The 57,671-nt window shown below is 70.9% G+C and carries 46 protein-coding genes and 1 riboswitch (1 of these 47 running past the window's edge); of the genes, 10 read left to right on the top strand and 36 right to left on the bottom strand.

Annotated elements, in window-relative coordinates:
* The 3 genes in view from Ari01nite_RS03445 to Ari01nite_RS03435 are tightly spaced (each overlapping or abutting the next) and all read left to right on the top strand, a layout consistent with a single transcriptional unit that may run on beyond the window.
* Positions 1-154 carry the 3' end of a lipopolysaccharide biosynthesis protein gene (locus tag Ari01nite_RS03445; protein ID WP_239162446.1) on the top strand. The gene continues 1,226 nt to the left of window position 1, outside the view, so 154 of the gene's 1,380 nt are visible here — the last part of the coding sequence; its start codon lies beyond the left edge, outside the window; the stop codon is at positions 152-154.
* On the top strand, positions 151-1,389 hold the full coding sequence (locus Ari01nite_RS03440) for a glycosyltransferase family 4 protein (RefSeq protein WP_203779167.1): 1,239 nt from the start codon (positions 151-153) through the stop codon (positions 1,387-1,389). Before Ari01nite_RS03445 ends, Ari01nite_RS03440 begins: the two co-directional genes overlap by 4 nt.
* Entirely contained in the window at positions 1,367-2,629 is a 1,263-nt protein-coding gene (locus Ari01nite_RS03435; protein WP_239162445.1) for a glycosyltransferase, read from the top strand. Before Ari01nite_RS03440 ends, Ari01nite_RS03435 begins: the two co-directional genes overlap by 23 nt.
* Here the strand turns inward: Ari01nite_RS03435 and Ari01nite_RS03430 are convergent.
* From Ari01nite_RS03430 to Ari01nite_RS03415, 4 genes are all read right to left on the bottom strand, one after another.
* Complete coding sequence (locus Ari01nite_RS03430; RefSeq protein ID WP_239162444.1) at positions 2,563-4,059, bottom strand: glycoside hydrolase family 5 protein; 1,497 nt, start codon at positions 4,057-4,059, stop codon at positions 2,563-2,565. The two genes, Ari01nite_RS03435 and Ari01nite_RS03430, sit on opposite strands and share 67 nt — an antisense overlap.
* A gap of 131 nt (positions 4,060-4,190) precedes the next feature.
* Positions 4,191-5,690: a precorrin-2 C(20)-methyltransferase gene (locus Ari01nite_RS03425; RefSeq protein ID WP_203779166.1), complete on the bottom strand. Its 1,500-nt coding sequence runs from the start codon at positions 5,688-5,690 to the stop codon at positions 4,191-4,193.
* Between the two features lie 2 nt (positions 5,691-5,692).
* Entirely contained in the window at positions 5,693-6,310 is a 618-nt protein-coding gene (locus tag Ari01nite_RS03420; protein WP_438872120.1) for a precorrin-8X methylmutase, read from the bottom strand.
* An 8-nt stretch (positions 6,311-6,318) separates the two neighbouring features.
* Positions 6,319-7,602, bottom strand: a complete 1,284-nt coding sequence (locus Ari01nite_RS03415; protein WP_239162442.1) for a ferredoxin-like domain-containing protein — start codon at positions 7,600-7,602, stop codon at positions 6,319-6,321.
* Between the two features lie 119 nt (positions 7,603-7,721).
* Positions 7,722-7,804, top strand: a riboswitch (cobalamin riboswitch).
* A gap of 50 nt (positions 7,805-7,854) precedes the next feature.
* Between Ari01nite_RS03415 and cobN the strand changes: the two genes are divergently transcribed.
* Entirely contained in the window at positions 7,855-11,520 is a 3,666-nt protein-coding gene (gene cobN / locus Ari01nite_RS03410) for a cobaltochelatase subunit CobN (RefSeq protein ID WP_203779162.1), read from the top strand.
* Between the two features lie 362 nt (positions 11,521-11,882).
* Here the strand turns inward: cobN and cobF are convergent, their stop codons facing one another.
* From cobF to Ari01nite_RS03300, 22 genes are all read right to left on the bottom strand, one after another.
* On the bottom strand, positions 11,883-12,632 hold the full coding sequence (gene cobF / locus Ari01nite_RS03405) for a precorrin-6A synthase (deacetylating) (RefSeq protein ID WP_203779160.1): 750 nt from the start codon (positions 12,630-12,632) through the stop codon (positions 11,883-11,885).
* Between the two features lie 10 nt (positions 12,633-12,642).
* A complete protein-coding gene (gene dinB / locus Ari01nite_RS03400; RefSeq protein ID WP_203779153.1) occupies positions 12,643-13,818 on the bottom strand; it encodes a DNA polymerase IV in 1,176 nt (391 codons plus the stop codon).
* A 32-nt stretch (positions 13,819-13,850) separates the two neighbouring features.
* The gene (locus Ari01nite_RS03395) at positions 13,851-14,480 is read right to left on the bottom strand and encodes a carbohydrate-binding protein (RefSeq protein ID WP_239162441.1); all 630 of its coding nucleotides are present in this window, start codon (positions 14,478-14,480) and stop codon (positions 13,851-13,853) included.
* 2 nt (positions 14,481-14,482) lie between these two features.
* Positions 14,483-15,541 carry an ABC transporter ATP-binding protein gene (locus tag Ari01nite_RS03390; RefSeq protein WP_203779146.1) on the bottom strand — a complete coding sequence of 353 codons (1,059 nt, stop codon included), beginning with the start codon at positions 15,539-15,541 and terminating at the stop codon, positions 14,483-14,485.
* Positions 15,542-15,551: 10 nt separating this feature from the next.
* Positions 15,552-16,640 carry an ABC transporter ATP-binding protein gene (locus tag Ari01nite_RS03385; RefSeq protein WP_203779144.1) on the bottom strand — a complete coding sequence of 363 codons (1,089 nt, stop codon included), beginning with the start codon at positions 16,638-16,640 and terminating at the stop codon, positions 15,552-15,554.
* 38 nt (positions 16,641-16,678) lie between these two features.
* Entirely contained in the window at positions 16,679-17,656 is a 978-nt protein-coding gene (locus tag Ari01nite_RS03380; RefSeq protein ID WP_239162440.1) for an ABC transporter permease, read from the bottom strand.
* Positions 17,657-17,765: 109 nt separating this feature from the next.
* Positions 17,766-19,508, bottom strand: a complete 1,743-nt coding sequence (locus Ari01nite_RS03375; RefSeq protein ID WP_203779140.1) for an ABC transporter substrate-binding protein — start codon at positions 19,506-19,508, stop codon at positions 17,766-17,768.
* 32 nt (positions 19,509-19,540) lie between these two features.
* Complete coding sequence (locus Ari01nite_RS03370) at positions 19,541-20,563, bottom strand: ABC transporter permease (RefSeq protein WP_203779138.1); 1,023 nt, start codon at positions 20,561-20,563, stop codon at positions 19,541-19,543.
* Positions 20,564-21,158: 595 nt separating this feature from the next.
* On the bottom strand, positions 21,159-22,073 hold the full coding sequence (locus tag Ari01nite_RS03365; protein ID WP_203779136.1) for a TIGR03619 family F420-dependent LLM class oxidoreductase: 915 nt from the start codon (positions 22,071-22,073) through the stop codon (positions 21,159-21,161).
* Between the two features lie 33 nt (positions 22,074-22,106).
* Complete coding sequence (locus Ari01nite_RS03360; RefSeq protein ID WP_203779135.1) at positions 22,107-23,531, bottom strand: Hsp70 family protein; 1,425 nt, start codon at positions 23,529-23,531, stop codon at positions 22,107-22,109.
* A 123-nt stretch (positions 23,532-23,654) separates the two neighbouring features.
* Positions 23,655-24,368 (bottom strand): tetratricopeptide repeat protein, encoded by a 714-nt coding sequence (locus Ari01nite_RS03355; RefSeq protein ID WP_203779133.1) that lies wholly within the window; start codon positions 24,366-24,368, stop codon positions 23,655-23,657.
* A 35-nt stretch (positions 24,369-24,403) separates the two neighbouring features.
* Positions 24,404-25,447 (bottom strand): LacI family DNA-binding transcriptional regulator, encoded by a 1,044-nt coding sequence (locus Ari01nite_RS03350; RefSeq protein ID WP_239162439.1) that lies wholly within the window; start codon positions 25,445-25,447, stop codon positions 24,404-24,406.
* A gap of 106 nt (positions 25,448-25,553) precedes the next feature.
* A complete protein-coding gene (locus tag Ari01nite_RS03345; RefSeq protein ID WP_239162438.1) occupies positions 25,554-26,828 on the bottom strand; it encodes a DUF1996 domain-containing protein in 1,275 nt (424 codons plus the stop codon).
* Positions 26,829-26,836: 8 nt separating this feature from the next.
* Complete coding sequence (locus Ari01nite_RS03340) at positions 26,837-28,570, bottom strand: discoidin domain-containing protein (RefSeq protein WP_203779131.1); 1,734 nt, start codon at positions 28,568-28,570, stop codon at positions 26,837-26,839.
* A 94-nt stretch (positions 28,571-28,664) separates the two neighbouring features.
* On the bottom strand, positions 28,665-30,038 hold the full coding sequence (locus tag Ari01nite_RS51645; RefSeq protein ID WP_203779129.1) for an MFS transporter: 1,374 nt from the start codon (positions 30,036-30,038) through the stop codon (positions 28,665-28,667).
* Positions 30,039-30,178: 140 nt separating this feature from the next.
* Entirely contained in the window at positions 30,179-31,504 is a 1,326-nt protein-coding gene (locus Ari01nite_RS03330) for a hypothetical protein (protein ID WP_239162437.1), read from the bottom strand.
* Positions 31,491-32,687, bottom strand: a complete 1,197-nt coding sequence (locus Ari01nite_RS03325) for a type III PLP-dependent enzyme (protein WP_203779128.1) — start codon at positions 32,685-32,687, stop codon at positions 31,491-31,493. Before Ari01nite_RS03325 ends, Ari01nite_RS03330 begins: the two co-directional genes overlap by 14 nt.
* Before the next feature lie 38 nt (positions 32,688-32,725).
* Positions 32,726-35,506 (bottom strand): putative bifunctional diguanylate cyclase/phosphodiesterase, encoded by a 2,781-nt coding sequence (locus tag Ari01nite_RS03320; RefSeq protein ID WP_203779127.1) that lies wholly within the window; start codon positions 35,504-35,506, stop codon positions 32,726-32,728.
* Positions 35,507-35,621: 115 nt separating this feature from the next.
* Positions 35,622-36,041, bottom strand: a complete 420-nt coding sequence (locus Ari01nite_RS03315; protein ID WP_203779126.1) for a PPOX class F420-dependent oxidoreductase — start codon at positions 36,039-36,041, stop codon at positions 35,622-35,624.
* 105 nt (positions 36,042-36,146) lie between these two features.
* Positions 36,147-39,860, bottom strand: a complete 3,714-nt coding sequence (locus tag Ari01nite_RS03310) for a GH92 family glycosyl hydrolase (protein WP_438872118.1) — start codon at positions 39,858-39,860, stop codon at positions 36,147-36,149.
* 718 nt (positions 39,861-40,578) lie between these two features.
* On the bottom strand, positions 40,579-41,247 hold the full coding sequence (locus Ari01nite_RS03305) for a response regulator (RefSeq protein WP_203779125.1): 669 nt from the start codon (positions 41,245-41,247) through the stop codon (positions 40,579-40,581).
* On the bottom strand, positions 41,244-42,317 hold the full coding sequence (locus Ari01nite_RS03300) for a sensor histidine kinase (RefSeq protein ID WP_203779124.1): 1,074 nt from the start codon (positions 42,315-42,317) through the stop codon (positions 41,244-41,246). The genes Ari01nite_RS03305 and Ari01nite_RS03300 overlap by 4 nt, the downstream gene beginning before the upstream one ends.
* Positions 42,318-42,432: 115 nt before the next feature.
* Between Ari01nite_RS03300 and Ari01nite_RS03295 the strand changes: the two genes are divergently transcribed.
* Positions 42,433-42,960, top strand: a complete 528-nt coding sequence (locus Ari01nite_RS03295) for a hypothetical protein (RefSeq protein ID WP_203779123.1) — start codon at positions 42,433-42,435, stop codon at positions 42,958-42,960.
* 9 nt (positions 42,961-42,969) lie between these two features.
* Here the strand turns inward: Ari01nite_RS03295 and Ari01nite_RS03290 are convergent, their stop codons facing one another.
* From Ari01nite_RS03290 to Ari01nite_RS03260, 7 genes are all read right to left on the bottom strand, one after another.
* The gene (locus Ari01nite_RS03290; RefSeq protein ID WP_203779121.1) at positions 42,970-43,929 is read right to left on the bottom strand and encodes a DNA polymerase domain-containing protein; all 960 of its coding nucleotides are present in this window, start codon (positions 43,927-43,929) and stop codon (positions 42,970-42,972) included.
* 40 nt (positions 43,930-43,969) lie between these two features.
* Positions 43,970-44,347 (bottom strand): hypothetical protein, encoded by a 378-nt coding sequence (locus tag Ari01nite_RS03285; protein WP_203779119.1) that lies wholly within the window; start codon positions 44,345-44,347, stop codon positions 43,970-43,972.
* A 72-nt stretch (positions 44,348-44,419) separates the two neighbouring features.
* Positions 44,420-45,175 (bottom strand): carbohydrate ABC transporter permease, encoded by a 756-nt coding sequence (locus Ari01nite_RS03280; protein ID WP_203779363.1) that lies wholly within the window; start codon positions 45,173-45,175, stop codon positions 44,420-44,422.
* A gap of 50 nt (positions 45,176-45,225) precedes the next feature.
* Positions 45,226-46,011: a carbohydrate ABC transporter permease gene (locus Ari01nite_RS03275; RefSeq protein ID WP_203779364.1), complete on the bottom strand. Its 786-nt coding sequence runs from the start codon at positions 46,009-46,011 to the stop codon at positions 45,226-45,228.
* 98 nt (positions 46,012-46,109) lie between these two features.
* Positions 46,110-47,375: an ABC transporter substrate-binding protein gene (locus tag Ari01nite_RS03270; RefSeq protein WP_203779117.1), complete on the bottom strand. Its 1,266-nt coding sequence runs from the start codon at positions 47,373-47,375 to the stop codon at positions 46,110-46,112.
* Between the two features lie 118 nt (positions 47,376-47,493).
* A complete protein-coding gene (locus Ari01nite_RS03265; RefSeq protein WP_203779116.1) occupies positions 47,494-48,513 on the bottom strand; it encodes a LacI family DNA-binding transcriptional regulator in 1,020 nt (339 codons plus the stop codon).
* Between the two features lie 292 nt (positions 48,514-48,805).
* The gene (locus Ari01nite_RS03260; protein WP_203779114.1) at positions 48,806-49,054 is read right to left on the bottom strand and encodes an SCO4226 family nickel-binding protein; all 249 of its coding nucleotides are present in this window, start codon (positions 49,052-49,054) and stop codon (positions 48,806-48,808) included.
* Between the two features lie 109 nt (positions 49,055-49,163).
* On the opposite strand from Ari01nite_RS03260, the gene Ari01nite_RS03255 reads away from it, so the two are divergent.
* The 4 genes from Ari01nite_RS03255 (at position 49,164) to Ari01nite_RS03240 (ending at position 54,585) form a co-directional block, all read left to right on the top strand.
* A complete protein-coding gene (locus Ari01nite_RS03255) occupies positions 49,164-51,878 on the top strand; it encodes an ATP-binding protein (protein WP_203779113.1) in 2,715 nt (904 codons plus the stop codon).
* Between the two features lie 77 nt (positions 51,879-51,955).
* On the top strand, positions 51,956-53,140 hold the full coding sequence (locus tag Ari01nite_RS03250) for a hypothetical protein (RefSeq protein WP_203779111.1): 1,185 nt from the start codon (positions 51,956-51,958) through the stop codon (positions 53,138-53,140).
* 32 nt (positions 53,141-53,172) lie between these two features.
* The gene (locus tag Ari01nite_RS03245) at positions 53,173-53,520 is read left to right on the top strand and encodes an MmcQ/YjbR family DNA-binding protein (RefSeq protein WP_203779109.1); all 348 of its coding nucleotides are present in this window, start codon (positions 53,173-53,175) and stop codon (positions 53,518-53,520) included.
* A gap of 114 nt (positions 53,521-53,634) precedes the next feature.
* The gene (locus Ari01nite_RS03240; RefSeq protein ID WP_203779107.1) at positions 53,635-54,585 is read left to right on the top strand and encodes a DUF3558 family protein; all 951 of its coding nucleotides are present in this window, start codon (positions 53,635-53,637) and stop codon (positions 54,583-54,585) included.
* A gap of 33 nt (positions 54,586-54,618) precedes the next feature.
* Here the strand turns inward: Ari01nite_RS03240 and Ari01nite_RS03235 are convergent, their stop codons facing one another.
* Together Ari01nite_RS03235 and Ari01nite_RS03230 are read right to left on the bottom strand one after the other, a co-directional pair.
* Complete coding sequence (locus tag Ari01nite_RS03235; protein ID WP_203779105.1) at positions 54,619-55,755, bottom strand: epoxide hydrolase family protein; 1,137 nt, start codon at positions 55,753-55,755, stop codon at positions 54,619-54,621.
* Between the two features lie 302 nt (positions 55,756-56,057).
* Positions 56,058-56,657 carry a TIGR03086 family metal-binding protein gene (locus Ari01nite_RS03230; protein ID WP_203779103.1) on the bottom strand — a complete coding sequence of 200 codons (600 nt, stop codon included), beginning with the start codon at positions 56,655-56,657 and terminating at the stop codon, positions 56,058-56,060.
* 62 nt (positions 56,658-56,719) lie between these two features.
* On the opposite strand from Ari01nite_RS03230, the gene Ari01nite_RS03225 reads away from it, so the two are divergent.
* Positions 56,720-57,142: a MarR family winged helix-turn-helix transcriptional regulator gene (locus Ari01nite_RS03225; RefSeq protein WP_239162436.1), complete on the top strand. Its 423-nt coding sequence runs from the start codon at positions 56,720-56,722 to the stop codon at positions 57,140-57,142.
* On the opposite strand, the gene rnhA is transcribed toward Ari01nite_RS03225, so the two are convergent.
* On the bottom strand, positions 57,125-57,577 hold the full coding sequence (gene rnhA / locus Ari01nite_RS03220) for a ribonuclease HI (protein ID WP_203779101.1): 453 nt from the start codon (positions 57,575-57,577) through the stop codon (positions 57,125-57,127). The two genes, Ari01nite_RS03225 and rnhA, sit on opposite strands and share 18 nt — an antisense overlap.
* Between the last annotated feature and the right edge of the window lie 94 nt (positions 57,578-57,671).

Below are 57,671 nucleotides of genomic sequence, written 5' to 3'. Positions count from 1 at the left end.
CCCGTCCGGCCGTACTCCGCGGGTGCCCCGGCCGCACCGGCCCTCGTCGCATCCGGCCGCGTTCCCGGGCCGGACCGCGCTCCCCTTCCGGCGGCAGACCCGCCGGTCCGCGCGCCACACCCGCCCCCGTTCACGATCTTGGAGAGTTCCGTGAGGATTCTGCACCTGGCCAACCTCTACGCGCCCGTGATCGGCGGGCTCGAGCGCAGCATCGCCACCAGCAGCGAGGAACTGGTGCGCCGGGGGCACGACGTCACCGTGCTCACCCTGGCCACGCCGCGGACCGCCGCCGAGGAGAACCGCAACGGCGTCCGGGTGGTGCGGGTCCGCAGCCTGGCCACCGCGCTGCTGCCCGGGATGAACCAGGACCCGGGCAAGCCGTTCCACCCGACCGCACCCGACCCGCTGACCACCGCGGCGATCCGCCGGGAACTGCGCGCCGGCCGGTACGACGTGGTGCACAGCCACGACTGGCTGATGTACAGCTACCTGCCGCTGCGGTTCGGCCGGGACGGGCTCCCGCACGTGCACACCGCGCACGACTTCGGCCTCACCTGCGTCAAGAAGACGTTTGCCCGGGACGGCCGCACCTGCGCCGGACCCCGGTTGGCCAAGTGCCTGCCGTGCGCCGGCGGGCAGTACGGCCGGCCCAAGGCGGCGGCGCTGGCCGCGGCGCTGCGCAGCCACCGGCACCGCGGCATCGACGCGCTCACCGCGATCTCGCCGTCGGTGGCCGCCGCGCTCGGCCAGGCCCGGCTGCCCGCGGGTCTGCCGGTGCGGGTGGTGTCCAGCCTGGTCCCGGACGGTCTCGACGAACTGGCCCGGAACACGGCCCGGCCGGCCTGGCTGCCGGACCGGCCGTACCTGCTGTTCGTCGGCGCGCTCGGCCCGCACAAGGGCGTGGACGTGCTGTTCGAGGCGTACCGCCGGCTGGTGGCCGGATGGCAGGCCGCCGAGCCCGCGCCCCGCCTGGTCTGCATCGGGACCCCGCGCCCGGACACCCCGCCGATCCCGCCCGGTGTGCTGGTGCGGCACAACGTCCCGCACGCCGAGGTGATGGCCGCCTGGCACGGCGCCGCGGCCGGGATCGTGCCGTCGATCGCCGAGGCCATGGGCCAGGTGGCGGTCGAGGCGCTGCTGGCCCGCACCCCGCTGATCGCGTCCCGCACCGGCGGGCTGGCCGACATGATCCGCGACGGCGAGAGCGGCCTGCACGTGCCGGCCGGGCACGTGGACTCGCTGGTCGCGGCGCTGCACCGGGTGCTCACCGAACCGGGGCTGGCCGACCGGCTGCGCTCGGCCGGCTATCGGCGCGGGCTCGACTACACCGCGGCCCGCGTGGTGCCGCAGATCGAGGAGGTCTACCGTGCCTGCATCGCCCCCGCCTGACCGCGACACCGCCCGGATCATGGTGGTCGGCTCCGGCTGGCGGTTCCTGTCCGGGATCAGCTACTACACCTGCCGGCTGGCCAACGCGCTCGGTGCCCGGCACGACGTCGGGGCGATCCTGATGCGACGGTTGCTGCCGGCCCGGCTCTATCCGGGGCGCAAGCGGGTCGGGCAGCGCCTCAGCGAGCTGCGGTACGCCGAGGGCATGCCGGTCTTCGACGGTATCGACTGGTGGGGTCTGCCGAGCCTGGTCCGGGCGGTGCGCTTCCTGCGCCGGTTCCGGCCGGACGTGCTGGTGCTGCAGTGGTGGACGGGCGCGGTGCTGCACTCGTACCTGGTGCTCTGTCTCGCGGCCCGGCTGGCCGGCACCCGCGTGGTGCTCGAGTTCCACGAGGTCCAGGACACCGGCGAGGCGCGCATGCGGTGGGCGGCGCGCTACGTGCGGGCACTGATCAAGCCGCTGCTGCGGCGGACCGACGGCGTGGTGGTCCACTCACGCTTCGACCGGGAGGCATTGCAGGAGGCGTACGCCCTCGGCAGTGTGCCCGTGGAAGTCGCGTTGCACGGACCCTTCGACCACCACGCGATGCAGAGTTCGCCCGCGGCGGAAAACCCCAGAAAGAATTTGCCGGCCGCACGCCGGCCCGCAACTCCCGGGGAGTGCCGGCTGCTTTTCTTCGGCACCATCCGGCCGTACAAGGGACTCGAGGATTTGATCTCGGCTTTTGCCCTGCTTCCGGCCGGCTATCGGCTGACCGTGGTGGGCGAGACCTGGGAGGGCTGGACGCTGCCGGCCGAACTGATCGCGGCCTCTCCGGCGGCGGACCGGATCGCGTTCGTGAACCGGTACGTGACCGACGCCGAAGTGGACGGGTTCTTCGCGGCGGCGGACCTGGTGGTGCTGCCGTACCGGCGCAGTTCGGCCAGCGGGCCGCTGCACATCGCGATGAGCCACGGCCTGCCGGTGGTGGTCACCGCGGTGGGCGGGCTGGTCGAGGCGGCCGAACGCTACACCGGCACCCGGTTCACCGAGCCCGGACAGCCGGAAGCGCTGGCCTCCGCGATTCTCCAGGCCAGCGCTCTGACCGGCCGGCGGCACACCGATCCGTCCTCCTGGGAGCAGACCGTGGCCGCCTACGACCGGCTGCTCGCCAGGCTCGGTGTGCTGCCCGCTCAGGACACGCTCATCGCCACGTCGTCGAACCAGACGGTGCCCTTGTTGTCGCCCGACTTGAGGTGAATCTGGATGCTGGCCGAGTTGGCCGGGGCCACCCCCGTCACCACCAGGCGGGTCCAGTTCGTGGTGCCGGCCGGCAGCGCCGCCGAGGACACCCCGCCCAGCCACTTGTCGTTGGCGTCGAACCAGCTCAGCGCGATCTGGCTGGCACCGGTGGCGGCGTTGCCCCGGGCCCACACCTCACCGCGCCAGGTCTGGCCCGGCTGCACCGGTGCGATCGGGGCGACCCGGTACGACGGTGAGCCGGCCGAGGTCTTGCCGGTGTTGGTGAGGCTGACCGACCATTTGCCGGTGCGGACCGCCGACTGCGTCTTGACCGCCAGGCCCAACTCGGGCATGAAGGCGCGCCACGGGGTCTGCCCGGCGGCCGCCTCGAAGCTGTTGTCGAGCAGGTTGGCGGGCATCGCGGTGCCGGTGAACCCGGCCTTGACCACGGCCGCGGCCGGCTTGGCGGACCCGTTGGTCCGGTAGAGGCCGTAGTAGTACTGGGCGGGCAGCTTGGCGACGTTCGACTCGGGGATCGAGCCGCTGGCGAAGTCGGTCAGCGTCCACGGCGAGACCGAGCGCACGCCGGCCACCTCGGCCGCCCGGAAGACCCGGGCCAGGAACGCGGCCTGCTCGCCCTCGGTGTACTGGAGGGTGCTCAGGCCCACCTCGCCGATCACCATTGGGCTGGGCGCCACGGTGGCCTTCGCCTTTCCGATCACCGAGAGGGCGCGTTCCGAGTTCCCGTAGAAGTGGAAGTCGTAGTAGTTCAGCGGGGTCGCGGCGAGCGCGGTCTTGATCTGGGCCATGCCGGCGGCGCCGGACTGGCCGTCCACCGAGAAGGTCAGCGGCATGGTCGGCGCCACCGCGCGAACGGCCGGGACGATCTTCTGGGCCCAGGCCACGGCGGCGGTGTTCGTGGGGTTGAACTCGTTCTGGAGCTCGACCGAGATGACCCGCGGGTCGTTCCGGTACGGCTTCAGGATGGCGGTGGCCCAGGCGGTGCTGCCGGTCACGTCGGTGTACCCGCCCCACCAGTCGAACAGGGTGAACTTGACGCTCAGCCCGCGGGCGGCGGCCATGGTGACGAAGTTCGCCAGCCTGGCGGTGTACTCCGCCTTGGGCGTCGGGTAGCCGAACGTGTGCGGGAAGATGATGGCCCGCACGCTGGTGGCACCGAGCGCGTCGGCCTTGGCCAGGTCAGCGTCGATCTTGGCGGTGTCGAAGTTGCTCCACATCCGCGACCAGCCGGCCGTGGACGGGTAGTAGTTGATCTGCTTAGCGGTCTGCACGGCCGCCAGGCGGCTCGCCAGGGTGGGTGCGGTCGTCACGCTCGTGGTCGCGGTCTTGACGGGGGCCTTCGCTGCCCCCGCGGCGACGGCCGGGGAGGTGAGCCCGAGCAAGACTGTCGAGGCGACGACGGCGATGCGGCGGGAGAGGAGCTTCACGGGGCGGGCCTTGTCCTTCGGTCTGATGTTTCTTCAGTGGCGGCCCCTCCATTCGGCTGCGGATTTCTGGTGACGAGACTTGCTGATTGCATCGACGGTGTGCTTCGGTTGCGGCCCGGTTGCCGCGGCGGCTAAGCCCCGGCCGGGTAGTGCCGCGGGGTGTAAACCTGGGTGGTTCCGTCGGAGCGGGCGACCGTGCGCGTCTGCGACGAACCGATCAGCAGCAGGCAGCGCATGTCGACGGTCGACGGCTCCAGGCCGGCCAGCGTGGTGACCCGGACGGATTCGGTGGGCCCGCCGACGTCCCGCCCGATCACCACCGGGGTGTCGGGCGCCCGGAGACCGAGCAGCACCTCCCGGGCGCGGACGAGTTGCCCGGTGCGCGTCCGGGAGGCCGGGTTGTAGATCGCGATGACCAGGTCGGCGGCCGCCGCGGCCGCCAGCCGCTGCTCGATCACCGCCCACGGCTTGAGCCGGTCCGAGAGCGAGAGAACGCAGAAGTCGTGCCCGAGCGGCGCGCCGGCCCGCGAGGCGACGGCCTGGGCGGCGGTGAGTCCCGGCACGACGCGGACCGGGACGTCCTTCCACTCCGGGTCCTCGCTGACCTCGAGGACGGCGGCCGCCATCGCGAACACGCCCGGATCGCCGGACGAGATGACGGCGACCCGGCGGCCGCGCTTGGCGAGGTCGAGGGCGAAGGCGGCCCGCTCGGCCTCGACACGGTTGTCGGAGGGGTGGCGGCGCTGCCCGGGCCGGGCCGCGACCCGGTCGAGGTACGGGCCGTACCCGATCAGGTCGTCGGCGGCGGCGATGGCGGCCCGGGCATCCGGAGTGAGCCATCGGGGGTCGCCCGGACCCAGCCCGATCACGGTCACCTCGCCCGCACCGCCGTCGCCGGGCTCACCGAAGGCGGCGGCGGCCGGACTCGGCAACAGCGCCAGGGAGAAGTAGGGGACCGACTCCGGGTCCACCTCGGTGACCGGGGCCGTGCGTTCCTCCGCGGTGGTGGCCCGCTCCACATACCAGGCGTCCGGGAGGCGGCCGGCGCGTTCCAGGGCGTCGCGGACGTTCGGGAAGGTGCGGCCCAGCTTCATCACGGCAGCCGAGTCGGTGCCGGCCAGATGCGCGGCGAGTTCGGCGGCGGGCAGGGTGCCGGGCAGGATGGTGAGCACCTCGTCGCGTTCCATCAGCGGCCGGCCCAGCGCGGCCGAGGCCGCGCTCACCGAGGTGACGCCCGGGACCACGGTGGCGTCGTAGCGCGGGGCGAGCCGTTTGTGCATGTGCATGTAGGAGCCGTAGAAGAACGGATCGCCCTCGGCCAGCACCACCACGTCGCGCCCGGCGTCCAGGTGGGCGGCGAGCTTGGCGGCCGACTCGGCGTAGAAGTCGTCGATCGCCCCCTGATAGCCGCCGGGGTGATCGGTGGTCTCGGTGGTGATCGGATAGATGAGGGCTTCCTCGATCTGACCATCATGGAGGTACGCCGCGGCGATCGCGCGCGCGTTGCTGCGACCGTGCCGCGCCGCGTGGTAGGCCACCACGCCGGCCGCCGAGATCAGCCGGGCGGCCTTCACCGTGATCAGCTCCGGGTCGCCGGGTCCCACCCCCACGCCGTACAGCCGTCCGGGCACGCTCACTCCTCCTCCGACGCGAGGGCGTTGACCGCCGCCGCGGTCATGGCGCTGCCGCCCCGGCGCCCCCGCACGATCAGGTGGTCCAGCCCCGAGGCGGCCAGTGCCTCCTTGGACTCGGCCGCCCCGATGAACCCGACCGGAATCCCCAGCACGGCAGCCGGCCGGGGCGCGCCGGCCGCAACGAGTTCGAGCAGCCGGAACAACGCGGTGGGCGCATTACCCACGGCCACCACGGCCCCGTCGAGCCGATCGCCCCAGAGTTCCAGCGCCGCCGCACTGCGGGTGGTCCCGAGTTGCGCGGCCAGCTCCGGCACCGAAGGGTCCCGCAGCGTGCAGATCACCTCGTTGCCGGCCGGCAGCCGCTTCCGCGTGATCCCCGAAGCCACCATCTCGGCGTCACACAGAATCGGCGCACCACCTCGCAGTGCCTTGCCGGCCACCGCGGCGACCTGCGGGCTGTACCCGACGTCCCGCACCAGATCGACCATCCCGCACGCGTGAATCATCCGGACCACGACCCGAGCCACATCCGGGGGCAGCCCCGAGAGGTCGGCCTCGGCCCGGATGGTGGCGAAGGACCGCCGGTAGATCTCCGCACCGTCCCGCTCGTATTCCAGTTCCACCGTCATCTCCTCCGCGCCGCCGCCACCAGGTCCGCAAGCCGATCCGTCCCGCTCCCGCCCGGGTCACCCGCCGGGGTTGCGGGGGCGCCGCCACCGTCGAGAACGGTCACCGACCAGCCGGTGGGGGTGGCCTCGACCCGCACGTGCGGGGTGGCGGGGGAGCCGCAGCCCCGGGCGCAGCCGGTCCAGTGGACGGGGCGGCCGTCGACGAAACGGGTGGCGGCCGTGGCGGTGGCCCGGACGTCGGCCAGGGACCTGGCGCAGCCCGGGCGGCCGGCGCAGGCGGTCACGCCGGACCAGCGCGAACCCGGTTCGACCGGCAGGCCGATCTCGGCGAGTGCGGGGAGCCAGCCGGCCGCTTCCTTGGGCGACAAATCGGGCAGCAGGATGCCGCGCCACGGAGTGACCACCAGTTCGCCGGCTCGGGCCAGGACGGTTGTCTGCGCGGTGGTCAGGCGGCCCAGCGGGACCATCGCCCCGGCGGCCTGGCGGCCGTCGGGCTGGGCCAGGAGGCCGATCGAGGGCTCGGGTGCGGCGGGTTCGGGCGGTGGGCCGGCGGCAAGGGGGGTGCCCAGCCTTTCGGCGGTGTGGGCGGCGACCCTCGCCGGGCCGTCCGGCAACTCGGACAGACGCCAGGCCGGTGCGTCGGCGCGGAGGTCGAGGAAAGCGCGGGCGGCGATCAGCAGGGCCGGCACCACCTGGGCCGCGGTGACCCGCAGGCCGGGGTCGGCGCCCGCGAAGAGAATGGCGAAGGACGGACTCGGACCAACGCGAGTATCCGGAAGGCCGGGCGGATCGGCGGGCGTCCCAGCGGAGTGCGGTTCGGCGGCGCGGACCGGGATGGCGGCCAGGTCGGCGGCCACCGGCACGGCGCCTATCGCGAACAGGAAACGGCCGGGCAGGGCGGCCAGCGCCGGGTCGGCGCACAACGCCCGGTCGAGGACCCGGACCAAGGTCCGCAGGTAGGGCTCGGCCACGGGCGGGGCGGCTATGTTGCGTACCACCTCATGGGTCGGGGACGGCAGCAGGCCGGACTCGGCCAGACGACTCGCCAAGGCTGCCGGATCTGCCCGGTCAAGTGCGCGTATTTGGATGTTTGCCCGGGAGGTGAGTTCCAGGTGGGTGTCGCCCCACTCGGCCGCGATCGTCGCCAGGGCCGACAGCTGGGAGCCGGACAGGCGGCCGCCGGGCAGGCGGATGCGGGCCAGCGGGCCGTCGGCCGCGGTGTGCAGCCGCAGGGCGCCGGGGCAGGCATCGATGTCGGACTGGCGGATCGGGGGAGGCACGGCCCGGATACTACGGAGCCCCACCGACCGGAACGCACCCTCGGGTCGGCATAGTCACACGGCTTGACGGGGAGTGGCGCGGGCCGGAAGGGTGGGAAGCCACGAGCGGCGACGCCGCGGAGGAAGCCGGTGCGAGTCCGGCGCGGTCCCGCCACTGTCACCGGTCCCCACTGCGTAGCGAGGGGCCGGGAGCCAGGAACTCCGGTCGCCGTGATCCTTCGACCCGGGGCGCGGACCCCGAGGGGAGCGCGCGTGTTCCTGTTGCTGTCGACCTCCGACACCGACCTGCTCAGCGGCCGGGCCAGCGGCGCCGGGTGGCGGCTGGCCAACCCCGCCCGGGTCACCGTGGGCGATCTGCCCGCGCTTCTCGAGGGCATGGACCTGGTGGTCGTACGCATCCTCGGTGGTCGCCGGGCCTGGGAGGAGGGGCTCGACCTGCTGCTCGCCGGGCCGATTCCGGTCGTGGTGCTGGGCGGCGAGCAGGCGCCGGACGCCGACCTCATGAAGCTGTCCACGGTGGCGGCGGGGGTGGCGGCCGAGGCGCACCGATATCTGGCGTACGGGGGAGCGGGCAACCTGGCGGCGCTGCACGCGTTCCTGTCCGACACCGTGCTGTTGACCGGGTACGGGTTTGCGGCACCAGCCGAGGCGCCGGAGTGGGGGGTGCTGGAGCGTCCGGCGGCGGCGGGGGACGGGCCGGTGGTCGCGGTGCTCTACTACCGGGCCCACCACATGGCCGGGAACACGGCGTTTGTCGAGGCGCTGTGCCGGCAGATCGAGGCGAAGGGTGCGCGGCCGCTGCCGATCTTCACGGCCTCGCTGCGTACGGCATCCGAGAATTTGCTCGCCGAACTGCGCAAGGCGGATGCCCTGGTCGTCACGGTGCTCGCCGCCGGTGGGACAAAACCCGCGACGGCTTCGGCGGGCGGCGACGACGAAGCCTGGGACGTGGGCGTGCTGGCCGGCCTGGACGTGCCGATCCTCCAGGGGCTTTGCCTGACCAGCGGGCGGGCGGCCTGGGAGGCGAGCGACGACGGGCTGTCCCCACTGGACGCGGCGACCCAGGTGGCGATCCCGGAGTTCGACGGACGGATCATCACGGTGCCGTTCTCGTTCAAGGAGTTCGACGAGGACGGGCTTTCGGTGTACGTGGCGGACGACGAGCGGGCGGCCCGGGTGGCCGGGATCGCGGTGGCGCACGCGCGGCTGCGGCACATCCCGCCGGCCGAGCGTCGCGTCGCGCTGATGCTCTCGGCCTACCCGACCAAGCATTCCCGGATCGGCAACGCGGTGGGCCTGGACACGCCCGCGTCGACGGTGGCGCTGCTGGCCGCGATGCGCGAGCACGGCTACCGGACCGGTTCGTTCGGCGACTACGACGGCGACGGCCTGATCCACGCGCTGATCGCGGCCGGCGGGCAGGATCCGGACTGGCTCACCGAGGAGCAACTGAGCGGCAATCCGGTGCGGATTCCGGCGTCGCGCTATGCCGCCTTTTTCGCGACGCTGCCGGCCGACCTGCAGAAGAGCGTTCAAGACCATTGGGGTACGCCGCCAGGCGAGCTCTACGTGGACGGCGGCGACATCGTGCTGGCCGCGCTACGTGACGAAAACCTGGTGGTCATGGTGCAGCCGCCGCGCGGTTTCGGCGCCAACCCGGTGGCCGTCTACCACGACCCGGACCTGCCGCCGAGCCACCACTACCTGGCGGCCTACCGCTGGCTGGCCGACGAGTTCGGCGCGCACGCGGTGGTGCACGTGGGCAAGCACGGCAACCTGGAATGGCTGCCCGGCAAGAACGTGGGCATGTCGGCCTCGGACGGCACCGACGCGGCGCTGGGCGACCTGCCGCTGATCTACCCGTTCCTGGTGAACGACCCGGGCGAGGGCACCCAGGCCAAGCGCCGAGCGCACGCCACCCTGGTCGATCACCTGATCCCGCCGATGGCCCGGGCCGAGTCCTACGGCGACATCGCCCGCCTGGAGCAACTGCTGGACGAACACGCCACGATTGCGACGCTCGACCCGGCGAAGCTGCCGGCGATCCGCGCCCAGATCTGGACCCTGATCCAGGCCGCCCGGATGGACCACGACCTGGGCCAGGAGTCGCGGCCCGGCGACGAGGAGTTCGACGAGTTCATCCTGCACATCGACGGCTGGCTGTGCGAGGTGAAGGACGCCCAGATCCGCGACGGCCTGCACGTGCTGGGCCAGGCGCCGGTCGGCGAGGCCCGGGTAAATCTGGTGCTGGCGATGCTGCGGGCCCGGCAGATGTGGGCGGGCAAGGTGGCGGCACTGCCGGGGTTGCGGGAAGCGCTCGGCTTGGCGGAGGATGCCTCGGCCGCCGAGACGGATCGGGTCGAGGAGCGGGCGCGGGCCCTGGTCAGCGCGATGGAGGCGCAGTGCTGGCCCACCGACATTTCCGAAATTTCGGAAATCGTCGCGACGGCTGATGCTGCGACGGCTGATGCTGCGACGGCTGATGCTGCGGGGGCGGGTGCTGCGGGGGCGGGTGCTGCGACGTCGGGTGCTGCGACGTCGGGTGCTGCGACGTCGGGTGCTGCGGGGGCGCCGGGTGCGGACGTTGCGCGGGTGCTGGCGTTTGCTGCCGCGGAGATCGTGCCCCGGCTGGCGCGGACCACTGACGAGATCGGCAACGTGCTGCATGCGCTCGGGGGTGGGTATGTGCCGGCGGGGCCTAGTGGGTCGCCGCTGCGTGGGCTGATCAATGTGTTGCCTACCGGGCGCAACTTCTACTCGGTGGATCCCAAGGCCATTCCCAGCGCACTCGCCTGGGAGACCGGGCAGGCGATGGCCGAGTCGCTGCTGGCGCGCTATCGGGCCGATCATGGAGACTGGCCCCGGTCGGTGGGGCTGTCGGCGTGGGGCACCAGTGCGATGCGGACGGCCGGGGACGACATTGCGGAGATCCTGGCGCTCATCGGGGTGCGGCCGGTGTGGGACGCGGCGTCGCGGCGGGTCACCGGGCTGGAAGCCATCTCCCGGGACGAGCTGGGGCGGCCGCGGATCGACGTCACGGTGCGGATCTCGGGGTTCTTCCGGGACGCGTTTCCGCATGTGGTGGCGCTGCTCGACGATGCGTTCCGGATGGTGGCCGAGATCGACGAGCCGGACAACTTCGTGCGGGTGCACGCGCTGCGCGACCGGGCCGAGCACGGGGACTGGCGGCGGGCGACGATGCGGATTTTCGGGTCGCGGCCGGGGGCGTACGGTGCCGGAATTTTGCCTTTGATCGACAGCCGGAACTGGCGGGATGACCGCGACCTGGCGGAGGTGTATGCGGTCTGGGGTGGATTCGGGTACGGGCGAGGGCTGGACGGGGTGCCGGCGCGCGCGGACATGGAGAACGCGTATCGGCGAATCGACGTGGCCGCCAAGAACATCGACACGCGCGAGCACGACATCGCCGACTCGGACGACTACTTCCAGTACCACGGCGGCATGATCGCCACGGTGCGCGCGTTGACCGGGCGCGCGCCCGCCGCGTACATCGGCGACTCCACCAACCCGGACCAGGCACGGACCCGCAGCCTGACCGAGGAGACCGCGCGGATCTTCCGCGCCCGGGTGGTGAACCCGCGCTGGATCGCCGCGATGCGCCGGCACGGCTACAAGGGCGCGTTCGAACTGGCCGCCACGGTCGACTACCTGTTCGGCTTCGACGCCACCGCCGGCGTGGTCACCGACTACATGTACGAGCAACTGGCCGCGACCTATGTGCTCGACCCGGAGAACCAGAAGTTCCTGACCCAGTCGAACCCGTGGGCCCTGCACGGCATCACCGAACGGTTGCTGGAGGCGGCCGAGCGCAAGCTGTGGGAGTCGCCGGAGCCGGAGACGCTGACCGCGCTGCAGGAGGTCTTCCTGGCGACGGAGGGTGACTTGGAGGACAGCTGAGGCGTCCGGCGCGCCTTGGTCGGCAAGCACGTCGGCGTCCACCCGAACGCTTCCGCATGCTGGGAGCCTGCCGCCGGATCGTCCCGGGTAGCCGGCACGATCGCCACGCGTGGGGCGCGGCTCGGGACATGAGCGATTCGTCAGACTTCCGGCATCGCCGCGACCCGAACGTCGCCGACGGCGGACCACCCTCCCGTCCCCGTCCCACCACGTGGCCTACCGTCCCGCAATGCGGCAACCCGCGTAGAACATATCCGACAGATGCTGCCTTAACCGGGCACCCATGGGTCGTCCGCGCTCGATCTCGTCGATCTGCTGTCATTGCGGTGGGTGGCGGGGCGGTTGGGGCACGGGATCGGGCGTTAGTCGGGGCGGCGTAGCAGGTAGGTGTCCATTATCCAGCCGTGTTGAGCTCGGGCGGCGGCTCGGGTTTTGAGGATTTCGTCGGCGACCTCGGACACCTGGCCGGAGCGCAGGATTTCGTCGGGGGTGCCCACGTAGGCGCCCCAGTGGATCTCGGCTTCGGGGTGGGCGGTGAAAGCCTGCTGGGCGTCCAGCATGACGACCACGTCGGGGACGCCCTCGGGCCAGCCCTCGGCGAGGCGGCGGCCCGTCGTCACCTGGAACGGCTGGCCGACCCGGTTGAGGCCGATTTTGTGTTTCGCCGCCAGGGCCGACACGCTGCTGATGCCGGGGATCACCTCGTACTCGAAAAGGGTTTGGCCCCTGGTCAGGATCTCGTCGAGGATCGCGATCGTGGAGTCGTAGAGGGACGGGTCGCCCCAGACCAGGAAGCTGCCCGTCTCGCCGTCCATCAGGTGTTCGCTGATCAGCGCCTCGGTGACCGCGGAGCGGCGGTGGCGCCAGTCGGCGACGGTGCCCTCGTAGTCCTGCGGGGCGCGGTCGCGGCTGGGGTCGGCGGCCTCGGCTATGCGGCGGCTGGGTTTCGCGTACGCCTTCATGAGGCGGCGCCGCAGCTCGATCATGCTGTCCTTGGCCTCGCCCTTGTCGAGCAGGAAGAAGACGTCGGTCCGGCCGATCGCCTTGGCGGCCTGCAGAGTGAGGTGGTCGGGGTCGCCGGCGCCGATGCCGATCACATAGATCTTTCGCACCTGTTGGACCCTAGTCGGGCAGGATCGGCACCGACGGGCCGAGGGGGCGGCCCAGCGTGGCGGCCCGGGTCAGCGCCGTCGAGCCGAAGCGGTCGCGGACCGCGTCCATGGCGACGTCGAGGCGGTCGTCGGCCAGGTCGTCGAAGAGTGAGGGCTGCACGACGCCGTCGCTGTCGAGGTTGCTCACCGCGAGGCCGACCAGGGTGAGGCCGCGTTCCTCGATCATCGGGCGGGCCTCGGTCAGCAGGGCCCGGGCCGTGTCGAGCACCGTGCGGGTCTGCATGGTGGCCTTGAGCAGGCTGCGCGAGCGGGTGGCCCGGCCGAAGTCGTCGAAGCGCAGGCGCAGCGTGACCGTGCGGCCGGCCCGGTGTGCCCGGCGCATCCGGCGGGTGACCCGGTCGGCGAGGGCGGCCAGGGTGGCGTCGATTTCGTGGAACGGTCGCGGGCGGCGGCCCAGCGCGCACTGCGAGCCGATCGAGCCGCGCCGGTGGCCGACCCGCACCCGGCGCGGGTCGCGGTTGTGCGCGAGCGCGTGCAGGTGCCGGCCGGCCCCCGCGCCCAGCATGGTGACCAGCGCGGCCTCGCCGATCCGGGCCACGTGGCCGACCGTGTTGATCTGGCGCTCGCGCAGTTTGGCCGAGGTGACCGGGCCGACGCCCCAGAGCCGCTCGACCGGCAGCGGATGCAGGAACCGGATCTCCTCGCCGGCCGGCACCTCGAGCAGACCGTCCGGTTTGCCGACCGCGCTGGCGACCTTGGCCAGGAATTTGGTGTCGGCGATCCCGACCGTGATCGGCAGCCCGGCCCGTTCGCGGACGTCGGCGCGCAACTTGGTGGCGATGACCCGCGGCGTACCCCTGATCTTGTGAAGCCCGGTGACGTCGAGGAACGCCTCGTCGATGGAGATGCCCTCGACGATGGGAGTGGTGTCCCGGAAGATCTCGAACACCGCCTTGCTGGCCGCCGTGTAGGCCGACATGCGCGGCGGCACCACCACGGCACCGGGGCAGAGCGCGCGGGCCTGGCTGACCCCCATCGGGGTGCGCACGCCGCGGGCCTTGGCCTCGTAGCTGGCGGCGAGCACCACCCCCATCCCGACCAGCACCGGCCGGCCGCGCAGCGCCGGGTCGTCGCGCTGCTCGACGGACGCGTAGAAGGCGTCCAGGTCGGCATGCAGGATGGCCACGCCGGAATATTAGTACAGATGTTCGAAGTGGGCTATCGCCCGAACAGCAGCCAGTTGACGTTGAGGAACTCGTCGTCGTCGTTGCGGAGGAAGACCAGGTGGACGGTGTGCACGCCGGTCACCGGCTCGGTGAAGGTGACCTCGTCGGTGCGCCATTGCTGCCAGCCGCCGGTGCGGGTCACCCGCAGCGTGCCGATCGCGGCCGCGTCCGGGTTGTCCAGCCGGATCTCCATCCGGCCGTTGTCGTCATCGTCGTCGTCGGCGTCCGACGCCACCCGGATGTCGACCTTGGTGGCCGCGACCGGGCCGAAGTCGAAGTCGTCGAAGCTCAGCGAGTCGCCGTTCTTGATGAAGCCGACGTTCTGCCCACCGCCCTCGTCCTCGGTGTCCTGCGCGTCGACCCCGTTGCGGGCCGAGGCGGACTCGGCCTGCACGGTGGGATAGATCCGGGGCTTCGGCGCCTCGCTGGTCGGCGCGGGCTCGGGCGCGGGTGCCACGCTGCCGGCGGCCGGCAGCGTGGCCACCTCGGCCGGCGTGTCCTGCCACCGCCCGATCAGGTAACCGAGCAGCAGCAGGCCGACGGCGCCCAGGCCGATCAGAACCCGCTGGCGGGTCCGGTAGGCGCGGGTGCGATAGACGGATGGGGTGACGGGGTTGGCCAAGGTCAGGCCGTTTCGGCGACGATCGACTCGCGCGGCGGCTCGGCGAAGTGGCAGGCGGCCCGTTGGTGCGGCGACTTCTCCTCCAGCGGCGGGTCCTGGGTGGCGCAGATGTCCTGCGCCTTCCAGCACCGGGTGCGGAACCGGCAGCCGGACGGCGGGTCGACCGGGCTGGGCACGTCGCCGACCAGGCGGATGCGATTCTTCGGCGGGACGCCGCGGACCACCGCGATGTCCGGCACCGCGGACAGCAGGGCCTGGGTGTACGGGTGCTGCGGCGACTCGTACAGCTGGTCGCGCGGGCCCTCCTCGACCATGCGGCCCAGGTACATCACCGCGACCCGGTCGCAGAAGTGCCGCACCACGCCGAGGTCGTGCGCGATGAAGACGAACGCGATGCCCAGCTCTTTGCGCAGGTTTTCCAGCAGGTTCATGACCTGGGCCTGGATCGACACGTCGAGCGCCGAGACCGGCTCGTCGGCCACGATGATCTTGGGCCGGGCGGCGAGCGCGCGGGCGATGCCGATGCGCTGGCGCTGGCCGCCGGAGAACTCGTGCGGGTAGCGGTTGTAGTGCTCCGGGTTGAGGCCCACGACCTCGAGGAGTTCCTGCACCCGGGCCAGCTCGCCGCTCTTGGGCACCATCTCGTGGGTCCGCAGCGCGGTGCCGACGATCGTGCCGACCGTGTGCCGCGGGTTCAGCGACGAGTATGGGTCCTGGAAGATCAGCTGGATCTCCCGGCGGTACGGCCGCAGCTGGCGCTCGGACATGTGCGCGATGTCGACGCCCTGGTAGCGGATCTCGCCGGCGGTCGGCTCGAGCAGCCGGGTGATCAGCCGCGCCGTGGTCGACTTGCCGCAGCCGGACTCGCCGACCAGGCCCAGCGTCTCGCCGGGCTGCACGGTCAGGCTCACCCCGTCGACGGCCTGCACCCACTTGGTGCCGCGCACGAACAGGCCGTCGCCCTTGGTGCGGAAGTGCATCTTGACGTCGTCGAGCTGGAGCAGCGGCGCGCCCTCCACCGAGCGGACGCCGGACTTGGCCGGGGTGGTGGCAGTGGTCATCTCGCGTCCCTCACGGCAGCCGGGGCAGGATCTCGGACTCGAACACCTTGTCGGGTTCCTTCAGGTGGCACCGTGAGGCGCGGCTCGGGTCGGGGGTCCTCGGGACCAGTTCGGGCTTGAGCGTCCGGCACAGATCGCCGCCGACCCGCTCGCGGAACTCGCACCGCGGGTGGAACGCGCAGCCGCTGGGCAGCGCGAGCAGGCTCGGCGGGGTGCCCGGGATCGGGTGCAGCGGTCCGGGGGTGCCGGACACCGCCGGGATGCTCTCCAGCAGGCCCCAGGTGTACGGCATCAGCGGCTTGCCGAGGATCTTGTCGACCGGGCCGTGCTCGACCGCGTTGCCGGCGTACATCACCAGGATGTCGTCCGCGATCTCGGCCACCACGCCGAGGTCGTGGGTGATGAAGACGACCGCCGAGCCGAAGTCGCGCTGGAGGTCGGCGATCAGGTCGAGGATCTGCGCCTGCACGGTCACGTCGAGCGCCGTGGTGGGCTCGTCCGCGATCAGCAGTTTGGGGTCGTTGACCAGGGCCATCGCGATCATCGCGCGCTGCCGCATGCCGCCGGAGAACTCGTGCGGGAACTGGTCGACGCGGCGTTTCGGGTTGGGGATGCCGACCCGGTCGAGCATCTCCACGGCGCGCGCCTTGGCGGCCCGCTTCGACACGTTGTTGTGCTGCCGGTACGACTCCGTGATCTGGTCACCGATCTTGAAGTACGGGTGCAGCGAGGACTGCGGGTCCTGGAAGATCATCGCGGCGTCGGCACCGCGGAAGCCCATCAGGTCCTTGTCCGACATGCCGACGACCTCCTTGCCGCCGACCTTGATCGACCCGGAGATCCAGGTCGTCTTGCGGTCGTGCAGGCCCAGGATCGCCATGCTGGAGACGCTCTTGCCGGAGCCGGACTCGCCGACGATGGCGAGCGTCCGCCGCAGCGGCAACGAGTAGCTCAGGCCCTGCACCGCCTGCACCTTGCCGTCCGCCGTGGGGAACTGGACGTGCAGGTTGGAGACTTCCAGGAAGGCCTCCTCGTCGGACCGGGGTGGCCGGGGCATACGAGCGGAGGTCTGTGGGGCCCGGAGCGTCTGATCGGTCATGTTGCCGCCTTGCGGGACTGATGGGGTGCCGGCGGAGGTCATCCGAGCCGAACCCGGGGGTCGAGGACCGTGTACAGAATGTCTACCACCAGGTTCATGGTTACCAGGACCGTGGCGCCGACCACCACGCCGCCCATGAGCACCGGCAGGTCGTACTGGCTGAACGCGTTGAGCAGGCGCAGGCCGAGGCCCGGCAGCTGGAAGATGCGTTCGGTGAAGATCGTGTTGACCAGCTGGTACGCCACGTCGATACCGAAGATCGTGACGACCGGGGTCATGGCCGCCCGCAGCCCGTGCCGGTAGACCACACGGCGTTCGGAGATGCCCTTCGAGCGGGCGGTACGGGTGAAGTCCTGCCCCATCGCCTCGATCATGGAGGCGCGCGAGTACCGGGTGTACGACGCCGAGTTGGTGAGCCCTAGACACAGCCAGGCCGCGAGCAGGCCGCTGGCCCAGGCCAACGGATCGTCGAAGAACGGCACGAACTGCGACCGCGGCAGGAACGTCGCGTACAGCGAGACGATCAGGGCCACCACGAAGTAGGGGATCGAGCCGACGACCAGCGAGCTGCCGACCGCCATGCGGTCCAGCGTGGTGCCTCGGACCCGGGCGGCGAACGTGCCGATCAGCACGCCGACGATCAGATAGATGGTCGCGCCGCCGATCACGATCGACAGGGTCACCGGTACGGCGTTGGCGAGCAGCTCGGTGACCGGGACGCCCAGGATGTACGAGTAGCCGAGGCAGGGGGCTTCGCAGTGCCGTTCGACCCCACCGGTGGTGAAGGTGCGGCCGACCACGATGCCCTTGAAGTAGAGGGCGATCTGTTCGACGGCCGGCTGGTCGAGGTTGAGGCTGCGGGTGATGTCCTCGATGCGTTCGGGGGTGCACCGGGTGCCGCAGACGACGCCGGCCGGGTCGGTGGGTGCGACGAAGAACAGCATGAAGCTGGCCACCACCGTGACTATCACGACCGAGATCGCGCTGATCAGTCGTCGCAGGATGTACAGCAGCACGGCGGGCACCTCGTCGTTGAGAAAAGGGTGTGCGGGGGAACGAAAAGCTGCTTGGTGCTACCGGTGGCCCGGCCGAAGACCGGCCGGGCCACCGGAGTTACTGACGAGGTCAGCTCTTGAGGTACATGTCCAGCAGGTACGGCATGCCGACGGTGGCGTCACCCACGGTGCCACCGACGTTGGTGCCGACGAGGACCGCCATCTTGGTGTAGTACCAGGGCAGCGCCACGTACTGGCCCATGATCTTCTGGTCCAGCGCGGCCCACTTGCTGGTGGCGTCGTTGGTCGGCAGCTTCGCTACGTCCTCGATCTCCTTGTCCAGCGCGGTGTCCTGGAGGAAGCCCCAGGCCGTGCCCTCCGCGATGGCCTTCGACTGGAACATGACCGGGATCCAGCTGGAGCCGGTCGGCCAGTCGGAGCACCAGCCGCGCGGACCCTGGTTGAGGTTGACCGGAGCGTCGTAGTCCGAGACCTTGGCGCGCAGGTCGGCCGTGGCCACACCGATCGCCTTGACCTTGAAGCCGGCCTTGGTCATCGCGTCGGCCCGGATGTTCGAGATCTGCTGCGAGATCGGCTTGGAGTTGTCGTAGTACCAGCTGACCTCGAAGCCGAGCTTGCCGGCGTCGGTCAGGATCTTCTTGGCGCCCTCGGGGTCACCGGCACCGGTGCCGGTCAGGTCCGGGAACGGGGTGTACTTGGTGTGACCCGGCACGCCCGGCGGGAGGAAGGTGCTGGCCGGCTCCGACGTGTAGTCGTTGTTGCCGTTCGCCTTGGACAGCGCGTCCCACGGCTGCGCCTTCGCGATCGCCTTACGGACGTTGATGTCGGTGACCTTGCGGGTGTCGATGTTCAGGATGTACACGCAGGGGCTCTCACCCTTGATCAGCTGGTTGGCCTTGTCGCCGGTCAGCTGCGGGATGAGCGAGGCGTCGATCTCCTCGTACTGAACGGCGTTGGCGTCCTCGCCGGCGCTGTTCAGAACCTTCTGCTGGGTCGAGACGAGCTCGCCGCCCCACTTGAAGCTGAAGGCGTCCGGGTACTGGTGCCGGACCGGGTCGGTGTTGGCGTCCCAGTTCGGGTTCTTCTTCAGCGTGAGCGAGGTGCCGGCGGTGTACTGGTCGAACGCGTACGGGCCGGTGGCCAGCGGGCGGTTCTTGTAGTCCTGCTTGGTGTCCTTCGCCTTCGGGATCGGCGTGAACAGCGGGAAGGTCAGGTAGAACGGCAGGTCGGAGAACGGCTTCGCCAGGTTGATGATCAGGGTGTCGGTGCCCTGGGTCGCCACGCCGGCAAAGGTGTCACCGTCGGTGTACGGGCCCTTGTACTTGTCGCCGTCCTTGAAGTACGACAGCTGGTACGCCGGGCCGTTCGCGTAGATGTCGTGCGCGAAGGAGCGCTTGATGGCGTACGCGAGGTCTTCGACCTTGACCTCGGTGCCGTCCTCGTACTTGATGCCCTGCTGCATCTTGAAGGTCCAGCTGAGCTGGTCGGACGACACGGTGCCGAGGTCGGTCAGGTCGGGCACCAGAACCGGCTGCCCGTTCCGGATCGCGTACTGCGTCGGGGTACGGAACAGCAGCTTCCCGATCTCGTTCGAGTCGGTGTAGTAGATGTCGGTCGGGTCGAACGTCGACGGCGTCGTCTGGGCGTAGACGATCAGCGTGCCGCCCTTGCGCGAGCCGGGAACCTCCGGCGCCGGGCCTTTCGCGTTCGGGTCGGTCGCGCTCTGCTGCGCCGAGATCTTGCCGGTGTCGGCCTTGCCGGAATCGTTGTTGGACGACGGGCTGCCACAGCCCGACAGCACCAGGGCAACGGCAGCTGTCGCCGCCACGGCCACCTTGAAGCGCCTTGCCATTTCTCCTCTTTCTTTACAGGGCGTCGACGGGGTCACCGTCGGGTGCGGGGATCGAAAGCGTCTCGGATCGAGTCACCGAGCAAGCTCAGCGACAGCACCAGGATGCTGATCGCCAGGACAGGCAGCCACAGGTAGAGCGGGTCCGCCCGGTAGTAGGTCGTCGCGTTGGCGATCGTGAGCCCCCACGACGGGGTCGGCTCGACCAGACCCACACCGAGGAAGGTCAGACCCGCCTCGGCGACGATGTAGGTCGGCAGGGCCAGCGAGGTGGAGATGATGATCGGCGCCACCAGGTTAGGCAGCAACTCCTTGAACAGGACCTTGCGGGTCGGCACGCCCAGCACCTTGGCGGCGGCGATGAACTCGCGCTCGCGCAGCGAGAGCACCTCGCCGCGGATGAGCCGGGCCAGACTGGCCCAGCCGAAGAAGGAGAGGACGATGATCAGTGACGCGAACCGCGCCCGGGTCACCTCGGTGACGCCCGCCGTGCTCGCGTCTTCGACGAACATCGTCAGGAGCACGGCCGGTACGGCGATGGCGAACAGGAGGTAGGGCAGGCTCAGCACGAAGTCGATCACCCAGGAGATGACCCGGTCGACCCAGCCGCCCAGGAAGCCGGCCACGAGACCCATGACCACGCCGACGATGCCGGTGATCACGGTGACCGTGCAGGCCACGATCAGCGAGGGCCGGGCGCCGTAGACGAACCGGGCGAAGAGGTCGCGGCCCAGCCGGGGCTCGATGCCGAACCAGTGCTCGCTGCTGACCACGAAGGTCGGGTAACCGTACTCGTCGAGCAGGTCCTGGTGCAGCGTGGACGGGTCCTGGCCCTCGAGCTTGGCGAGCAACGGGGCGAAGATTGCGATCAGGACGAAGAAGATGAAGATGCCCAGACAGGTCATCGCGACCTTGTCCTTGCGCAGGCGCGCGAGGGCGATCTGGGTTGGCGACCGGTGTCTGGTCTCGACCTTCCTCTTCTCGCCGGTGGGTGAGTTCATCGCATCGAGCGGGGCGCCGGTCCGGGCCAGTCCGGCCTCCTCGATCAGCGGTTCCACACTCAATCACCTCCATCGAACGACACACCCTCACATGCGTCGTGCGTGAGAGGTATTCGGATGCTGCGGTTGGGAAGGTAGTCCGGAACTGGGCCGTAGGAAATGAGTTGACGCATCGAATGAATAACGGCCCGCTGAAAGCCTGGCGCCCGAAGCGTCACATCGGGTAGGCCCGTCGGAGGGCACGAAACTGCTAGTTTGAGGATTAAACCGCCCATAGTGTCAGTCAAGATCGCGCCGTATGTCCGTTATCACAACCCAAAGGGCAATCGTACTGTTGCGCAAAGTCATCGAAGTCCAGTTCAGGAGATCGTAGACGGCTGTTTCGCCGGGGTTTCGCCCTCATGTCGATCTTGCGTACTCCGTTCCTTCAGTTCCTTCGGTGTTGAGCGCTCCCACCCGGAAGATCTTCGGCGGAAGGGCGTTCCGGGGGTGGGATCGACGGTGGGATGGTCGTCGTACAATCGCTTCTGTGTTGATCACCGTCACTCTCCGATCATGTCGGGGACGCCGTCCCGCGCTAACCCGAAGGCCATTCCGATAACGATTGGCCCGCCATTCCGGCCAATTCCCGGGACTTCGACCACCGTCTTACCTACCCGTCAAGTCGGGTCGGCGCCAAGGCGGTGATGATCTCCTCGGCACGCGCGGTTGCCAGCACCGGGTCGGCGTCCGGCGACCCGATCAACGGGTCCCAGTTGAGGTCGTAGAAGAGTTCGGTCACGCCGGCCTCCTGGTACCCCCGGGCAGCGTCGCGAATCGCGGCGAAGTCCCCGGACAGTGCCACCCCCTCGACCGGCTCGCCGGCCCGCACCACGCCGCGCACCACGATCCGGACCAGGTCCGGGTCGCGGCCGGCGGCCGCGGCCGCCGCGCGCACCACCTCGGTGCCCCGCCGGATGTCGGCGAGGCTGGCCCGGCTGCTGCTCACCCATCCCGCCGCGATCCGGCCGGCCCGGCGCAGCGCCGCCTCCGCGGTGCCGCCCAGCAGCACCGGTGGGCCACCCGGCTGCACCGGCGGCGGGTCCATGACGCTCGGTGGCACCCGGTACAGCGTGCCGTCGAAGCTGGCCGGCCGGTCCTGCCACAGGGTGCGCAGGGCGGCCAGATATTCCTCGATGCGCCGGCCGCGCGGGTGCGGGTCCGAGCCGGTCGCCACGAACTCGGGCTCCGACCAGCCGGTGCCCAGGCCCAGGTCGAACCGGCCGCCGGAGAGCACATCCAGGGTGCCGGCCTGTTTGGCCAGGTAGGCCGGCGAGACGAAGGGCAGGTTGATCACGGCGACGCCGAGCCGGATCACCGAGGTGCGGGCCGCCGCGTAGGTGAGTGCGAGGAGCGGGTCGAGCACGCCGCGGTACACCGGCGCCAGATCCTGCTCGACGCCCACCAGGAGCCGCTGGAACGTCCACAGCCCGTGGTAGCCGAGGTCCTCGGCGCGGACGGCGAACCCGGCCAGGGACGCCGGCGTGGCCCACGCGCCGGAGACCGGCAGCCCAAAACTGATCAGCATGCACCAACCGTAACGGGCAGATAAGGGACGGAATCAATGGCCGCGGGCGTATTCGCGGGCCAGCACCTCGCCCAGTTCGCGGAGCCGGGCGTCCGGCGCGGCCGCCTGGATGGCGGCGATGAAAGAGGTGTACGCGGCGCGCAGCCCGGCCCGGTCGCCGTCCTCCGTGCCGGCCAGCATCCAGTAGCTGGCGTCGGCCACCGGGCGGAAATCGGCCGGGGTCTCGGCCGGCGGCATCGGTAGCGTGTCCGGCGGGCCGGCCGCCTCGGCGGGTGACGCGAACCCCGGCTCGTCCGGCTCGGCCATCTCGGCGCGCAGCCGCAGATTGGCACTGAGCAGGCCGGGGCGGAAATCTTCGAAGGTGAGCGCCGGCTCGTACTCGCGGGCCAGCAGGCCGGCGCCGCGCGCGTTCAGCTCGTCGGGTTCGAGGCCGGCCGGGATGTCGCCGACGTTCAGCCCGAAGTAGCCGGCCAGCCGGGTGCGGATCGACGGGATCCGGCTCGAGCCGCCGGCCAGCAGCACCCGGTCGACGCCGTGCCGGCCGATGCCGTGCTCGGACCGGGCCGCGGCCAGTGCGGCGGCCAGGTAGCCCAGCGACTTCGTGACGTCCGGCTCGATCATCGCCTCGAAGGCCCGTCGGGACAGCGGCACGCTGGTGCTGATCGTGGCGGTCAGCAGCGGCAGTTCGAGCACCGTGGTCTCGGCCGTCGACAGCTCGCGTTTCCGGCGTTCGGCCTCGCGCCGGATCTGGGTGCGTACGTGCTCGTCCTGGCTCAGGTCGACGTGGTGCCGCTCGCGGATCTGGCGCAGCGCGTAGCCCACGATGTGCTCGTCGAAGTCGTCGCCGCCGAGCCGGGGGTCGCCGGCCGCGCCCAGGACGCTCACCCCGTCCGGGCCGACCCGCACGATCGCCGTGTCGAAGGTGCCGCCGCCCAGGTCGTAGATCGCGTAGGTGCGTTCCCGGTCGCCGGCCCCGATCGCCACCGCGGCCGCCACCGGGTCGTCCACCAGGCGCCGCACGTTGAGCTGGGCCAGCCCGGCCGCCTCCCGGACGGCCCGGCGCTGCGTCTCACCGGCCGACCCGGAAACGGTGATCACCGCGTCGTGCACCGGGCCGCCGAGGAACGCCTCGGCCCGCCGCTTCAGCTCGATCAGCAGGAACGCGCAGATCTCCGGCGGCTGGTACTGCCGGCCGCGCAGCCGCAGCCGCTCGCCACTGCCCAGCTCACGTTTGATCCCGGTGATCACCGGTGGGGTGCCGCCGGCCGGTGGCCGGCCCACCACGATCTGCCCGGCCGGGTTTTGCCCGACGACGGCCGGCAGCGCGTGCGCTCCGGTCGGGCCGGGGATGACCGTGATGGCCTCGCCGTCCCACACGGACATGGCGCAGGACGTGGTGCCGAGGTCGATGCCGAGCACCGGATGGTAGGAGCCAGACGAGTCGCGCCGACCGGTCAAGGCCGCCCCCTATGACCAGCAGTAACTGTCCATAAGTTACCTGGGTCGGGGACCCGACAGAACTGATCGTGATCGATCCGTCGGACATCCGACGAAGGCTGGACAGCCGGCCGTGCGGGCGCCTCAGCCGGCCAGGCGCTCGGCGTCGCGCAGCGCCTGCTCGGCCCAGCCGATCCGCTGGGCGGTCAGGCCGGCGGCCCGGGCCTGGTGCACCGCCTCGTGCAGCAGCCGCAGCGCCTCGGGCCGGTTGCCGGCGGCCAGTTCGGCCTCGCCCAGGGCCAGCGTGCCGGTCGCCACCCGGCGCGGGTCGCCGTACCGCTCCCGCAGCACCTGGGACATCCGCAGGTGGCGCAGGCCCTGCTCGCCGTCGCCGGTGACATAGACGTGGTAGAAGCCGATGTGCCGGTGCACCTCGGAGCGCACGATCTCGTCCGCGTACCGCTCGGCCAGCGACAGCGCCTCCTGATAGAACGGCATGGCGGTGGGCCAGTCACCGCGCAGCACCTGGTGCACGAGGCCGAGCCCGAACAGCGACTCGGCGGCGCCGGCCGGGTCGTCCGCGGCCCGCTGGATGGCCAGCGCCTCGGCGAACATCCGCTCCTCGGCGGCCCAGTCGGCCTCGGCCAGGTCACCGGCGATCGCCGAGAAGTGGGCCAGCATGCCGAGCCGGGTCAGCGCCGTTGCCTCGTCCACCCGGTTCCGGGTCTGCCGCGCCCGGTCCCGGGCCGCCAGCAGCAGTTGGTGGGCAGCGACGAAGTCACCGGTCCGGAACGCGGCCTCGATCAAGGCCTCACTCCCGGCCGCGAGCAACGCCCCCGCCGTCGGCTCGCTCCCCATAGGGCCAGACGGTAACCCGATGGGCCAACCGGCCGTCAGGCGGAGTCGCGCACCACCAGGGTGGGCTGGAAGGTGACCGACCGGGGCAGCCGGCCGGGCGCCGCGATGTGCGCCAGCAGCACCTCGGCCATCTCGGCGGCCATCTCCTCGACCGGCTGCCGGACCGTGGTGAGCAGCGGCCGGCAGTCCAGCGCCGCGCTGCTGTCGTCGAATCCGACCACCGCGAGGTCGTCCGGCACCCGGCGGCCCAGGTCCTGCACGGCGCGCAGCGCGCCCTCGGCCATCAGGTCGCTGGCCACGAACAGGCCGTCCACCTCGGGGTGCTCGGTGAGCAGCCGGCGGGCCGCCGCCTCGCCGCCGGCCCGGGTGAAGTCGCCCTCGACCGACGGCACCGCATCGAAGCCGTGCTCGGCCAGGTAGGCGCGGTAGCCGTCGAGGCGGTCGAGGCCGGACGGGATGTCCAGCGGGCCGCTGATGGTGGCCAGCCGCCGGCAGCCGCGGGAGAGCAGCCGCTCGGCCGCGAGCCGGGCGCCGAGCCGCTGGTCGACGTCGACGAAGCTGACCGCGATCGGCGAGGTGGGCCGGGCCGACACCACCGCGGGGATGCCCAGCTCGTGCACCTGGCGGGGGAGGGTGTCCTGCTCGTGGCTGCTGATCAGCAGGACACCGTCGACGTGGCCCTGACGCAGGTACCGGATCACCTGGTGGTGGTCGGTGGAGTCGGTCGGGATGACCACCAGGTGGATGTCGTGCGGGCGCAGCGCCGTGGTGGCGCCGGCGGTGATCCGGCCGAAGTACGGGTCGGTGAAGATCCGGTTGAGGAACGAGTTGTTGTCCGGCCGGTCCGGCTCGCTGATCACCAGGGCCACCGAGTTGGAGCGCCGGGTGACCAGGCTGCGGGCCGCGACGTTCGGGACGTACCCGGTTTCGGCGATGGCCCGCTGGACCATCTCGCGGATCTTGGCATCCACGCTGGGTGCGCCGTTGATCACCCGGGACACGGTGGCGCGGGACACGCCGGCCGCCTCGGCGACCTGGTCCATCGTCGGATGCCGCCCGCTCGCGGGCCGGGAACTCATGCGGTCTGTTATAGCACCGGGACCCGAGGCTCGGAGAGCGCTCTCACGGCCACGGGTGCCGCCACTGCCGAAGCTGGCGGCACCCGTGCTCATATCCGGGCCTCCATCAGGCGGTACCGTCCGTGCCGCACTTCACGATGATGCGGATGCAGTTGTTCACCCGGCGGGCCAGTTCGTCGACCGGCCAGGCGTTGAAGAAGTCGCCGTGCATGGTGTAACCCGCGCCGGAGGCCAGCCGGAAGTTCGCCGGATTGCCGTTGACCGGGTACCGCATCACCTGCCGCAGCTTGGGCACCACCACCGGGTGGCTGGCCGGGCAGGCGTTGCCGACCGGATACGCCATGTGGCTCTTGTGATCCGCCGAGTCCAGGTTCCGGCCGTCCCAGCAGTGCGGGAAGTCCAGGTAGGACTCCAGCATCGTGCCGGTCGGGCAGTTCACGAAGTCGGACGACGAGCCCACGTGCCCGGCGTGCAGACACGACCAGCGGGCGATCGTGTTGTCGGCCGGGCCGGTCGCCCGCGCGTTGCCGGCCACCACCCGCAGGCCCAGCGGGAACGGCTGGGTCTGCGCGATCAGGTCGTCGCGGACGCCCTCGCCCAGGTAGTAGAAGATGCCGGTGACCGGCTCCACCGGGACGTTGTTCTGATAGAGCGTCGGGATCCAGTACGACGACTTGTCGATCGACGGGTTGCAGTTGCTGTTCGCGTTGAGCAGGTCCTGCGTCGTCGAGAACGCGTTCGTCACGGTGCTGCCGAAGAAGCTGTGCATGTGCGACGCACCCGGCAGGCCGGGGAAGATGATCGGGTCGTCCGGCAGCCGGTGGCTGAACGGGCAGTCGGCAAGGAACTCCGCGACCCGGACCGCGCCCGGCGGAATCGTCGGTGCGGTCGGCGTGGTGCCGCCGCCGCTGCCGAAGACCTGGAACTCAGTGAGCGAGACACCCCACTGGGTGGCCCGCGCGGTGGTCTCCAGCCGCACGTACCGGCCGGTGCCACTCACCGCGAGCGTCTGCCGGCCGCCGGTGCCCGACGTGGTGCTGTAGGCGGTGGTCCAGCTGCTGCCGTTGGTCGAGGTCCGGATCGAAAAACTGCGGGCGTACGCGGCCTCCCAGTCGATCAGGACCGAGGTGACCGTGGCACTGGCGCCCAGGTCGACCTGCAACCACTGCGGGTCGCTGAACGCGCTGGACCAGCGGGTGCCGAAGTTGCCGTCCACCGCGTTGGCGGCCGGGAAGGCGGCCGACTCGGTGGACGACGCGCTGGCCGTGCGGCCCTGCGAGAGCAGGGTGTCCGCGGCGCTTGCCGTGGACGGCACGAGCAGCAGGGACCCGGCGAGGACGGCGGCGGCGCCGCCGATCAGGAAGGAGGAACGTTTTCGCATGGCGGCCCTCACTGATAGACGCGGACGTAGTCGACGAGCATCTGCGACGGGAACGGGGTGCTGGCGTCGATCGGACCGGGGAAGTCGCCGCCGACGGCCAGGTTGAGGATCAGGTAGAACTTGTGGTCGAAGATCCACGGGCCGCGGGTGTTCTCCACGGTCTCCTTGCTCGCGTCGAACACCTGCCGGCCGTCCAGGAAGAACCGGATGCCCCGGCTGTCCCACTCGGCCGCCCAGACGTGGTAGTCCTGGGACAGGTCGACGGTCGCGTACTTCTGGCCGTAGCCGCCGCCCGCGTTGTAGGCCGGTGCGTGCAGCGTCGAGTACGCCTCGCTGGTGTTGCGGCCGAGGACCTCCATGATGTCGATCTCGCCGTTGTAGGGCCACGGGCGTCCGCTGAGGAAGTCCTCGCCCATCATCCAGAACGCCGGCCAGAGCCCGTTGCCCTTCGGCACCCTGACCCGGGCCTCGATCCGGCCGTACTGCACGTGGAACTTGTTGCTGGTGTTCATCCGGTGCGAGGTGTACTGCCGGCCCTGGTAGTCCTGCCGGCGGGCCTCGATGACGAGCTGGCCCTGTCCGTTCATCGACGCGTTCTCGCTGTTCGGCGTGTAGTACTGGACCTCACCGTTCTGCGGGACGCCGGGGTCCATGGTCCACTTCGAACCGTCCGGCTTGCTGCCCGAGGCGCCGTTGAACTCGTCGGAGAAGACCAGCCGGGTGGCCGGGAAGACCGGGTCGGCGGGCTTCGCGGGCGGGGCGGTGGGGTTGCCGCCGGTGCCGTAGACGCTGAACTCCCAGAGCGAATAGCCGTACGCGCTGCTGCGCGCGGTGCCGTACATCCGGACGTACCGGCCGGTGCCGCTGGCGTTGATCACGTCCTTGAGTCCGTCACCGGTGCTGGTCGAGTAGATGGTCGACCAGTTCGCGTTGTCGCCGGACACCTGGATCTGGTACGCGCGGGCGAACGCCGGATCCCACTGCAGGACCACCTGGCTGACCTGCGCGGTGGCACCGAGGTCGACCGAGATCCAGCCGGGGTCCACCCAGCCGTTGGTGGAACTGGTCGCCCAGCGGCTGGCCGGGTCGTTGTCGAACGCCTTGTCCGGGCTGCACGGGTTGCAGTTGACGTCGTTCTGCCAGGTCGAGGCCTGCGCCGGCTTGTTGTAGGACAGCAGCCGCGCGCCACCGGGGGAGGTGGTCGGTGGAGTGGTCGGAGTGCTGCCGCCGGAGAAGACCTGGAACTCCCAGAACGAGTAGCCGTAGAGTTCCAGCGCCCGCTGGGTCAGATTGATCCGGATATATCTGGCGTCACCCGCGGCCGGGATGTTCTGCTGACCGCCGCCGCCCGTGGTGGTGGCGTAGGCCTGCGTCCAGTTGGTGCCGTTCAGGGAGAACTGGATGGTGAAGGCACGCGCGTACGCCGCCTCCCAGTTGATCGCGATCCGGCTGACCGCGGTGCTGGCGCCCAGGTCCACCTGGAACCACTGGCTCGCGGCGAACGCGCTGGACCACCGGGTGCCGTTGTCGCCGTCGACCGCGGCCGAGGCGGGCGTGCCGGCCCACTCCGACGAGGATGCGGTGGCCGGCCTGTTCTGCGAGACCACGACCTCGGCGGCGTCCGCCGGCCCGCCGGCCGCGACGAGGTACGCGGTGGCGAGCCCGGCGAGGCCGGAGGCGAGGGCGAGGAATCGGGTGGGTGACAGCCGTCGGCGGCTGCCACCCGGGACGGGGGATGTCATGGGCGACTCCTGTGGGGATGTTTCGCGAGCGTTGCCCGTCGGGGAACGGGATGTGAAAGCGCTCTTTGTGTCGCCACTCTGAACCGGGGTTTTGTTACCTGTCAATGCCTGGTAGGGGCTCGGGAAGCGCTTTCTCAGGAGTGCCCAGGTCGGCGCCGGTTCCGGAACTTGACGCCTGCCTCGCGGCCCAGCCGAACAGGGCAACCGCGGGCAACAGGAAGAGTCCGGCGACCGAGATGCCGGCCCCGATCGAGCGGCGCTGGGCGACCAGGCCGGCGGGCGGCCCGCCGGCGATCTGGCCGAGCGCGTCGGCCTGCGCCTGGATCGAGAAGACGGTGGCCCGCGAGCCGGGCGCGGTGGCCGACACCAGCCAGATACTGAGGATCGGTCCGGAGGCGCCGCGCAGCAACAGCACGACGAGATAGAGCGCAACGGCGACCCACCACTCGCCGGCCATCCCGAAGCAGATCATCCCGGCCGCGGTGCCCGCCTCCACGCCCGCAACCAGCCATCCGGCGCGCCGCGCCGACAGCCCCGCCGGGCCAGCCGCGCCTGCCGCGCCTGCCGCGCCCGCCGTGGCTGCCGCGCCCGCCGTGGCTGCCGCGCCCGCCGTGGCTGCCGCGCCCGCCGGGACTGGCGCGGCCTCTGCGGTTTTCGGGTCGAGCCAGCGGCCGAGCAGCCCGGTCATCGCTATCGAGCCGAGAGCGGCCAGCACCGCCAGCCCGCCGAAGACCAGTTCCACCGGGCGACCGCCGGTGAACGGCAGCAGGAACGGCTGGCTCAGCCGGTCGAAGCCCTCGCTGCTCAGGCCCGCGAAGAAGGTGCCCGCCACGACGCCGGCCAGCAGCGCGCTGTGCCGCACCTGCCGGGCGCCGGCGGCCACCTGCCGGCCCATGGAGCGCCACGAACCGGTTTCGGTGGGGCGCCAGCGTTCGGTCATGAAGATCATCAGCAGGGCGGCCAGGCCGAGGGTGAGTATCCCGCCGGCCACGATCGGGACGGCCAGGCCGGCGGTGGCCAGGGCGACCGCGGCCAGGATGCCGAGCAGCCCGCCGGCCTGGGCGAACTGGCCGCCGCGGAGGAACGCGGCGGTGACCCGGTCCGGGTCGATCTCGTCGGCGGCCCAGGCCTCCTCGGCGCCGTCGACGCAGACCGCGCCGATCGACCAGATGACGTTGGCCACCAGGATCGCGGCGAAACTGGGCAGCAGGCCCCAGACCAGCAGGCCGGCGCCCATCAGGGCGTAACCCACGATCACCGAGAGCCGGCGGCTGACCAGGTCGGCGAGCACCCCGGTGGGCACCTGCGCCAGGAAGCAGACGGTCTCCATGACGGTGCCGACCAGCACGAGTTGCAGCGGCGACAGGCCCACCACGGTGGCCTGGTAGATCAGGTTGAGGGTGAACGCGGTCCGGCTCGCGAACGAGCCGAGGCCGCAGATGAGCAGGTAGAGACGATACGGCGACATGCGGAAGCTCTCCGAGGTGGAAGACTCCCGGTGCCGAGCGGGGGACTCCTAAAGGGTCATCAGCCCGCCGCGCCGCGCACAGCACCGGATGGACGCACGATGCCGCGTGGGGTTGTCATGCCGGCCACTCTACGGAACGGTCAGTGCGCCAGTCGACGGAATATGTGCGGGGCCGTGGTGATGCCGGCCCAGAGGACCAGCGAGGAGAAGCCGAGGATCAGGGCGGCCACGCTCGACACCGTGCCGATCGCCGCGCTGGCCGCCAGCACCGGTAGGGCCCGCACCGCGACCGCGCCGCCCAGCGCGCGGACCGAGGCGCTGTACGCGAGGTGCCGGGTCACCGACTCCGGTGCGGCCTCGGACGCCACCCGGGCGTCCATGTCGCCCTCGAACGCGGTCTGGGCCAGGCCGGCCACGAACTGCGCCACCAGCACCATCGGCGCGAACAGCGGGGCCAGGATCCAGCCGGCCAGCATTCCGAGGCCCCACAGCGACCAGCGCAGCACGGCCGGGATCTGGAGCCGGCCGATGAACGCCACCGCGGAGGTGGACAGCAGGCAGCCGAAGCTGAACGCGACCGCGGCGCCGGCCACCCAGCCGCCGCCGTGCAGTTCGGCGGTGATCGGCACGGCCAGCAGGGTGGGACCGGCCGCGATCAGCATGACGCCGCCACCGGCCAGCAGCAGGCGCGTCGACGGCAGCCGCCAGCCCTCCGGCTCGGCGCGGTGCGCGTGCCGGAAGCGCCGGCCGGCGTTGCGCGGCCGGGGCCTGGGCCGGGGCTCCGGCGGGGCGCCCAATCCGGCGGCCAGGCCGGCGGCCAGCCCGGCGGCCAGCACCGGGCGTCCGGCCGAGATCCGGGCCCGCCTTGCGGTCAGCACGGTGGGCAGCAGCGAACCGAGGTAGACCACGAAGACCGCGCCGAGCAGCCAGCCGGTCGGGTAGCCGTCCGGGCCGGTGGGCAGCAGCGCGGCCAGGGCCGTGCCGCCGGCCTCGACGCCGGCGATCGCCACCGCGTACCGGGTCATCGAACGCGGCGAGGCGTCCACCGCGGTCACCTCGGCGCGCATGCCGGCGAAGCCCGCCCAGGCGGCCACGTGCATCAGCACCACGGCCACCGCCACCACGCCGGACGGCAGCCCGGCCACCAGGCCGGCGAGCACCGCGAAGCGCAGCACCACCTCGAAGCTGGCGGCGCTGCGCAGCAGGGTGCGCCCGTTCATCCGGTGCGAGAGCCACCCGGTGATCGGGGCGGAGAGGACGACGCCGACCAGCATGGCGGCGTTGTAGAGGGCGGCCTCGGCGAGGCCGCCCCGGGAGGTGGCGAGCAGGACCACCACGGTCCAGCCCAGCGCCATGCCGAACGAGTCGACGACGCCGGAGACCAGCAGCTCCCGCAGCCGGCCGGCACGCCGCATCCCACCCGGTTGGGCGCGGCGGCGCCCGGCCCTGCGCTCAGCGTCGAGCACGGGGCTGACCCGTGCCCACGAAGACCGGCGTGGGTGGCTGGAAGCCGTTGAAGGCGGTTGCGTAGCTCAGCGAGTACGCGCCGGCCGAGCCGAAGTAGACGACGTCGCCCACGGTCACCGTGGCCGGCAGCGGAATCCCGTAGCCGATGGTGTCCGAGCTGTCGCAGGTCGGGCCGGTGATGGTGAACGGCAGCGTCTCGGTGCCGGGCAGTTCGGGCACCGAACTCCACACCGGGAAGTCCCAACCACCCGCGGTCTGCAGTGCCTCCATCAGGCCGTGGTACGTGCTGACCTCGACGAACAGCCAGTTCTCGTCGCCGCGCATCTCCCGGCCGATCACGGTCGCGGCCATCACCGCGGCCTCGGCGACCAGGTGCCGGCCGGGCTCGGCCGCGATCAGGGCGGGCCGGTACGGCAGTTCGGCCAGCGCGTCCTGGACGACCGCGCCGATCTCCTCGATCGACGGCACGCCGGCGCGGTACCGGGCCGGGAAACCGCCGCCCAGGTCGAGCATCTCGAGTTCGATGCCGTCGCCGCGGAGCCGCTCCATCAGCTCGCCCGCCAACCGGATCGCCGACTGCCAGGCCGAGGTGCTGCCGCACTGCGAACCGACGTGGAAGGTGACGCCGTACGGGCGCAGGCCGAGCCGGCGGGCCAGCAGCATGAGGTCGTACGCGTCCTCGACGTCGGTGCCGAACTTGCGGGACAGCGGGAACATGCTGTTGCTGTCGTCCACCCGCAGCCGCACGTAGACGGCCGAACCGGGCGCCTTCTCGGCGATCTTGGCAAGTTCGTTGGGGGAGTCGAAGCTGAACCGCCACAGGCCCATGCCGGCCGCGGCCGCGATCTGGCCCGGCGGCTTCACCGGGTTGCTGTAGAGCACGGTCGCCGGGTCGACGCCGAGGGCCTGCAGCATGCGCAGCTCGCCGATCGAGGCGACCTCGAAGCCGGCGCCCTGGTCGGCCAGGGTGCGCAGGATCTCCGGGGCCGGGTTGCACTTCATGGCGTAGAAGGTCGCGACACCGGGCAGCGCCGCGGTGAACCCTGCGTACCGCTCCGCGACCGTGTCGAGGTCGGTGACCAGGTACGGCGTCGGCAGGTCGACGACCCGCAGCGCATCCGGTGTCAGCGGCGCCGGCGCCGCCGGCGGGGCGAACTCGGACGCGATGGTACCCGTGGTCATGGGACTCCTTCTCGGAAAGGGGGGTGCGGCGGCAGCGGTCAGCGCTTGGCGGAGCTGAGCTCGGCGGCGAGGAAGAGCGGGCCGGCCTCCTCGGCCGGTACCGGCCGGGAGAAGTAGTAGCCCTGCGCGAAATGGCAGCCCATCTCGCGCAGCGCGGCCAGCTGGCCGAACTCCTCGATGCCCTCGGCCACGGTGGCCATGCCGAGGCTCTTGCCGAGCTGCACGATCGTGTCGGCCAGCGCGGTGTCGTCGGTGAGCGCGCCCAGCCGCTCGACGAACGAGCGGTCGATCTTGAGCGTGTCCACCGGGAACCGGCGCAGGTACGCCAGCGACGAGTAGCCGGTGCCGAAGTCGTCGATCGCCAGGGTCACGCCGAGCGCCTTGAGCCGGAGCAGCTGCTCGAGGTTGTCGTCGGTGTCGGTCATCAGCACGCTCTCGGTCATCTCGAGGCAGAGCTGCTCGGCCGGCATGCCGGTGTCGGCGAGGATGCCGCCCACCACGTCGACCAGGTCGGCCCGGTCGAACTGGCGCACCGAGACGTTGACCGCCATCTTGACCGGGCGGGTGCCGCCGGACTGCTCCGTCCACTCGACGGCCTGCCGGCACGCCTCGCGCAGCACCCAGCGGCCCAGCGGCACGATCAGCCCGGTCGCCTCGGCGATCGGGATGAACTCGGCCGGCGGGATCATCCCGCGCTCCGGGTGCTGCCAGCGGACCAGCGCCTCGAAGCCGATGATCTCGCTGGTGGCCAGGTCGATGGTGGGCTGGTAGTGCAGGTGCAGCTGCTTGCGCTCGAGCGCGACCCGCAGGTCGGCCTCCAGCTCCAGCCGCTCCACCAGGCCGGCCAGCATGTCCGGGTGGTAGGCCGCGAAGCAGCCGCCGCCGGCCGACTTGGCCTTGTACATGGCCAGGTCGGCGTTGCGCATGAGCTGCTCGGCGCCGTCGGTGTCGCCCTCGGCGAGCGACTCGGCGGTGGCCAGGCCGATGCTGGCCTGCACGTGGATGTCCCGGGTCTCGCTGCGGAACGGCTGCTCCAGCACCTCGACGATGCGGCCGGCCACCTGCTCGGCGTCGTCGGTGCCGGGCGCCGACTCGACCAGCACGGCGAACTCGTCGCCGCCGAACCGGGCCACCACGTCGCCGTCGCGCACCGAGGAGCGCAGCCGGTCGGCGACCTGCACCAGCAGCTGGTCGCCGGCCAGGTGCCCGAGGCTGTCGTTGACCTCCTTGAACCCGTCCAGGTCGAGGAAGAGTACGGTGACGTCGTTCGCCGGGCCGCGGGTGCGCAGCGCTTCGGCGACCCGCTCGCGGAACAGCGCGCGGTTGGCCAGCTGGGTGAGCGCGTCGTGGTACGCCTCGTGCACCAGCTGGTCCTGCAGCTCCTTGCGCTCGCTGATGTCGCGGGTGTTGAGCACCAGGCCGCCCACGCTCTCGTCGGAGAGCAGGTTGGTGATGGTCATCTCGGCCTGGCGCACACGCCGGTCGCGGTGCCGGACGGACAGCTCCAGCACGGTGGTGGCGTACGGGCGGCCGGACACCTGGCGCAGCGCCTGGGCCAGCCGCAGGGCCGACTCCGGGTCGAGCAGCTTGGTGAGGCGGCGGCCGGTCAGCCACTGCGCCGGGTAGCCGAAAACCCGCTGCACCGACTCGCTCTGGTAGAGCACGTCGGCCTCCGGGCTGACCACGGTGACCACGTCGGAGCTGTGCTGGACCAGCGCGTGGAAGCGCTGCTCGCTGGCGTACAGCTCGGCGGTGCGGTCGGCGACCCGGGCCTCCAGGGTGCGGGTCAGGTTGCGGTTCTCCCGCAGGGTGAGCAGCTGCCGGCCGACGATCAGCAGGATCAGGGCCGAGCGGGTGTACGCCACGAACGTGTTGTTGTGCCCGGTCTTGGCGTACCAGATGACGGTGGTGAGCAGGGCCGCGAGCACAGCGACGTAGGGCAGCAGGATGCCGACCGGCGGCTGGGCCATGTCGTCCTCGTGCGGCTCCGGCTCCTCGTGCTCGGCCGGGATCGGCTTGAACGCGGCCAGCAGGATCAGCGAGAAGCCGGTGAACCAGCCGATGTCGGTGAGCCCGCCGGAGCTGTACGCGCCGGTCAGGTTGAGGTACGCGTAGCAGATGTCGGAGACCGCGAAGCCGGAGATGCCGGCGCCGACCAGGGCCAGCTGCTTGTAGGTGCGGCCGTGCCGGCGCTGCTGGGCCAGCATGTAGATCACGATGGTCACGATCACCACGTCGCCCAGCGGGTACGCCAGGCTGACGTAGAGCGCCAGCGCGGTGTCCTGCCCGGTCTCCAGCAGCGGCGAGACCACGAAGATCCACGCGATCAGCACCAGCGAGGCGGCGACCATGAGGCCGTCCAGCACGCTGCGCACCCGGTTGGCCAGCACCTGCGCCACGCTCGGCAGGGTCAGCAGGCCGATCGGGGTGAGCAGCACCATGCCGAGGTAGCCGATGTCGGCAATCGACGGGAACGGCGCTTCCTCACCCTGGAACGTCTCGAGCCACACCCACGCGCTCTGACCGGAACCCCAGCTGAGCACGCCGAGCCCGATGAAGACCCAGCCCCATCGCATCCGTCCGCGGAAGGTGCGGGCCCGGGTGAGACAGGCGACCGCCGCCGCCACCGCGGCGAGGCAGAGCCCGAAGTTGGAAACGGTCTGGCTGACGCTGTCGCCGCCCACGCTGGTGCTGAGCACCAGCGCGAAGAGGGCACAGATCACCCCGACGACGAGGCACAGCCGGGCCCAGCCGCTGGCCAGACGCCCAGCGGGGCGGTCGGCCGGGGCATCCGCCCGCGGTTTGGTCGTGGCAGCCATCAGATTTGTCTCCGGGTACGTGAGGGTTGTACCCGGAGATCGGGACGGGGGACCGGCCCTTTAGGGGTTTGCGCCCGCCGGCAACGAAAACCGCGGGTGCAAATCGGTTGCGACGTTAGGGCGCGGTCCAGCCGTAGAGGTGCTCGACCCGGATCCGGACCACCAGCCGGCCGTCGGCGACCATGGCCCGGCGGTAGTCGTCCCAGTCGGGGTGTTCCTTGCCGGCGATCAACCGGTAGATCTCGATCAGCTCCTCGACGGTGGCGTCGTCCAGCGCCCAGGACACCGCGCTCAGTTCGGCGGTGCCCTCCGCGACCGCGTAGCCGCCGCCGGCTGCGCTGACCTTGACGCTGACCCGCGGGTCGCGGCGCAGGTTGTGCACCTTGGCCAGGGCGGTGCGGGTGGAGAAGCGGATCAGGCCATCCGCGGCGGTGTAGCTGACGTCGGACAGCTGCGGCCGCCCGTCCTTCTTGATCGTCGCCACGGTGCCGAGGTCACCGGCGGCGATCACACCCCACAGTTGGTCTTCAGACATGGCCCGAATCTAGTGGGGATTCCCCGTACGTTCGCCGGTTTCCCCCTCGGCTTTCGCCATTGACCCCTTGCATGGGTCTCCCCCGGCCTCGATCCCGGAAGCTGCCTAGCGCTCCGGGCGTCCCAGCAGTTCCACCTCGGCGAGCGAGCCGGTCAGGTCCAGGGCGTAGTGGCGGTAGCGGCCCGGTTCGGCGATCCGGAAGGGCCGGGTCTGCAGCCGCCAGTCGAAAACCTGGCCGGAGCGCTCGTCGAGGGTGGTCCAGGTGATGCCGTCGGCCGAGCCGCGCAGCCGCCACGAGGCCGGGTCGGTGCCGGTGGTGGCGGCCGAGGTCAGGGTGTACAACTCGGCCCGCTCGCCGGCGCCGGTGAACGTGCAGGTGAAGGTGCCGTCGACCGCGGCCCGGGTGGCGGTGGTGTCGTCGACCAGGGCCGGGATCGAGGCGGTGCCGGCGCCGGGGCCGGTCAGGTCGCGCAGCGGGGTGGCCACCGCGTCGCCGGTGGTCAGCGACGGCGGCGGGGAGTCCGCGCCCCACGGCGACGGCGCCGGGCCCATGGCGAAGTCGAGCACGGCCCCGTCGGCCAGGACGGCATGCGGGACGGACGTGGACGCGTACGGCTGACCATTGATCTTGAGGTTTTGCACGTAGACGTTGCCGGGGCTGTTGTCCGGGGCGTTGACGACGAGCGTGCGGCCGTTCTCCAGATGCACGGTGGCCCGGGTGAACAGCGGGGAGCCGATGACGTAGTCCGCACTGCCCATCCGCAGCGGGTAGAAGCCGAGCGCCGAGAAGATCTGCCAGGCGGACATCTCGCCGTTGTCCTCGTCGCCCGGATAGCCCTGGCCGATCTCGCTGCCCAGGTAGAGGCGGGACAGCGCCTCGCGTACCAGTGCCTGGGTTTTATGCGGTTTCCCGGCGTAGTTGTACATGTAGATGATGTGGTGCGACGGCTGGTTGCTGTGGCCGTACTGCCCCATCCGGACGTCGCGGGCCTCGAGCATCTCGTGGATGGTGCCGCCGTACGAGCCGGGGAAGCGCGCGGTCTCCGGCGTCGCGAAGAAGGCGTCCAGCTTGGCGGCCAGCCCCTCCCGGCCGCCGTAGAGGTTGGCCAGGCCCTGACCGTCGTGCGGCACGTGGAAGGCCATGTTCCAGCCGTTGGTCTCGGTGTAGTCGTAGCCCCAGACGCGCGGGTCGTACTGTTCGGGGGTCAGACGCGGCTTTCCGGCCGAATCCCGCCCTTGGAAGAAGCCGACCGCACTGTCGAACATGTTGACGTAGTTAAGGGCCCTATTCCTGAAATACGCTGCTTCGTCTGCATATCGTGAGTTGCCTGTTTTGTCCGCCAAGGTGGCTGCCATCCCCGCGATCCCGAAGTCGTTGATGTACCCGTCCAGCGCCCACGACATCGCCTCGCCGGTCACCTCGCTCGGCGTGTAACCCTTGAAGATCGACGTCGCCAGCCCCTTGCGCCCGACGTTCTGATTCGGCGGCGTCACCGTGGCATTCCGCAGCGCGGCCCGATAGGCGTCGTCCACGTCAAAACCCGGCACCCCTTTCCGGTACGCGTCGGCGAACGCGACATCGGAGCTCGTGCCGACCATGAGGTTCGCGTATCCCGGCGACGACCAGCGCGAGATCCACCCGCCGTCCCGGTACTGCTGGACGAACCCGTCGACCATCTCGCCGGCGGCCCCCGGGGTCAGCAGCGCATAGGCCGGCCACGTGGTCCGGTATGTGTCCCAGAACCCGTTGTTGACGTAGACCTTGCCGTCCCGGACCGGCGCACCGGTGGCGGGCGAACTGACCGCCGACTGCACGGTGTGCCGATGGACCGGAGCCTCGTTGGTGCCGGTGTTCTCGTGGCCGGAGTTCGGATAGAGGAACAACCGGTACAGGTTCGAATAGAGGGTGACCAGCTGATCCTCGGTGGCGCCCTCGACCTCGACGGTGCGCATCTTGGCTTCCCACAGCGACTGGGCCCGGTCGCGCACCGACTCCAGGGTGGCGTCCGCCGCGATCTCCAGTCCGAGGTTGTGCCGGGCCTGTGCGACGCTGATCAGCGAGGTGGCGATCCGCACGGTCACCTCGGAGGCGCCGAACGACAGGTAGCCGGTCGACGGCCGGTTGCCGGCGGGCAGCATCCCGCTCGCGGTGATCGGCACGTCCACGGTGGCGTACACGTACATCCGGGTCCAGCCGGCCGAGAGCCCGCCGCTGTTCACGTCCGACCAGCCCTCGAACGACCGGCCGGCCGGGTCGATGGTCAGCCCCGAGTTGCCGTTGACGTTGTCCAGGATCAGGTGCGCGTCGTCGCCCGGGAACGTGAACCGGAAGATCGCCGCGTGATCGGCCGGCGCGAGCTCGGCCCGGATGCCGTTGTCGAACGTGACACCGTAGTAATAAGGTCGCGCCTCCTCGCCGGCGTGCCCGAAGGCGAGCGCGCGGGCGGTCCGGCCGGCGTCCGTCGCGGTGGACGGCATCAGCTGGAAGGTCTGCCGGTCACCCATCCACGGGCTGGGTTCGTGGCTGGCCGAGAACGCCTGGATCGTGGGGCGGTTGGCGGCGTTGTTCTGCCGGGACCATTGATAGAGCCAGCTGGTCGACCCGGCGTCGGTGACCGGCGTCCAGAAGTTGAACCCGTGCGGCACCGCGGTGGCCGGGAAGTTGTTGCCGCGCGAGTATTCGCCACTCGACTGCGTCCCGCGCCGCGTGTCCGCGTACGCGCTCAGCTTGGTCTTGGGTTTTGGCGCCGGCACCTCCGCGATCACGACGTCGTCGAACCAGGTCCGGAAGTTGCCCGGCCCGCCGGTCCGCTCGTAGCCCACCAGGATCCGAGCGACGGTCTTGCCGGCCGCCACCGCGCCGATCCGCGCCCGCTTGAGGTTCCACTGCGACGTGTAGAGCGTCTGCGACGCCCCCTGCGCGCCCGGGCTGAGGGCGATGCCGTGCTGGTCCCGCGCGCCGAGCTGCGACAGGTAGCTGCCGTCGGTGAACGCCAGGTCAACCGCCGCGTAGGTCCCCGCGTCGTCCTCCGGAAACATCAGGTAGGACAGCTCGGTGTCGCCCTTCACTTCAAGATCAACATCAAAAATGCGATGGTACGCGAAGGCGGCTCCCTCGGTCGTGTGGTGCCCTGCGATCTCGAACGCCGCGAGTCCGGTGTACCCCACGTTCGCCTTCGCTGTCGGTGAGCTGGCCGGCCCGGCCCCCACCCGGCTCCGCATCGGCCCCGGCGCTTTCGCGTCGGTGAGTTCCCACTCGGCCAGTTGAGTGAGGTTGCCGGCCGGGTGCCCCGTGATGTGCAGCCGGTAGATGGGGAAGCTGCCCGGGTCGGCCACCTCGAAGGTCCTGCTCTGGAACCGCTCGCCGAACGACTCACCCGCCCGCGTGTCCACTGTGGTCCACGTTTCACCGTCGCCGGACCCCTCCAGCGTCCAGTCCCGCGGATCCCGCTCCGGCGCGTCGTCGGCGCTGGTCAGCGAATACCTGATGACGGTCGCCGGAGCGTCCAGCGTGTACCGCGCCCAGCTAGCCGGCGTGTCCACGAGCCACTTGGTCCGCGGGTTGCCGTCGTTGAGGTTCCGCCCGTTCTCGTGCGCGACGGGTTCCCCGCTGACCGCGACCCCGACCACCCGGTCGCGCCGGCTCCCCACCACCGCGCCGTTCCCGCGTTCGACGCCGTCGACCCAGTCCGGTTGCCGTTCCCCCGCCTCGAACGAGGACGCAAACCCTGCTCCGATCGCCCGCGCCGGATTCCCGTTCATCAGCCCTCCCGCCAGCCCCAAGACCACCACCACGACTATCCACCGAGGCCGGCGCATGCGAGCTCCTCACGAGTCCCCAACACCTACCCCGACATCGTTACCTCTACATACCTAAATGGACAAGACTCCTTCCAACAAAACCGCGCACCCACTGACATCGATGTCAAACTGCCCTTGAATCCCTCCTACGCTTGCCATATGGTTGCCCCGAGGGGTCGGCCAGACCGGCGCCGATGTTGAACTTTGTGCGGTTCGATACTTCGCGCCCAACGCCGACCCTTCCCGCGCACACGGGCGCCGGGCTCCCCACCGGCGCCCCTCCACCACTTCTGGGCGGTTTCGGCGGCTCGTTTCCCTCCCGCCGGCCGTCAGCCCCGCGCGGTGTTCGGCCGATTTGTTCTCTCCCGCTGCTGCTGGGTCGCGCGCGGTGTCAGGTCGCTCGTTCCTTCCCGTTGGCCGCTCGGCCCCGCGGCGCTCGGCTTGTATGCCGGCCATCAGGTCCGTGTCGCCCGCCCGCCGTGCGCCGATGTCCGATCGAGTCCCACCGGGTGTCGGGCGTCGCCGCGATCGATCGCCGCACGACGCCCTGCTTCACCGGACCGATCGCGACCTTGTGGATTTGCGGTCCTGGGAGTCCTGGGAGGACAGCGAGTCGACAAGACCGGCGTGGGAGGGGTGGGCGGTGCCGCGACTGTGTGGATTTGCTGTTCCGGGATGGCGGTGGGTCGACAAGATCGGCGCCGGGTGTGCGGGGCTGGGCGGGCTGGTGTAGGGGTCAGGGGGTGGGGTCTACCAGGCCGTCTTCGAAGGCGATAATCACCAGCTGGACTCGGTCTCGGACGGCCAGTTTGGTGATGGCTCTGGTTATGTGGGTTTTGGCGGTCAGCGGGCTGATCACCAAGGCGCGGGCGATCTCGTCGTTGGACAGGCCGGTTGCCACCAAGCGGACCACCTCGCGTTCTCGGTCGGTCAAGGCTGCCAGGCGGTTGCGGGTGGGGGTGGCGGCGGCCGATACCGGGCGGTTGGCGAACTGGGCCACCACCCGGCGGGTCACGCTGGGGGAGAGGAGCGCGTCGCCGGCGGCTACCACGCGCACCGCCTGGCGTAGGCCCTCGGGGTCGATCTCCTTGGTCAGGAAGCCGCTCGCGCCGGCGGCCAGGGCGGCGAACACGTATTCGTCGGTTTCGAAGGTGGTCAGGATTATTACCTTCGTCTCCAGGTCAGCCAGGATTTGGCGGGTGGCGGCTATGCCGTCCTGGCCGGGCATTCGGATGTCCATCAGGATCACGTCGGGGTGCAACTGGCGGGCGGTGCGGACGGCCTCGTCGCCGGTGGCCGCCTCGCCGACGATCGAGATGTTCTTGTCGCGTTTCAGCAGGCTGCGGAAGCCGGCCCGGACCAGATGCTGATCGTCGGCCAGGAGCACGGTGATGGGCTTGGTCATGCCGTGAACGGGATTGTCGCTCGTACGGTGAAACCGCTCCTGCCCGGACCGGCCGTGAGTGCACCACCCAGCGCAGCCACCCGCTCGCGCATGCCGGCGATGCCGTGACCGTCGGTGGCGGGATCCGCGCCACCGTTGCCGTTGTCCTGGACGTCCACCAGCACATTGTCGGGGGCATAGCGCAACGTCACCGTCACCCGGCTCGCCCCCGCGTGGCGGACCGTGTTGGTCAGTGCCTCCTGGACCACCCGGTAGACCGTGCTCGCCACGGCCGCCGGCACCCCGGTCCGGTCGCCGAACTCGGTCAGCGAGACCTCCAGGCCGGCGGTTCGGACCTGGTCGGTCAGGCGGACCACGCCGTCCAGGTCGCGGACCGGGTCGGAGCCGGCGCGCAGCACGCCGACCATCGATTTCAGGTCGGTCATCGCGCGGCCCCGGACGTCCTGCGCCAGCTTGAGCGACTCGCGCGCCTCCTCAGGGTCGGCGTCGAACGCGTCCAGCGCCACGTTCAGGTGCACGCCCACCACCGCCAGCGTGTGGGAGACCACGTCGTGCAGGTCCCGGGCGATCTCCACTCTGGCCTGCAACGCGCGTTCGTGCTCATCTTGTGCGAGGCGGTGGGCCACCTCGTCGCGCCACCGCCGATAATTCCGGTACGCGGTGGCGGCGGCCAGCACCGCGGCCAGCCACAGCGTCTCGCCGCCGACGTGGGCCAGCGTCCAGTCGCCGCCGTGCGACTTGTCGACGAAGCCGTCCCAGCCGAAGCCGTACAGCAGAGCCACGGCGCAGACGGCGATGGCCGCGCGCAGCCGGCCGGCCAGGGCCAGCACCGCCAGTGCCGCGGTGGCCGGCCAGATCCAGCCCGAGTCGACCAGGCCGGAGGTGCGCCACCCCACCATGGTGGCGAACGTCAGGAGCGCGACGCCGAGCGGCCAGCGGCGGGCGAACAGCGCAAGGATCGCGAACCAGCCGGCCAGGGTCAGCGTCATCAGGGTTTCGACGTTGCCGCCGGTCAGCGCGAGACCGGCCGGTACGCCCACGAGGGTGAGAAGCGGAGGCAGAAAAGTCATGCCGGGGACGCTATTTTTCACCCGGGCAGGTGCGCGTCGTACCGCTGCGGACAATCGCATCGACGCCTCCCGAGTATCCCGTACGCCAAACGAAGTACGTCGCTAAGGTAGCCCGGTGACCGCCGCGGAACTGCTTGCCGCCTCCGGCCGATTCCCGCTCTCGCCGGGCCTCACCGACGCCGAGTTCGACGCCGTCGAGCGCGAGTTCGGCTTCACCTTCGCCGCCGATCATCGCGCGTTCCTGGCCGCCGGTGTGCCGACCGGCCGGGGCTGGCCGGACTGGCGCGGCACCGACCGCGACCGGCTGCGTGAGCAGGCCGCCTTCCCGGTCGAGGGCGTGCTCTTCGACGTCGGGGAGAACGAGTTCTGGTACGACGGCTGGGGTCCCCGCCCGGCAACCGCCGACCAGGCCGTGGCCGCCGCCCGCTTCCACCTGGCGACCGCCCCGCGGATGGTCCCGCTGTTCACCCACCGCTACCTGCCGGCCGGCCTCAACCCGCACCCGGTGCTGTCCATCTACCAGACCGACGTCGTGCACTACGGCAACGACCTCGCCGACTGGCTCAACCGCGAGTTCGGCCTCGGCGAACCGGCCACCGACCGGCGCCGCCCCACCGTCCCGTTCTGGCGGGAGTTGCTCTAGCCCTGGCGACTAGGACTGGGCCTCCCGCTTGGCCCGGGCCCGCCGCTTGCCCTCGTGCATGGCCTGCACCCGGGCCACCGGAATGGTGTGCCCCTCCTCGACCAGGCCGGGGTCGAGCGGCTGCGGCGCGGGCATCGCCTCGGCCCACGGGTCGCGGTCGCCGAGCAGACCGGGCGCGGTGCGGATGGTGAAGTCGGCCGGGGTCACGTCGTCGAGGTCGGCCCAGTCGACCGGGAAAGAGACCCGCACCTCGGGCCGGACCCGCGGACTGTACGCGGCCACCACGGTCGCGCCGCCGGACCGGGTCGCGTCCAGGAACACCTTGCCGTGCCGGTCCTCGCGGATGAACGCCGTGGTGGCCAGGCCGGGGTCGAGGCGTTCGGCGCGGGCCGCCACCGCCCGGGTCGCGGCCGCCACCTCGTCGGCCGGCGCCTTGCCGTCCAGCGGCACGAACACGTGCACGCCCTTGGAGCCGCTGGTCTTGACCGCGCCGGCCATGCCGATGTCGGCCAGCACCTGCCGGACCAGCTTGGCGGCGGCCACCGCCGAGGCGAACCCGCCGCCCTCGGGCGGATCGAGATCCATGATCAGATGGGTGGGGTGGTGGTCGCCGGCCAGCATGAGGCCGGGGTGGTATTCGATGGCGCGCTGGTTGCCGAACCACAGCAGCGTCTTGCGGTCGTTGCAGAGCGCGTAGGTGACCTTGCGGTGCGACGAGTCGGCCCACATCTCGGCGCGCGGCACCCAGTCCGGCGTGTATTTCGGCAGGTTTTTCTGCATGAACTGGTCCTGCCCGCGGAGCAGGCGCACCACCGAGAGCGGCCGGTCGCGCAGCACCGGCACGAACCGCTCGCTCACCGCGTCGAGGTAGTCGACGAGGTCGCGCTTGGTCGCGCCGGAACCCTCGAACAGTTCCTGGTCGAGGTTGGTCAGGGGGACGCCGTCCCGCTCTTCGCCCGTGCCGGCCATGACCCCATCCTTCCCGAAAAGGGCGCGGGCCGCAGCCTGGTCAGAATCGGACGATGGCCACGGCCGGGAGCACCATCAGCAGGGTCAGCACGACGAACATGCCACCGAGGCCCGGCCGCCTGTTCTTGGTCGCGGCGACCGCCGCCACGAACGGCCCCAGGATGGTGAAGAACGCGGCCCAGTCGAAGATCGCGTCGCCGCGTCGTCCGCCGGTAAGACCAAAGATCAAGAGGATGGGTACGATGACCAGCCAGGTGAGCAGGATCGCGATGATTCTGAGGTGTAGCTGGGTGCGGCGTGCACCCTCGGTCGGGTCTTTCTCCAGCGCAAACGCCATGCGTGCGGCGAACCCGTCGGCGGGTTGATCTTCCGGGGTCACGGTGCTGACTCTATTGCCGGAACGATGTTCGCGCCTCATCCGCCCGGGACATTTCACCCGTACTGATCGACCTTGACGGAACCGGCCATCAGCCCTTGACGGAACCGGCCATCAGCCCTTCACGGAACCGGCCATCAGGCCGCCGATGAACCACCGGCCCAGCAGCACGTAGACGAGCAGGGTCGGCAGCGACGTGATCAGGGCGCCGGCCATCGACGCCGCGTAGTCCGGTGACTGGGCGCCGGCCAGCGCGTTCAGGGCGATCGTGATCGGTCCGTTCCGGGTGCTGGACAGGAAGATCGCGAACAGGTAGTCGTTCCAGGCCGAGGTGAACTGCCAGATCACGGTCACCACGAAGGCGGGAGCGGAGATCGGCAGGATGATCCGGGCAAACGTCCGCAACAGCCCGGCCCCGTCCACCCAGGCCGCCTCGACCAGTTCCTCGGGCACCGTGGTGGCGTAGTAGTTCCGGAAGATCAGCGTGCAGATCGGGATCCCGTACACGCAATGAACGAAGACAAGGGTGGGGATGCCGGGCGGGATACCGATGGTGGTCACGATCTCGCGCAGCGGGATCATCACGGCCTGGTACGGGATGAACATGCCGAACAGGATCAGCGTGAACACCACGTCGGCACCGGGGAAGCGCCAGCGGGACAGCACGAAGCCGTTCGCCGCTCCGATCACCGAGGAGATCACCGCGACCGGGATGGCCAGTTGGAAGGTGCGGACGAAGGACGGCTGGAGTGACGTCCACGCCTTGGCCCAGGACGCCGTGGTCCAGTTCTCCGGCAGGTTCCACTGGCTGGCCACGCCGATGTCCGAGCCGGCCTTGAAGCTGGTCACGATCAGCACGTACAGCGGCATGAGGACCAGCAGCAGGAAGATCAGCGCCAGCCCGTACCGGACGATCCGGCTCACCTGGCCCGCTCCGCCCGGCTCGTCCAGACCAGGTAGGGCACGATCACGACCGCCACCAACAGCAGCAGGATGATCGAGATTGCTGCCGCCTTGGCGTAGTCGCTGGTCAGCAACGTCTGCCAGACATAGATCGCGGGCACCTCGGTGAGCCACTGCGGCCCGGAGACGCTCATGATCAGGTCGAACATCTTCATCGACATGTGGCCCAGGATGATCAGGGCGGAGAGCGCCACCGGGGTGAGCTGCGGGAAGATCACGTTGCGGTAGAGCCGGTACGTGCTGGCGCCGTCCACCGCGGCCGCCTCCCGCAACTCCTGCGGTATGCCCCGGAAGCCGGCCAGGAACAGCGCCATCACGTACCCGGAAAGTTGCCAGATCGCCGGCATCGCCATCGACGCCATGCCCCAGTCGGGGTTGGTCCACCAGGCGCTCTGCAGGAAGTCGAGGTGCAGCGCGCCGAACACGGCGTTGAGCCCGCCGGCGTTCTCGCCCTGGTTCGGGTTCATCAGCCAGCGCCACACCACGCCCGAGGCGACGAACGACACCGCCATCGGAAACAGATAGACGGTGCGGAAGAAGCCCTCGCCGCGAATCCCGCGCTCCAGCAGGAACGCCCAGAGCAGCCCGAAGAACATCGCCCCGCCCAGGAACACCACCGTGAAGATCAGCAGGTTCCGGAGCGAGTGCGTGAACCGGTCCTGAATGTCGTTGGTGAACAGGTTGGTGTAGTTCTCCAGCCCGACGAAGCCCTTCGACCCGCGGGCGTTGTGCTCGTCGGACATCGAGACCTTGGTGGTCCAGGCGATCAGGCCGTAGACGAAGACGGCGAGCAGGATGAGCGACGGGGAGAGCAGGAGCAGTCCCGGCCCCCAGCGACGCCTCACTTCTTGACGAACTGGCCCGCCGCGGCGACCAGGGCCTTCTGCAGCGCGGCGACGTCCTGGTTGGTGCTGAACGCGCCGAACGCCGAGTTGGCGGCATTCTGCCAGCCCTGCGAGCAGGCCGAGCCGTGCGCACACGACGGCACCTGGGTCGCGGACTTCCAGTCGGCCATCGCGGCCTGCTGGTACTGCGGGTAGTCGGCCGGGGTGGCGTCGGTCCGGGCCGGGATCGAGCCCTTCCTGGTGTTGAACGCCTTCTGCCCGGCCGCCGAGCCGACCGTCTTCAGCCAGCACTTGGTGCCCTCGACGTTCGGGGCGCCCTTGGGCAGCACGAACGAGTCGGCCAGCCACTGGAAGGTGGTGCCGTTGCCCGGGAAGGTGAACCAGCCGTAGTCCTTGAAGCCCTTGGCGTCCAGGTCGGCGGCCTCCCAGTCACCCATCAGCTGGTAGCCGGCCTTGCCGTCCATCACGAGCTTCTCCGCGTCGGTCCAGTCGAGTGCGTCGCGGTCGGTGTTCGCGTACGTGAGAAGTTGCTTGAAGTCGTTGATCGCCTTGCCGACCAGCGGGTCGTTCCAGTCGGTCGTCCCGTTCCACAGCCCGGTGAACTTCTCCGGGCCGAGGTCGGTGATCAGCACCGACTCGAACAGCATCAGCTGCGTCCAGTCCTTGCCCAGAGCCAGCGGGGTGGCGATGCCCTTGGCCTTGACCTTGTCGAGGTCGGCGAGGAATGCGGCCAGGTCCTTGGGTGCCTCGGTGATGCCGGCGTCGGCCAGCACCTTCTTGTTGGTCCACACCACGTTGGCCCGGTGGATGTTTGCCGGCACCGAATAGATCTTGCCGTCCACCGTGAGGTTGCCGATCAGGCCGGCCGGGAACGCCTGCTTGAGGCCCCAGCTGTCGTAGTCGGCGCTGATGTCCTCGATCTGGCCGGCGTCGATGTAGTCGAGCAGTTCCGCGCCCGCGTGTGCCTGGAACGTGTCCGGCGGGGTGTTCTGCTGGAGCCGCGAGGCCAGCACGGTCTTGGCGTTCGCACCGGCGCCGCCGGCCACCGCGCCGTTCTCGAAGGTCTGCCCGGCACAGTCCGTGCCGAACTGGGTGACCAGGCCGTCCAGGCCCGCCTTCTCGCCGCCGTCGGCCCACCAGGTGAACACTTCCACCTTTGTGGAGCCGCCCTCGCCGCCGTCGTCATCGGACCCGCAGGCCGAGGCCGTCAGCAGCGCGGCCACACCCACGAGAGCCACCACAGCCCGTCGAGACATCCGCATGGGGCATCCTCCCATCGAGACATTGACATCGTTGTCAAGCGCGTCGGGAAATACGCTGCCGTCTTAACTGCACAAGCGTCAACGGTTGTTTCCGTGTCGTTACGTGCGGAACTTTGCGTCAGCGTGGCGGTCGTTCGCCTGACCCGCGTGCAGTGATAGATGTCGAAATGACAATGGTTCGCGCCGGTCCAGTATGGCCGTTGATGCGTTCCTGCGCGAGGCGTGCGGCCTCGCGTCCCATGGCGCTCATGTCGTGCGCGACCACCGTGGTGCCCAGCACGTCGGCCAGGTCGAAGTCGTCGAAGCCGATCAGCGCCGGCGGCTCGGCGAGCCCGCGCATGGCGCGCAGGGCGCCGGTGGTCAGCCGGTTGTTGGTGGTGAAGATCGCGGTGGGTGCGGGCTCGAGCGAGAGGAGTTCTTTGACCGTACGCTCGGCGTGCCGGACATCGTGGACCTCGGTGCGCAGGTACGGCTCCCAGGCGTCGTTGCCGGCCGCCCGCATGGCCCGGACGAAGCCGTCGATCCGCCCGCGCTGCGGTGCCATCCGGGCCAGGTCGGCCACCATCGCGATGCGGCGGTGCCCGGCGGCCAGCAGGTGCTCGCCGGCCGACTGGGCGCCGCCCGCGTTGTCGATCAGCACGCAGTCCGCGGCCAGCCGGTCCGGCGGCCGGTCCAGGAAGACGAACGGGACGCCGCGGCTGCCCTCGACCGAAAGGTACTCGTGGTCGTTGCCGCTCGGGATGACCAGCAGCGCCCGGACCCGGCGCTCCAGGAACGCCTCGACCAGGTTGCGCTCCAGGTCGGCGTCCTCGTCGTTGTTCGCCGTGATCAGTAGCAGCCCGTGCTGGCGCAGTTCGCGCTCGATGCCGCTGGCCACCGCGGAGTAGAACGGGTTGGCCAGGTCGCCGCTGACCAGCCCGACCAGGGCCGAGGTGGCGCCGCGGCGCAGCTCGCGGGCGATGCCGTTGAGCCGGTATCCCAGTAGGTCGGCGGCGTCACGGACCCGGGCGCCGGTGGACGGCGCGACGTTGGGCTCACGGTTGAGCGCGCGGGAGGCGGTCTTGAGACTGACGCCGGCGAGCGCGGCCACCTCGGTCAGCGTCGGCCGGCGGGCGGCGGACGCGTCGTCGGCGGGCATGGCGCACAGTATGACATCGATGTCTGAGCACGGGCCGTAGCGGGTCCGTGACGGCTGGCGGCGGCGCGCCCCCCTCGAGCGCGCCGGCCGCGGCCGGGGTGGGGTGGCCGCGCCTCGGCCGGCATCGGTACCGGTTGCGAGGCGCGGCCTTCCGTCGTCGAACCCACGCCGAGTGGGGCAAGGTGACCCGGCGCGGCCCTGTCACCGACTACGGACTTTTCTTTCCCCTGCACTCCATTCGGGGCCACCCGGTTCACGGATGATCCAGATCTATGTGATCCAGGCCACAGCCTTACGCCTCGGCAGTGATCTCATAGATCTCGGTGGTCGGGTGCCCGGCCCGCTCGTGGATGCGCAGCACGGCCTCCTTGCTGGGCCCGCTGCTCAGGCAGAACACCTTGCCGGACTCCGGGTCGAGCCAGGCCCGCTCGAAGTGCACGCCCTCCTCGCCCTCGATCTTGAGGTCGGCCTCGTGTGCGGCGTCCAGCTGCTCGGCGGTCACCCCGACGAAGCCGCTGTGCACGTCCATGAATTTCGCCATCATCGCTCCTCGGTCGGTCATCGTTGAGCGGAAGCCTGCCCGCGCGACGGCAGTCGGACATCGGTCATTGCACCTAGGAACGCGCCAACCGGTGACCTAAAGTCGCTGCGTGGAGACGGCCCACAGCAGCCCGGTGCTGATCGGCCGGGCGGATCTCGTCGCGCTGGCAGCGCGCCGGCTGACCGCGGCCGCCGCCGGGCGGGGCGAGTTGCTGTTCCTGGCCGGCGAGGCGGGCATCGGGAAGACCCGGCTGCTCGCCGAGATCGTCCGGCGGGCCCGTGCCGACGCGTTCACGGTGGTCACGGCCGGTGCCGCTCCCGGCGACGCCGAGGTGCCCGCGGGCCTGCTCGCCGACCTGGCCGCCGCGATGTGCCGGCAGCCGCCCACCGCCGAGGCGGGTGCCCGGATGGCGGCCCGGCTGCGCTCCTCCGCCGACGAGCCGCGCCGGTTCCTGGTCACCGGCCTCACCGACCTGGTCGCGGCGGCGGTGGCAAAACCGTTGCTGGTCGCCCTCGAGGATCTGCACTGGGCCGACGACCTGACCATCGAGGTGCTGGGCCGGCTCGGCCGCCGGGCGCCGGAACTGCCCCTGCTGCTGGTCGGCACGTACCGCAGTGACGAGCTCTACCCGCGGGTGCCGATGCGGCAGTGGCGCACCCGGCTGCTCACCCAGCGGCAGGCCGAGGAGGTGCGGCTGACCCGGCTCAGCCTCGACGACACCGCGGCGATGGCGGCCGCGATCGCCGGCGGCACGCTGCCGGGCACGGTGACCGGCGCGGTGTTCGCCCGCAGCGACGGCATTCCGCTGCACGTCGAGGAGTTCCTGGCTGCCCGGGACCGGGTGCCGGACACGCTGGCCGACGCGGTGCTGGCCCGGGCCGAGCAGCTCACCGACGGTGCCCGCGGCCTGGCCGGGGTGGCGTCGGTGCTGGGCCGCTCGTTCGACCTCGACCTGCTCACCGCGATCACCGGGGACGACAAAGGCGCGGTCGACGACGGGCTGCGCGAGCTGGCCGAGCGGTTCTTCGTGCAACCCCAGCAGGACACGTACGACTTCCGGCACGCGCTGATCCGGGACGCGCTCTACGCCGACCTGGCCCCGCACCGGCGACGTGAGCTGCACGCCCGGGCCGCCGCGGCGGCGGCCGCGGCCGGGTTCCCGGCGGCGTTCGTGAGCGACCAGTACGAGCGGGCCGCCCGGCCCGGACTGGCGTTCGCGCACGCGCGGTCGGCGGCCGGCGAGGCGGCGGCGATGTCGGCGCACCGGGAGGCGGCCGAGCTGTACCGGCGGGCGCGGCGGACCATGCCGGTGGAGTTGCCGGCGGTGGAACGGGTGGAGCTGTGCACGGCGCTGGCCCGGGAACTGGCCACGGTGGACGAGAACGAGGCGGCGGCCGAATGCTTCGCCGAGGCGTACCGGCTGCGGCTCGAACTGGACGATCCGCTGGGCGCCGCCGAGCTGGTGCCGGACTGGGTCGCCGTACGCCATCTGCTCGGAGCCGACCTGGACGAGCGCACGGCCATGCTGCGTGGTGCGCTGCCGCTGATCGCGTTCCGCTCCGACGATCCGGCCCAGGAGGTGCGCGCCGGCATCCACGCGGCGCTGGCCGCGGCGTACATGCTTGATCGTCGTTTGGGTGAAGCGGTCGAGGACGGCGAGCTGGCCCGGTCGATCGCGGTCGAGGACTGCGACCGGGCGATGCGCTGCAACCTGGACGCCACGCTCGGCTCGGTGTTCCTGTTCGCGGGCCGTCTCGACGAGGGCTACGAGCTGCTCGAGGACTCGATCGCGCGGGCGACCGGGTGGCGGTTCGAGGGGCAGGCGGCGCGCGGCTACCGGATGCTCGGCTCGTCGGCGTCGGTGCTGGTGGAATACGACCGCGCCCTGCGCTGGCTGTCCGAGGGCATCGCCTACGCCGAGCGGGTCGAGCAGGTCAACGACCGGCACTACCTGGTGGCGCACCTGGCCCACGTGCGCTGGGCGATCGGCGACTGGGACACCGCGTCGGTGGCGGCCGCGCAGGCGCTGGCCGAGGGCGGCGGGATCACCACCCGGATCACGGCGCTGCACGTCCTCGGCTATCTGGCGATGGGCCGCGGTCAGCTGGCCACGGCGGTCGAGCACCTGTCCGAGGCGGCGTCGCTGGGTGCCGGCATGCGCGAACTCCAGCGGGTCTCGCCGGCCTGGTGGGGACTGGCCGAGGTGGCGCTCCTCGGCGGCGACGTGGCCACGGCGATCGCCCGCTGCGAGGAGGGTTTCGCCGCGTCGGCGCGGGTCCGGGATGCTGCATATCTTTTCCCGTACGTGGTGACAGGCGTCCGCGCATACCTGGCCTCGGCCGGACCGGACGCGGCCCGGCAGTGGCTGGGCCGGACCGCCGCGCTGCTCACCGAGCGGGGGATACCCGGGACGCTGGGCGCGGTGCCGCACGGCCGCGGCCTGATCGAGCGGCACGAGGGCCGGACCGGGAAGGCGCGCGAGTCTCTGTCGTCGGCCGCCGCGTTCTGGGCTCAGCGGCGGCGGTTCTGGGAGGGGACGGCGGCGCTGATGGAACTCGGTGATCCGGCCGCCGCGCAACGGGCGTATGCGGCGGTCGGTGCGGCCTGTCCCACGTATCTGGACGTTCCCGCGGCACGGTCAACTCTGTCCGCCCGGGAAATCCAGGTGGCCCGGCTGGTGGCGTACGGCCTGACCAACCGTCAGATAGCCGCGGAGCTCACCATCGCACCCAAGACGGCAGCCGCCCACGTCGAACACATCCGCACCAAACTCGGCGTGTCCCGGCGCGCGCAGATCGCCGCGTGGGTTGCCACACAGCGCTGATCGCCCCAGCTCATACGATCGGGGTACGTCAAACGGGCCATAGCTGCCGGTCTATCCACTGGTGAGAATCTTAAGGCATGACCGCGCCCGGCAACTCCGCCCTGCTCGTCACCCTGCTAGCCGTGTTCGTGGCCTGCTCCGCATACGCGGCCGGGCGCCTGCACCAGCGCTACCAGATGGAGCGGGACCGCGAGGAGGCCTACCGCGACGGTTACGACACGGCCACTCGCAGCGTGTTCAGCCTGGCGGCCCGGGTCATCGCGCCACGCCGCGCGGTCCGGGCGTCGGTCCCCGCGCTGCCCACCGGTTCGGGCCGTCCGGGCGACTCGGCAACAAGGCCCGGCCCCGAACCAGCGGGGGATCCCGCTGCGCCCGCCACCCCACCGGGGCCGGCGAGCGGCGCGGCGGCACCGGGTAGCCCGGACGGGGTGGTGTCCGGCACGGCAATGCCGGGCGAGGGCTCAACCCCCCACCCGGTACCGGGCTACCCGGGCCTGCTCCGCCGCGCCGCCGTACCCGGCACGAACCCCAAGCCGGTCCCGGAGCCGAACGGCCCGGAGTCGCTGGGCTTCCCCGCCCCGCCCCCGCCGCCACCGCGGGTGGTGGCCGAGGCAGCGGCGGTGGGCGGCGTGGTCTACCAGCCCTTCCCCGACCCGCGCCTGCTGGCCGACGCCCCCACCGAGCCGACCGGTCACGCACCGGCACCGCGCCGCCTGGGCAACGTCCCCGCAGGGCCCACAGCGCCCACCGGTCCGGCACCGACACCGGTCCGGCTGGGCGACGCCCCCACCGATCCGAGCGGCCACGCACCGACACCGGTCCGCACAGCGCTCCATTACTCCGCGGGTGTCCCGCAGTCGCTCGCCGATCTCGATCCGGCGGTGCCGTCCCGGGGTGGCAGGCCGCGCGCCGGCCGCGGTCCTGCCTCCAGCCCGGGAGTGCCGCCCGCCGATGCCGAGCCCACGGCCGCACCGGAAGCCTCGTCGGGCCGGCACACCGTGCCGGACGAGTTGGTGCAGGCCACGACGTACCGCCTGCCGCCGGACCGGATCTTCCGAGCCAGGGTGCCGGACTCCACACTGCCCGATGAGCCGACCACGCGCCTGTCAGCACCGTCAGCGTCGGCACCGGCAGCACCGTCAGCGTCGGCACCGGCAGCACCGTCGGCGTCGGCACCGGCAGCACCGTCGGCGTCGGCACCGGCAGCACCGGCAGCGTCGGCACCGTCGGCACCGTCGGTTCCCAAGCCCCGCAGGCACTGATTTCTGTCATACCCCCGGGCTACGGTCTCGGCATGGTCACCGTCGACGACGTCCGCCGGGTCTGCCGAGACCTGCCCCGCAGCGAGGAACACCTGATCCACGACCGGGTGAAATTCCGGGTCGGCCAGATCGTCTACCTGGCCTTCTCCCGCGACGAGACGGTCATGGGTTTCGCCTTCCCCAAGGAGGAACGTGACGCCCTGATCGCCACCGGCCCACGCACCTTCCACCTCCCGCGCGAGTCCGAGCTGAGGTTCAACTGGGTGCAGGCCTGGCTGACCGCACTCGACGAGCCACAAATGACCGAGCTGGTCCTCGAGGCCTGGCGCATGGTCGTCCCCAAGAAGGTCTGGGCCGCCCACCTCCCCCGCCTGGCGTAGCCGGAAAGGCTGAACTTCTCCCGCATCCGTGTCACTTCCCGCCCGCACCTGTTGGCGAGCTCCCACCCACCCGCGACCCTGATCAGACATAACGGTCGCAATCCAGGGGAGCAGATGAAGCGACACCCGTCCGTCCCGTCCACCACCCACCCAACTCCGCACACCCACCCCCGCGACCCTCACGCCACCCCGCCCCGCGACCACGCCGTCGCCGCTCTGCTCCCGCCGCCGGTGAGTGCCCGGCACGCTCTGCTCCCGCCGCCGGTGAGTGCCCAGCGCGCTCCGCTCGCGGCGCGTGTCGGTGTCCACATCGCCCCGCTCCCGGCGCGTGTCGGTGTCCACATCGCCCCGCTCGCGGCGGGTGACGGTGTCCACATCGCCCCACTCCCGGCGCGCGACCGCATCCTCGCTGCTCCGCTCCGGGCGTGCGACCGTCCGGCCGCCCCGTCCGCAGTGGCCGGACACGCGGCTGCCCCGCGCCGGTCCGGTGCCAGGGGGCGGGCCGGGCGGCTGGCCGGCGGCGCTCGTGCCCTGGTGGTTGCCGGCGTGGCGGTGGTTGCGCTCGGTGGGTGCGGGATGGTGGGCGCGGGCGGTGACGGCAACGGGGCTGCGGCCGCTACGCCGACGGCTACCGGGGCGGCCGGTGGGGCGAAGGAGGAGTCGGCGGTCAGTGGGTTCGGGTCGGTGAAGGAGTCGGGTGACATTCCGGATCCGTGCACGCTGCTGAGCGAGTCCGACGTGGCCCGCCTGACCGGGCGGGACGTCACGCAGGTCGACCGGGACGGCGCCGACGACGGGGAAGCGACCCGGTACTGCCAGTGGCAGCAGGACGGCGGGCAGCTCGCGCTGTTCCTGTCCCGCACCACCAAGGCCGACTTCGACGCCCAGATCGCCGACGCGGAACCGGTGGACGGGGTCGGCGAGGACGCGTTCTTCCAGGCCGGACACCTGTACGTGCTGTTCGGCTCGGTGCAGATCGACGTCTATTCGCGCGGCGGCGCGGACGACGCCGCGAACCTGGCGGACGCCAAGAAGGTGGCCAAGGCCGTCATCGCCAAGATCTGAGTCGCGGGCGGGACGGGCGAGGCCGTGTGGTGGTCATGTCAGGTGCGCGGCGGCGGCGCGGATTTCGGACACGAACAGGTCGGGCTGTTCGAAGGCGGCGAAGTGGCCTCCTCGGGCGGGCTCGTTCCAGTAGCGGATGTTCGGAAAGCGGCGTTCGGCCCAGCGGCGGGACGGGCGGGGGTTTTCACGGGGGAAGATGGAACAAGCCGTAGGGGCCTTGATGACGTCGGTGGTGCCGGTGCGGAAGAGGGCCTGGATCTCGGCGAAGCTTTCCCAGTACAGCCGGGCGGCGGACGCACCGGTCGCGGGCAGCCAATAGAGCATCAGGTTGTCGAGCAGCCGGTCGCGGGTCAGGACGGATTCCAGGGTGCCGTCGTGGTCGGTCCACGCGTGGAACTTCTCGACGATCCAGGTGAGCAGTGCCGCGGGCGAGTCGACCAGGCCGTAGCCGATGGTCTGCGGGCGGGTGGACTGCACGGCCGAATAGCCGTCGCCGGACGCGGCCGCGGTCAGGTCGGCTATGGCGGAACGCTCAGCCTCGGTGAGGTCGTCGAGCGTGGCCGGATCGGCGGCGACCAGCGGGGGCATCAGGTGAATGCCGTGCAGGCGGTCGGGGTGACGAGCGGCCACGGCGGTGCTGACGCTCGTGCCCCAGTCGTGGCCCTGCGCGATGAACCGGGCGTAGCCGAGCCGGGCCATCAGCTCGGCCCAGGCGTCGGCCACCCGGTGCACCGTCCAGCCCTCGCCGACCGGTTTGCCGGAAAAGCCGTATCCGGGCAGCGACGGGCAGACCACGTGGAACGCCGGATCACCCTCGGTCAGCGGCGCGATGACCTCGGCGAACTCGACCACCGAGCCGGGCCAGCCGTGGGTCATCAGCAGCGGGATCGCGCCGGGCCGCCGCGACCGAACATGGACAAAGTGGATCGGCAGACCGTCGATCTCGGTCCGGAACTGGGCATGCCGGTTGAGGCGGGCCTCGGCGGCGGCAAAGTCATACTGCAAAGACCAATAACTGCAAAGATCGATCGCGTACGCCAGAGGCGTGCCCTGCCGCCAGCCGGACACGGTCGCGCCCTCGGGCCATCGAGTGCGGCGCAGCCGATCACGCAGGTCGGCAACCGCCTCGGCGCTGATGGTCACCCGGAACGGGTGGATCGGATCGGCCATGGCTTCTTCTTAACAGCGCCCTCCGACAGTTTTGCGGGTACGCATGGTGGCGAGGCCCGGGCGGCGCGCATCCCGTGATGCGGCAGCTCGCCGGGAACATATCCGACAACTGCTTCTTTAACCGGACGCCGATGGGCCCGCCGGGGCCGGATCTTGGCGATCTGCGGTCATGCGGTCATCGCCGAACAGCAGATCGACAACATCGCGTCGCGGACGCGCCGGCGGGGACGTTTGCCAAAGGGCTGGGCGAGTGCCGTACGCCGGGCGAGACGTGACCGCGCGGACTTCGCCCCGGAAGCTGTCTAGGTGGTGGGGGTCGATGGCTGGGGCGTTGCGGACCAGGCGGGATTGCGGCCCAGCAGCAGGAGTGCCTCGGTTAGGGGGTCGGCGTCCGGTGGGACCGGGAGTGCGGGGGCGAAGGGGGCGTTGGGGGCCTCGCGGTTCGCGTCGGTGGGGATGGCTCTGGCCACGGAGAGGGTGATTGCCATCGCGGCTGGGTCGGGGATGTAGGCGGCGTCCAGGGAGCGGGCCAGGTCCCAGCCGTGGATCACGTAGTCGACCAGGTGGAAGGTGATGGCCTGGCGGGCGGGGAAAGGCTGGGGGCCCAGTTGCGTGAGGGTGAACTCGCGATTTAGTACATCGGGGGCGGCGAAGGCCGTGAGCACCAGGTCGCAGGCGGCGGCGTAGTCGCGTACGGGATCAGGAAAGCGCTCGGGAATCGCCTGGCCGGAAGCCGCCGCAGCAAAGCTGCGATGTTCGGATGTCATGTGCGCCAGCAGGGTGCGCAGGTCCCAGCCGGCGCAAGGGGTGGGGCGGGTCAGATCGGCCGGGGAAATGTCGGTGGTGAGCGGTACGGTGGCCCGAACCGCGGCGGCGTTGGCGGCGATGAGATTAGTAGGCATGCGCTTATCATCCGCGCCAGCTTACTATCTCGTCAACCGCATTCGACGGGTAGGAAGATCCCGTGGCGGAGTACGAGGGAGACGAACGGGCCGACCTGGGCGTTCTGGTGATGCGCCTGGGGCGTCGCCTGCTGGACATGGAGCAGCCGATCCTGGCTCGGCACGGTGTGTCGATGTGGGGATACGCGGTGCTCTGTGGGCTGGCTGGCGGGCCGATGCGCACTCAGGCCGCGCTGGCGGCGAGCATCGGTGCGGACAAGACGCGACTCATCCCGATCCTGGACGGCCTCCAGGAACGCGGGTTGATCGAGCGGGAACCGGATCCGGCGGATCGCAGGGTTCGGCTGCTCGGGCTGACATCCGACGGGCGGCGCCTGCAGCTGGCGGTGCAGGCCGATGTCCGGGCGGGGGAGGAGGAATTATTGGGCGACCTGACAACTGAAGATCGGGCCGCTTTCCTGCGGGCGCTAGACGCGCTGTCCTAGCGCTTCCTGGAGGCCGCGTGCCGCCAACCGGTCGGCGCGCTCGTTCTCCGGGTGGCCGGCGTGGCCCTTCACCCAGTGCCACTGCACGTCGTGGCGGCTCACCGCGGCGTCCAGGCGCTGCCACAGGTCGACGTTCTTGACCGGCTGTTTCGCGGACGTCAGCCAGCCGTTCGCCTTCCAGCGGGGCAGCCACTTCGTGATGCCGTCGCGCACGTAGATGCTGTCGGTGTAGAGCTTGACGACCATCGGCGCCCGGGTAAGTGCCTCAAGAGCGCAGATCGGTGCCATCAGCTCCATACGATTGTTGGTGGTGGCCTCGGCCGTGCCGCCGCACAGGTCCTTCTCCTTGCTGCCGTAACGCAGCACGGCTCCCCAGCCGCCGGGGCCGGGGTTCGGGATGCACGCCCCGTCGGTGTAGATCTCCACCACCGTCATGTGTGCACCCTACCGACCGGTGGAGAGTGAGGGCCGCGCTGAGTGAGGGTCGGCAGAGTGAGGGTCGGCAGAGTGAGGGTCGGCAGAGTGAGGG

Source organism: Paractinoplanes rishiriensis, assembly GCF_016862375.1.
Classification (GTDB): domain Bacteria; phylum Actinomycetota; class Actinomycetes; order Mycobacteriales; family Micromonosporaceae; genus Actinoplanes; species Actinoplanes rishiriensis.
Note: the sequence above shows the minus strand (reverse complement) of the source record. Positions and strands in the feature narration are given on the sequence as shown.

Bases quoted from the DNA above. Each gene is read 5' to 3' on its own strand.
- Ari01nite_RS03390 (WP_203779146.1), bottom strand. From the start codon at position 15,541: ATGACCACTGCCACCACCCCGGCCAAGTCCGGCGTCCGCTCGGTGGAG.
- Ari01nite_RS03385 (WP_203779144.1), bottom strand. From the start codon at position 16,640: ATGACCGATCAGACGCTCCGGGCCCCACAGACCTCCGCTCGTATGCCC.
- Ari01nite_RS03375 (WP_203779140.1), bottom strand. From the start codon at position 19,508: ATGGCAAGGCGCTTCAAGGTGGCCGTGGCGGCGACAGCTGCCGTTGCC.
- Ari01nite_RS03365 (WP_203779136.1), bottom strand. From the start codon at position 22,073: ATGCTGATCAGTTTTGGGCTGCCGGTCTCCGGCGCGTGGGCCACGCCG.
- Ari01nite_RS03355 (WP_203779133.1), bottom strand. From the start codon at position 24,368: ATGGGGAGCGAGCCGACGGCGGGGGCGTTGCTCGCGGCCGGGAGTGAG.
- Ari01nite_RS03350 (WP_239162439.1), bottom strand. From the start codon at position 25,447: ATGAGTTCCCGGCCCGCGAGCGGGCGGCATCCGACGATGGACCAGGTC.
- Ari01nite_RS03345 (WP_239162438.1), bottom strand. From the start codon at position 26,828: ATGCGAAAACGTTCCTCCTTCCTGATCGGCGGCGCCGCCGCCGTCCTC.
- Ari01nite_RS03340 (WP_203779131.1), bottom strand. From the start codon at position 28,570: ATGACATCCCCCGTCCCGGGTGGCAGCCGCCGACGGCTGTCACCCACC.
- Ari01nite_RS51645 (WP_203779129.1), bottom strand. From the start codon at position 30,038: ATGTCGCCGTATCGTCTCTACCTGCTCATCTGCGGCCTCGGCTCGTTC.
- Ari01nite_RS03325 (WP_203779128.1), bottom strand. From the start codon at position 32,687: ATGACCACGGGTACCATCGCGTCCGAGTTCGCCCCGCCGGCGGCGCCG.
- Ari01nite_RS03320 (WP_203779127.1), bottom strand. From the start codon at position 35,506: ATGGCTGCCACGACCAAACCGCGGGCGGATGCCCCGGCCGACCGCCCC.
- Ari01nite_RS03315 (WP_203779126.1), bottom strand. From the start codon at position 36,041: ATGTCTGAAGACCAACTGTGGGGTGTGATCGCCGCCGGTGACCTCGGC.
- Ari01nite_RS03310 (WP_438872118.1), bottom strand. From the start codon at position 39,860: ATGCGCCGGCCTCGGTGGATAGTCGTGGTGGTGGTCTTGGGGCTGGCG.
- Ari01nite_RS03305 (WP_203779125.1), bottom strand. From the start codon at position 41,247: ATGACCAAGCCCATCACCGTGCTCCTGGCCGACGATCAGCATCTGGTC.
- Ari01nite_RS03300 (WP_203779124.1), bottom strand. From the start codon at position 42,317: ATGACTTTTCTGCCTCCGCTTCTCACCCTCGTGGGCGTACCGGCCGGT.
- Ari01nite_RS03290 (WP_203779121.1), bottom strand. From the start codon at position 43,929: ATGGCCGGCACGGGCGAAGAGCGGGACGGCGTCCCCCTGACCAACCTC.
- Ari01nite_RS03285 (WP_203779119.1), bottom strand. From the start codon at position 44,347: ATGAGGCGCGAACATCGTTCCGGCAATAGAGTCAGCACCGTGACCCCG.
- Ari01nite_RS03280 (WP_203779363.1), bottom strand. From the start codon at position 45,175: ATGCCGCTGTACGTGCTGATCGTGACCAGCTTCAAGGCCGGCTCGGAC.
- Ari01nite_RS03275 (WP_203779364.1), bottom strand. From the start codon at position 46,011: ATGTCCGACGAGCACAACGCCCGCGGGTCGAAGGGCTTCGTCGGGCTG.
- Ari01nite_RS03270 (WP_203779117.1), bottom strand. From the start codon at position 47,375: ATGCGGATGTCTCGACGGGCTGTGGTGGCTCTCGTGGGTGTGGCCGCG.
- Ari01nite_RS03265 (WP_203779116.1), bottom strand. From the start codon at position 48,513: ATGCCCGCCGACGACGCGTCCGCCGCCCGCCGGCCGACGCTGACCGAG.
- Ari01nite_RS03260 (WP_203779114.1), bottom strand. From the start codon at position 49,054: ATGGCGAAATTCATGGACGTGCACAGCGGCTTCGTCGGGGTGACCGCC.
- Ari01nite_RS03250 (WP_203779111.1), top strand. From the start codon at position 51,956: ATGACCGCGCCCGGCAACTCCGCCCTGCTCGTCACCCTGCTAGCCGTG.
- Ari01nite_RS03245 (WP_203779109.1), top strand. From the start codon at position 53,173: ATGGTCACCGTCGACGACGTCCGCCGGGTCTGCCGAGACCTGCCCCGC.
- Ari01nite_RS03240 (WP_203779107.1), top strand. From the start codon at position 53,635: ATGAAGCGACACCCGTCCGTCCCGTCCACCACCCACCCAACTCCGCAC.
- Ari01nite_RS03235 (WP_203779105.1), bottom strand. From the start codon at position 55,755: ATGGCCGATCCGATCCACCCGTTCCGGGTGACCATCAGCGCCGAGGCG.
- Ari01nite_RS03230 (WP_203779103.1), bottom strand. From the start codon at position 56,657: ATGCCTACTAATCTCATCGCCGCCAACGCCGCCGCGGTTCGGGCCACC.
- rnhA (WP_203779101.1), bottom strand. From the start codon at position 57,577: ATGACGGTGGTGGAGATCTACACCGACGGGGCGTGCATCCCGAACCCC.